The 57,393-nt window shown below is 66.6% G+C and carries 50 protein-coding genes (2 of these 50 only partly in view); 29 read left to right on the forward strand and 21 right to left on the reverse strand.

All coding sequences use genetic code 11. From position 1 onward, the window contains the following. The 3 genes from AC5P8Z_RS08440 to AC5P8Z_RS08450 all read left to right on the forward strand — a co-directional run. On the forward strand, positions 1-2,846 hold the 3' portion of the coding sequence (locus AC5P8Z_RS08440) for an NAD-glutamate dehydrogenase (RefSeq protein ID WP_495228742.1). Its footprint begins 2,131 nt before the window's first position; only the last 2,846 of its 4,977 coding nucleotides appear in the window; its start codon lies beyond the left edge, outside the window; its stop codon occupies positions 2,844-2,846. 290 nt (positions 2,847-3,136) lie between these two features. Further along, on the forward strand, positions 3,137-3,910 hold the full coding sequence (locus AC5P8Z_RS08445; RefSeq protein ID WP_010480442.1) for an NAD kinase: 774 nt from the start codon (positions 3,137-3,139) through the stop codon (positions 3,908-3,910). 47 nt (positions 3,911-3,957) lie between these two features. Further along, entirely contained in the window at positions 3,958-4,902 is a 945-nt protein-coding gene (locus AC5P8Z_RS08450) for a 5'-nucleotidase (protein ID WP_005410242.1), read from the forward strand. Between the two features lie 117 nt (positions 4,903-5,019). On the opposite strand, the gene AC5P8Z_RS08455 is transcribed toward AC5P8Z_RS08450, so the two are convergent. The 12 genes from AC5P8Z_RS08455 to asnS all read right to left on the reverse strand — a co-directional run bounded on the left by AC5P8Z_RS08455 (position 5,020) and on the right by asnS (position 15,511). Continuing rightward, on the reverse strand, positions 5,020-5,571 hold the full coding sequence (locus AC5P8Z_RS08455) for a DUF2939 domain-containing protein (RefSeq protein ID WP_295568662.1): 552 nt from the start codon (positions 5,569-5,571) through the stop codon (positions 5,020-5,022). 42 nt (positions 5,572-5,613) lie between these two features. Further along, positions 5,614-6,606, reverse strand: a complete 993-nt coding sequence (locus tag AC5P8Z_RS08460) for an aldo/keto reductase (RefSeq protein ID WP_495228744.1) — start codon at positions 6,604-6,606, stop codon at positions 5,614-5,616. After that, positions 6,606-7,292, reverse strand: a complete 687-nt coding sequence (locus AC5P8Z_RS08465) for a DUF2461 domain-containing protein (RefSeq protein WP_295568666.1) — start codon at positions 7,290-7,292, stop codon at positions 6,606-6,608. Before AC5P8Z_RS08465 ends, AC5P8Z_RS08460 begins: the two co-directional genes overlap by 1 nt. After that, on the reverse strand, positions 7,289-8,728 hold the full coding sequence (sbcB, locus tag AC5P8Z_RS08470) for an exodeoxyribonuclease I (RefSeq protein WP_495228746.1): 1,440 nt from the start codon (positions 8,726-8,728) through the stop codon (positions 7,289-7,291). Before sbcB ends, AC5P8Z_RS08465 begins: the two co-directional genes overlap by 4 nt. Beyond that, positions 8,728-10,095, reverse strand: coding sequence for an FAD-dependent oxidoreductase (locus AC5P8Z_RS08475; protein ID WP_495228747.1), 1,368 nt, complete (start codon positions 10,093-10,095; stop codon positions 8,728-8,730). Before AC5P8Z_RS08475 ends, sbcB begins: the two co-directional genes overlap by 1 nt. Positions 10,096-10,126: 31 nt before the next feature. Further along, positions 10,127-11,401 carry a kynureninase gene (gene kynU, locus AC5P8Z_RS08480; protein WP_495228749.1) on the reverse strand — a complete coding sequence of 425 codons (1,275 nt, stop codon included), beginning with the start codon at positions 11,399-11,401 and terminating at the stop codon, positions 10,127-10,129. A gap of 138 nt (positions 11,402-11,539) precedes the next feature. Then, the gene (locus AC5P8Z_RS08485) at positions 11,540-12,061 is read right to left on the reverse strand and encodes a 3-hydroxyanthranilate 3,4-dioxygenase (protein ID WP_286068993.1); all 522 of its coding nucleotides are present in this window, start codon (positions 12,059-12,061) and stop codon (positions 11,540-11,542) included. Positions 12,062-12,081: 20 nt separating this feature from the next. Next, positions 12,082-12,744: a carbonate dehydratase gene (can, locus tag AC5P8Z_RS08490; protein WP_286068991.1), complete on the reverse strand. Its 663-nt coding sequence runs from the start codon at positions 12,742-12,744 to the stop codon at positions 12,082-12,084. A 74-nt stretch (positions 12,745-12,818) separates the two neighbouring features. Next, on the reverse strand, positions 12,819-13,457 hold the full coding sequence (locus AC5P8Z_RS08495) for an FMN-binding negative transcriptional regulator (protein WP_286068989.1): 639 nt from the start codon (positions 13,455-13,457) through the stop codon (positions 12,819-12,821). A 7-nt stretch (positions 13,458-13,464) separates the two neighbouring features. Next, the gene (locus AC5P8Z_RS08500; protein ID WP_006453002.1) at positions 13,465-13,779 is read right to left on the reverse strand and encodes a hypothetical protein; all 315 of its coding nucleotides are present in this window, start codon (positions 13,777-13,779) and stop codon (positions 13,465-13,467) included. 7 nt (positions 13,780-13,786) lie between these two features. Beyond that, entirely contained in the window at positions 13,787-14,086 is a 300-nt protein-coding gene (locus tag AC5P8Z_RS08505) for a hypothetical protein (RefSeq protein ID WP_005417403.1), read from the reverse strand. Between the two features lie 30 nt (positions 14,087-14,116). Continuing rightward, entirely contained in the window at positions 14,117-15,511 is a 1,395-nt protein-coding gene (gene asnS / locus AC5P8Z_RS08510) for an asparagine--tRNA ligase (RefSeq protein ID WP_116863291.1), read from the reverse strand. Positions 15,512-15,639: 128 nt separating this feature from the next. Here asnS and AC5P8Z_RS08515 point away from each other — a divergent pair, with 128 nt between their 5' ends. The 6 genes from AC5P8Z_RS08515 (at position 15,640) to zipA (ending at position 21,983) form a co-directional block, all read left to right on the forward strand. Next, positions 15,640-15,978 carry a HesB/IscA family protein gene (locus tag AC5P8Z_RS08515; RefSeq protein WP_049428383.1) on the forward strand — a complete coding sequence of 113 codons (339 nt, stop codon included), beginning with the start codon at positions 15,640-15,642 and terminating at the stop codon, positions 15,976-15,978. A gap of 220 nt (positions 15,979-16,198) precedes the next feature. Further along, the gene (rpsF, locus tag AC5P8Z_RS08520; protein WP_005417400.1) at positions 16,199-16,636 is read left to right on the forward strand and encodes a 30S ribosomal protein S6; all 438 of its coding nucleotides are present in this window, start codon (positions 16,199-16,201) and stop codon (positions 16,634-16,636) included. Positions 16,637-16,647: 11 nt separating this feature from the next. Further along, entirely contained in the window at positions 16,648-16,878 is a 231-nt protein-coding gene (rpsR, locus tag AC5P8Z_RS08525) for a 30S ribosomal protein S18 (protein WP_002804494.1), read from the forward strand. A gap of 105 nt (positions 16,879-16,983) precedes the next feature. After that, positions 16,984-17,433, forward strand: a complete 450-nt coding sequence (rplI, locus tag AC5P8Z_RS08530) for a 50S ribosomal protein L9 (RefSeq protein ID WP_043398478.1) — start codon at positions 16,984-16,986, stop codon at positions 17,431-17,433. Between the two features lie 259 nt (positions 17,434-17,692). Continuing rightward, a complete protein-coding gene (gene smc, locus AC5P8Z_RS08535; protein ID WP_495228752.1) occupies positions 17,693-21,196 on the forward strand; it encodes a chromosome segregation protein SMC in 3,504 nt (1,167 codons plus the stop codon). A 46-nt stretch (positions 21,197-21,242) separates the two neighbouring features. After that, positions 21,243-21,983 carry a cell division protein ZipA gene (gene zipA / locus AC5P8Z_RS08540; protein ID WP_295568681.1) on the forward strand — a complete coding sequence of 247 codons (741 nt, stop codon included), beginning with the start codon at positions 21,243-21,245 and terminating at the stop codon, positions 21,981-21,983. Between the two features lie 115 nt (positions 21,984-22,098). Here zipA and AC5P8Z_RS08545 read toward each other — a convergent pair whose 3' ends face one another. Next, the gene (locus AC5P8Z_RS08545; protein WP_495228754.1) at positions 22,099-23,229 is read right to left on the reverse strand and encodes a pyridoxal phosphate-dependent aminotransferase; all 1,131 of its coding nucleotides are present in this window, start codon (positions 23,227-23,229) and stop codon (positions 22,099-22,101) included. A 257-nt stretch (positions 23,230-23,486) separates the two neighbouring features. On the opposite strand from AC5P8Z_RS08545, the gene ligA reads away from it, so the two are divergent. From ligA to AC5P8Z_RS08595, 10 genes are all read left to right on the forward strand, one after another. Then, positions 23,487-25,958: an NAD-dependent DNA ligase LigA gene (gene ligA / locus AC5P8Z_RS08550; protein ID WP_495228933.1), complete on the forward strand. Its 2,472-nt coding sequence runs from the start codon at positions 23,487-23,489 to the stop codon at positions 25,956-25,958. A gap of 50 nt (positions 25,959-26,008) precedes the next feature. Continuing rightward, complete coding sequence (locus AC5P8Z_RS08555) at positions 26,009-26,494, forward strand: GNAT family N-acetyltransferase (protein ID WP_286068979.1); 486 nt, start codon at positions 26,009-26,011, stop codon at positions 26,492-26,494. Beyond that, positions 26,491-27,447, forward strand: coding sequence for an EF-P lysine aminoacylase EpmA (gene epmA / locus AC5P8Z_RS08560; RefSeq protein ID WP_495228755.1), 957 nt, complete (start codon positions 26,491-26,493; stop codon positions 27,445-27,447). Before AC5P8Z_RS08555 ends, epmA begins: the two co-directional genes overlap by 4 nt. A gap of 138 nt (positions 27,448-27,585) precedes the next feature. After that, positions 27,586-28,314, forward strand: a complete 729-nt coding sequence (locus AC5P8Z_RS08565) for a DUF3011 domain-containing protein (protein ID WP_495228757.1) — start codon at positions 27,586-27,588, stop codon at positions 28,312-28,314. A 47-nt stretch (positions 28,315-28,361) separates the two neighbouring features. After that, a complete protein-coding gene (gene mtnA, locus AC5P8Z_RS08570) occupies positions 28,362-29,426 on the forward strand; it encodes an S-methyl-5-thioribose-1-phosphate isomerase (protein ID WP_495228759.1) in 1,065 nt (354 codons plus the stop codon). Positions 29,427-29,688: 262 nt separating this feature from the next. Beyond that, positions 29,689-32,403 carry a DNA gyrase subunit A gene (gene gyrA / locus AC5P8Z_RS08575; RefSeq protein WP_286068974.1) on the forward strand — a complete coding sequence of 905 codons (2,715 nt, stop codon included), beginning with the start codon at positions 29,689-29,691 and terminating at the stop codon, positions 32,401-32,403. 384 nt (positions 32,404-32,787) lie between these two features. Next, entirely contained in the window at positions 32,788-35,316 is a 2,529-nt protein-coding gene (locus tag AC5P8Z_RS08580) for a membrane-bound PQQ-dependent dehydrogenase, glucose/quinate/shikimate family (RefSeq protein WP_495228761.1), read from the forward strand. 219 nt (positions 35,317-35,535) lie between these two features. Beyond that, positions 35,536-36,018, forward strand: a complete 483-nt coding sequence (locus AC5P8Z_RS08585) for an REP-associated tyrosine transposase (RefSeq protein WP_286072045.1) — start codon at positions 35,536-35,538, stop codon at positions 36,016-36,018. 232 nt (positions 36,019-36,250) lie between these two features. Continuing rightward, positions 36,251-36,736 (forward strand): DUF4952 domain-containing protein, encoded by a 486-nt coding sequence (locus tag AC5P8Z_RS08590; protein ID WP_495228763.1) that lies wholly within the window; start codon positions 36,251-36,253, stop codon positions 36,734-36,736. Between the two features lie 64 nt (positions 36,737-36,800). Further along, positions 36,801-38,234 carry a serine hydrolase domain-containing protein gene (locus tag AC5P8Z_RS08595; RefSeq protein WP_495228764.1) on the forward strand — a complete coding sequence of 478 codons (1,434 nt, stop codon included), beginning with the start codon at positions 36,801-36,803 and terminating at the stop codon, positions 38,232-38,234. Between the two features lie 127 nt (positions 38,235-38,361). On the opposite strand, the gene AC5P8Z_RS08600 is transcribed toward AC5P8Z_RS08595, so the two are convergent. Continuing rightward, complete coding sequence (locus AC5P8Z_RS08600; protein WP_495228766.1) at positions 38,362-38,763, reverse strand: DUF3037 domain-containing protein; 402 nt, start codon at positions 38,761-38,763, stop codon at positions 38,362-38,364. After that, positions 38,741-39,517: a HipA family kinase gene (locus AC5P8Z_RS08605; RefSeq protein WP_495228767.1), complete on the reverse strand. Its 777-nt coding sequence runs from the start codon at positions 39,515-39,517 to the stop codon at positions 38,741-38,743. The genes AC5P8Z_RS08600 and AC5P8Z_RS08605 overlap by 23 nt, the downstream gene beginning before the upstream one ends. Before the next feature lie 458 nt (positions 39,518-39,975). Here AC5P8Z_RS08605 and AC5P8Z_RS08610 point away from each other — a divergent pair, with 458 nt between their 5' ends. From AC5P8Z_RS08610 to AC5P8Z_RS08620, 3 genes are all read left to right on the forward strand, one after another. Next, positions 39,976-40,305, forward strand: a complete 330-nt coding sequence (locus tag AC5P8Z_RS08610; protein ID WP_286068966.1) for a hypothetical protein — start codon at positions 39,976-39,978, stop codon at positions 40,303-40,305. 162 nt (positions 40,306-40,467) lie between these two features. Beyond that, entirely contained in the window at positions 40,468-42,930 is a 2,463-nt protein-coding gene (locus tag AC5P8Z_RS08615; protein WP_295568712.1) for a S9 family peptidase, read from the forward strand. 202 nt (positions 42,931-43,132) lie between these two features. Continuing rightward, positions 43,133-43,453, forward strand: a complete 321-nt coding sequence (locus AC5P8Z_RS08620) for a hypothetical protein (RefSeq protein WP_495228769.1) — start codon at positions 43,133-43,135, stop codon at positions 43,451-43,453. Between the two features lie 13 nt (positions 43,454-43,466). On the opposite strand, the gene AC5P8Z_RS08625 is transcribed toward AC5P8Z_RS08620, so the two are convergent. Continuing rightward, positions 43,467-44,450 carry a hypothetical protein gene (locus AC5P8Z_RS08625; RefSeq protein WP_495228770.1) on the reverse strand — a complete coding sequence of 328 codons (984 nt, stop codon included), beginning with the start codon at positions 44,448-44,450 and terminating at the stop codon, positions 43,467-43,469. 138 nt (positions 44,451-44,588) lie between these two features. Between AC5P8Z_RS08625 and AC5P8Z_RS08630 the strand changes: the two genes are divergently transcribed. After that, on the forward strand, positions 44,589-45,554 hold the full coding sequence (locus tag AC5P8Z_RS08630) for a DUF2268 domain-containing putative Zn-dependent protease (RefSeq protein ID WP_495228934.1): 966 nt from the start codon (positions 44,589-44,591) through the stop codon (positions 45,552-45,554). Positions 45,555-45,601: 47 nt separating this feature from the next. Further along, a complete protein-coding gene (locus tag AC5P8Z_RS08635) occupies positions 45,602-46,417 on the forward strand; it encodes an SGNH/GDSL hydrolase family protein (RefSeq protein ID WP_495228772.1) in 816 nt (271 codons plus the stop codon). Here AC5P8Z_RS08635 and AC5P8Z_RS08640 read toward each other — a convergent pair. Then, positions 46,365-47,234, reverse strand: a complete 870-nt coding sequence (locus AC5P8Z_RS08640) for a LysR family transcriptional regulator (protein WP_495228774.1) — start codon at positions 47,232-47,234, stop codon at positions 46,365-46,367. The two genes, AC5P8Z_RS08635 and AC5P8Z_RS08640, sit on opposite strands and share 53 nt — an antisense overlap. 105 nt (positions 47,235-47,339) lie before the next feature. Here AC5P8Z_RS08640 and AC5P8Z_RS08645 point away from each other — a divergent pair, with 105 nt between their 5' ends. Continuing rightward, positions 47,340-48,473 carry an agmatine deiminase family protein gene (locus AC5P8Z_RS08645; protein WP_495228776.1) on the forward strand — a complete coding sequence of 378 codons (1,134 nt, stop codon included), beginning with the start codon at positions 47,340-47,342 and terminating at the stop codon, positions 48,471-48,473. A 6-nt stretch (positions 48,474-48,479) separates the two neighbouring features. Here AC5P8Z_RS08645 and AC5P8Z_RS08650 read toward each other — a convergent pair whose 3' ends face one another. Further along, complete coding sequence (locus AC5P8Z_RS08650) at positions 48,480-49,025, reverse strand: thioesterase family protein (protein WP_049458716.1); 546 nt, start codon at positions 49,023-49,025, stop codon at positions 48,480-48,482. A gap of 69 nt (positions 49,026-49,094) precedes the next feature. Here AC5P8Z_RS08650 and AC5P8Z_RS08655 point away from each other — a divergent pair, with 69 nt between their 5' ends. From AC5P8Z_RS08655 to AC5P8Z_RS08670, 4 genes are all read left to right on the forward strand, one after another. Then, positions 49,095-49,670 (forward strand): TetR/AcrR family transcriptional regulator, encoded by a 576-nt coding sequence (locus AC5P8Z_RS08655; protein WP_495228778.1) that lies wholly within the window; start codon positions 49,095-49,097, stop codon positions 49,668-49,670. A 413-nt stretch (positions 49,671-50,083) separates the two neighbouring features. Then, positions 50,084-50,929, forward strand: coding sequence for an energy transducer TonB (locus AC5P8Z_RS08660; RefSeq protein WP_495228779.1), 846 nt, complete (start codon positions 50,084-50,086; stop codon positions 50,927-50,929). Between the two features lie 240 nt (positions 50,930-51,169). Beyond that, the gene (locus AC5P8Z_RS08665; protein ID WP_495228781.1) at positions 51,170-51,331 is read left to right on the forward strand and encodes a hypothetical protein; all 162 of its coding nucleotides are present in this window, start codon (positions 51,170-51,172) and stop codon (positions 51,329-51,331) included. Positions 51,332-51,344: 13 nt separating this feature from the next. Next, complete coding sequence (locus AC5P8Z_RS08670; protein ID WP_343229534.1) at positions 51,345-51,863, forward strand: hypothetical protein; 519 nt, start codon at positions 51,345-51,347, stop codon at positions 51,861-51,863. A 46-nt stretch (positions 51,864-51,909) separates the two neighbouring features. Here AC5P8Z_RS08670 and AC5P8Z_RS08675 read toward each other — a convergent pair whose 3' ends face one another. The 3 genes from AC5P8Z_RS08675 to hutU all read right to left on the reverse strand — a co-directional run. Further along, entirely contained in the window at positions 51,910-54,021 is a 2,112-nt protein-coding gene (locus AC5P8Z_RS08675) for a TonB-dependent receptor family protein (RefSeq protein ID WP_495228782.1), read from the reverse strand. A 193-nt stretch (positions 54,022-54,214) separates the two neighbouring features. Next, on the reverse strand, positions 54,215-55,651 hold the full coding sequence (locus AC5P8Z_RS08680; RefSeq protein ID WP_495228783.1) for a serine hydrolase domain-containing protein: 1,437 nt from the start codon (positions 55,649-55,651) through the stop codon (positions 54,215-54,217). Between the two features lie 165 nt (positions 55,652-55,816). Next, a protein-coding gene (gene hutU / locus AC5P8Z_RS08685) for a urocanate hydratase (RefSeq protein ID WP_495228784.1) crosses the window boundary here: on the reverse strand, positions 55,817-57,393 show its 3' portion. Its footprint extends 91 nt past the window's final position; only the last 1,577 of its 1,668 coding nucleotides appear in the window; the start codon falls outside the window, past its right edge; it ends in the stop codon at positions 55,817-55,819.

The raw sequence follows: 57,393 nt of genomic DNA on the forward strand, positions 1-57,393 counted from the left end.
AGCTGTTCGAGGCCCGCTTCGATCCGGCCACCGGCCATGAAAGCAAGGACGACATCGCGGCTGGCCAGGCCCAGCTGAAGGCCCACTTCGATGTGCTGGCTGCTGGCGACGACGCCACCCTGAAGGTGCTCAAGACCGTGGTCGACGCCCGCAAGGGTGACCGCGACGCGCAGATGCAGGCCGCGCGCGATGCGCTGCTGAAGCTGATGGACCGCGTGTCCAGCCTGGACGAGGACCGCATCCTGCGCTCGTTCATGGGCGTGATCGACGCGACGCTGCGTACCAGCTACTACCAGACCGATGCCAACGGCCAGCACGGCCATGTCATCAGCTTCAAGTTCGATTCGGCGCTGGTGCCGGACCTGCCGAAGCCGCGTCCGTACCGCGAAATCTTCGTCTACGGCCCGCGCGTGGAAGGTACCCACCTGCGCTTTGGTGCCGTGGCCCGTGGTGGCCTGCGCTGGTCGGATCGTCGCGAAGACTTCCGTACCGAAGTGCTGGGCCTGGTCAAGGCGCAGATGGTCAAGAACACCGTCATCGTGCCGGTCGGCGCGAAGGGCGGCTTCTTCGCCAAGACCCCGCCGGCCAATGGTGACCGCGATGCAGTCTTCGCCAATGGCGTGGCCTGCTACAAGCTGTTCATCCAGGGCCTGCTGGACATCACCGACAACATCGTCAACAACAAGATCGTGCCGCCGGTGGATGTCGTGCGCCACGACATGGACGATCCGTACCTGGTGGTGGCCGCCGACAAGGGCACCGCGACCTTCTCCGACATCGCCAATGGCCTGGCCATCGCGCACGGCTTCTGGATGGGCGATGCGTTCGCCTCCGGTGGTTCGGTCGGCTACGACCACAAGGGCATGGGCATCACCGCACGCGGTGCGTGGGAGTCGGTCAAGCGCCACTTCCGTGCGCTGGGCCGTGACAGCCAGACCCAGGACTTCACCGCGGTCGGTGTCGGCGACATGTCCGGCGACGTGTTCGGCAACGGCATGCTGCTGTCGCGCCACATCCGCCTGGTCGCTGCCTTCGATCATCGCCACATCTTCCTGGACCCGAACCCGGATGCGTCCACCACGTTCGTCGAACGTGAGCGCCTGTTCACCGTGCCGCGTTCGAGCTGGGCGGACTACGACGCCAAGCTGATCAGCAAGGGCGGCGGCGTCTATCCGCGCAGCCTGAAGTCGATCGAGATCACCCCGCAGGTGCGCGAAGCGCTGGGCCTGGACGACAACGTCAAGGCGCTGTCGCCGAACGATCTGATGAGCGCGATCCTGAAGGCGCCGGTCGACCTGCTGTGGAACGGTGGCATCGGTACCTACGTCAAGGCCGCCAGCGAGCAGCACAGCGATGTCGGCGACCGCGCCAACAACGCGCTGCGCGTGAACGGTGGCGAGCTGCGCTGCAAGGTGGTGGGCGAAGGCGGCAACCTGGGCATGACCCAGCTGGGCCGCATCGAAGCCGCCCAGGCTGGCGTGCTGCTCAACACCGACTTCATCGACAACTCGGCCGGCGTGGACACCTCCGACCACGAAGTCAACATCAAGATCCTGCTCAACGATGTGGTGCGGGCCAAGAAGCTGACCGTCGAGCAGCGCAACAAGCTGCTGGCCTCGATGACCGATGAAGTCGCCGAGCTGGTGCTCAACGACAACTACCGCCAGAACCAGGCGCTGAGCCTGATGGAGCGGATGGCGGTCAAGCGCCTGGGTTCCAAGCAGCACTTCATCCGCACGCTGGAACAGCAGGGCCTGCTGGATCGCCAGATCGAGTTCCTGCCGTCCGATGCCGAGCTGTCCCAGCGCAAGGCACGCGGCCACGGCCTGACCCGTCCGGAGCTGTCGGTGCTGCTGTCCTACTCCAAGCTGGTGGCGTTCAACCAGCTGCTGGATTCGGATATTCCGGAAGATCCGTACCTGTCCAAGGAACTGCAGCGCTACTTCCCGACCCCGCTGCAGAAGAAGTACGCCGACGCGATGGAGCGTCACCGCCTGAAGCGCGAAATCATCGCCACGGCCGTGACCAACCAGACCATCAACCGCATGGGCGCCACCTTCCTGATGCGCATGCAGGAAGACACTGGCCGTTCCATCGCCGAGGTCGCCAAGGCCTACACCATCAGCCGCGAAACGCTGGATGCCCGCGCGCTGTGGGCGCAGATCGACGCGCTCGACGGCAAGGTGCCGGAATCGGTGCAGATCGATGCACTGGAAGTGATCTGGAAGCTGCAGCGTTCGTTCGTGCGTTGGCTGCTGTCGCGCCCGGGCGCGATGCCGGGCATCACCGAGGCGGTCAACCGCTACCAGGGCCCGTTCAACGACATCCGCGTCGCCTCGGGTGTGCTGCCGGATTCGCAGCGTCCGACCTACGAAGCCCTGGTGGCCGAGTGGAAGGAGAAGGGCCTGCCGTCCGCGCTGGCGCAGCAGCTGGCCGAACTGCACTTCCTGGAGCCGGCGTTCGACATCATCGAACTGGCCCGCACCCGAAAGCTGAAGCCGGTGGACGTATCCAAGGTCCACTTCCGCCTGGGCGATGCCCTGCAGCTGCCGTGGCTGTTCGAGCAGGTCGACGCGCTGGAGGTCAACGGCCGTTGGCACGCCGTGGCACGTGGCGTGCTGCGTGACGAACTGGCGGCCAACCACCGCAACCTGGCCGGTCAGGTGCTGGGCACCAAGGGCGGCAGCGCGGAGGCCAAGGTCGCAGCCTGGATGGGCCGCGACGACAACAGCCTGCGCTTCACCCTGGCGATGCTGGCCGAACTGGCCGAGCAGAAGACCCTGGACTACCCGACCGTTTCGGTCGCGGTGCAGCGCCTGGGCCAGCTGGCCGCGCATGGTGCGTAAGTGATGTAACGCCGGGCGCTGCCCGGCATGCGTTAAACACAGCGGCCCCGCGAAAGCGGGGCCGTTCTGTTTTTGCTTTCTTTTCTGCGATCACTGACCCGAGGCCGGCATCCTGCCAGGTGGATGACCGGCCCGTCCGCCGGGACCGTGAGCGCCATGGATGGCGCGACCGAGCCCCCAGGGATGGGTTTACGGCGTGTCCCGGCGGACGGGCCGGTCATCCGCCGCGCAGGGTCCAACCCCCGGCGCTCGGTTATGCTCTCCCTCATGCCTTCCCCCCGGATCCACCGATGAGCGACACCCCCCGCATCGCTTTCCTGGCCAGCACCACCGAACCTGCGCAGATGGCCCGCGCGGCGATGATTTCGCGTTATGGCGATCACACGCCGGAGCAGGCCGACGTGCTGTGCCCGCTGGGTGGCGACGGCTTCATGCTGCAGACCCTGCATCGGCACGGGCACCTGGGCAAGCCGGTGTTCGGCATGAAGCTGGGTACCGTCGGCTTCCTGATGAACCAGTACCGTGGCGATGATGACGTGCAGGCCCGCATTGCGCGCGCCGAACCGGCCAACCTGCGCCCTCTGGAAATGGTGGCGCTGACCGAATCGGGCACCAGTACCGGTTCGCTGGCCTACAACGATGTCTCGCTGCTGCGGCAGACCCGGCAAGCCGCGCATATCGGCATCGACCTGAACGGCCAGGAGCGCGTGGCCGAACTGATCGGCGACGGCGTGCTGGTGGCCACCCCGGCCGGCAGCACCGCCTACAACTATTCCGCGCATGGCCCCGTGCTGCCGCTGGGCTCGCACACCATCGCGCTGACGCCGTTGGCGCCCTATCGCCCACGGCGCTGGCGCGGCGCGATCCTGAAGGCGGATACCGAAGTGCGCTTCCGCGTGCTTGATCCGTACAAGCGTCCGGTCAGCGTGACCGCCGATTCGCACGAGACCCGCGACGTGGTCGAGGTGACCATCCGCGAGTCGAAGGACCGCCGCGTGACCCTGCTGTTCGACCCGGAGCACAACCTGGAAGACCGGATTCTGAGCGAACAGTTCGTTTTTTGAGGACAATGGGCGGCCGGCCCCGCCGACCGCTTGAAGGACCCCCACCGATGGGCGACAACTCCCCCCGTTTGCTGACCGTCGCGGTGACCTCGCGCGCGCTGTTCGACCTCGAGGAAAGCCACGCGCTGTTCGAGAGTGATGGCGTGGCGGCGTACGCCGAATTCCAGCGCCAGCATGAGGACGACATCCTCGGCCCCGGCGTGGCCTTTCCGGTGGTGCGCAAGCTGCTGGCGCTGAACCAGGGCGCCAGCCCGGAGAACCCGCGGGTCGAGGTGATCCTGCTGTCGCGCAATTCGGCCGATACCGGCCTGCGCATCTTCAATTCGATCCAGCATTACGGCCTGGGCATCATCCGCGCGACATTCACCGCCGGCGAGCCAACCTGGCCGTACGTGAAGCCATTCGGTACCGATCTGTTCCTGTCGGCCAACCCGGAATCGGTGCGCAGCGCACTGCGCCACGGCATCGCCGCGGCCACCATCCTGCCCAAGCCGCCGGGTGAAACCGCTGCGGCGGCGGCCGACCAGATCGATACCGGTCGCCCGGCCGGGCAGCTGCGCATCGCCTTTGACGGTGACGCAGTGATCTTCGGTGATGAAAGCGAGCGCATTTCGCGCGAGCAGGGCGTGGAAGCGTTTGGCCGCCACGAGCGCGAGCGTGCCCGCGAACCGCTCAGTGGCGGCCCGTTCCGCGGCTTCCTGTCGGCCCTGCATACGCTGCAGGAAGTCTTCCCGGCCGGCGAAAGCGCACCGATCCGCACCGCATTGGTGACCGCACGCTCGGCACCGGCGCACGAGCGCGTGATCCGCACCCTGCGCGAGTGGGGCGTGCGCCTGGACGAGGCGCTGTTCCTGGGCGGCCGTCACAAGGGCCCGTTCCTGCAGGCCTTCGGTGCCGACATCTTCTTCGACGATTCGCAGCACAACATCGACAGTGCGCGCGAGCACGTGGCCGCCGGCCACGTGCCGCACGGCGTCGCCAACGAAGGCTGAAGCCATGCATCCGCGCCCACCGAGGTGGGCGTCCACCAGAGCGCCGCGCCCCCGGTAGTTGCCAACCTTGGTTGGCGCCGTCCTGGATCGATGCCCACCAAGGTGCGCATCTACCGGTCAATGCGTGAGCGACATCCCCAGCTGCAGGTCCACCACCTTCCAGCGCAGGCCCTGCGGCTCCAGCACCACCTTCAGGGGGGGCTGGCCGGGGCCGCGATCGACGTCGATCACGAAGCGGTCCAGCGCTTCGAAGTGATGCTCGGCGTTCTTCAATGGACGCGCCGGTTCGGTCGGGCCGAAGGCATCGCCGCCCTGCAGTTCATTGCGACCGCGCTTCCACAGCACGTGGCCCTGCAGCATCGCGCCGATGCCGGTCGGGGTCACCATCGTCTCCACCGCGGCACCACCCAGCTGATCGCCCAGCCCATAGAGCAGGGCGCCGAACGGGCTGGCCGCTACCTCCGGGCCGGCCTGGCGCACCAGGTAGTCGTTGAGCTGGGCGCGCAGGCTGCCGCGCACGCGCGGGAAGTCGACGTAACGTTCCAGGCGCGCGGTGTCGCGCTGCTCGATGGCCTTGGACAGGCCATTGATGGTCATGTACGGGCCGCCGAACCACCAGGCCGCCACAGCCAGGACCAGCAGCACAACCAGTGCGATGAGCTTCTTCATGCTGGACAGACTGCCGCAACGGCGGCAGTGCGGGGTGAAGACTCAATGACTGGGCGAACCGCCGCCATCGCCAAAGGCGTCCACCAGCTGCTGGCGCTCGGTAGCGCTCAGTGCCTCCAGTCGTGTCGCCAGTACTTCGTCCAGACTGCGGATGCGGGTGGTACCGAGAATGCCGCTGGCCACGCCCGGGTGTCCCAACGCGTAGGCAAAGGCGGTCTGCGCGGGGCGCTGGCTGCGGATCGCGGCCACGGCGCTGCGCATCTGGCGGGCGCTGTGCATCAGTTGCCGGCTGCTGGGCTTGAGCCAGGCGCGCGCCAGGTACCAGGCGTCGGCCAGCCGCGGCAGGCGCGCACGTGCGGGCAGCAGGTGGCCTTGTGCCAGCACGGTACCTGCCAGTACGCCGATGCCTGCGGCGTGCAGCTGGTCGATCAGCGGTTCGCGGTCCTGCTGCAGGGCGTTGTAGTCCAGCAGCACCAGATCGAAGGCGGTGGGGTGGGCGATCATCCAGTGAAGGGTCGACGCGGAGTGGGTGTTGATGCCGGTATGCCGGATCAGCCCGCGCTCGCGCAGGCGCTGCAGTGCGCCCAGCAGGTCGTCGTTGATGTCGTGTTCGCTGGCGCCATGCAACTGGTAGATATCCAGATGGTCCAGGCCGAGGTTGCGCAGCGAAGCTTCGCAGCTGGCGGTGATGGCCGCAGGCGAGAAATTGCGCTGTTCGGCGCCGCTGATGCCGGCCTGGCCGGTCAGCGTGCCCCCCTTGCTGGAGATCACCAGCGCGTCGCGCGGGTACTGCTTCAGCAGCGGGCGAAGAATGCGGCCCAGGCGCGGCTCGGCGTGGAAGCCCGAATAGTTGTGACCGGTGTCGAGCAGGTTCACGCCCTGCGCAAGCGCGTGTTCGACGACGGCGGCCGCGTCGCCCTCGGCGAAGCGGCGGTGGCCCCAGAAGCCGGAACAGCCCAGGCCGATCGGCGAGACCTGCAGGCCGGTACGGCCCAGCAGGCGCCGCTGCCGCGCCAGGGGCAGTTCCTGAGTCATCAGAACTCCAGGTCCAGCGCAGCGCAGAGGTAATCGACGAATGGGCCCAGCGCGGCGAGGTCCTTGCCCAGGGTGGAGAGCAGGCGCGGGCCGGTCATGGTGTCGTCGTCCAGCGAGCGCCACATCACCCAGTTGCGATGCTTGAGGTCGTCGATGAACTCGAAGTCGGCAGGGAAGCCGCGCGGCGGCCGCACCAGCTTCTCGCTCTCCTCGAAATCAAAGCGCTTGCGCAGCGCGGGAGCATGCGCGGCCGCCTTCCAGCTGCCCGGGTTGTCGAGGATGAAGTGACGCACGCGGCGCTGGGTTTCCGGTTCCGGATGCCACAGGCCGGCGCCGACGAAGCTCTCGCCGGGCTGCAGGTGCACGTAGAACGAAGGCGCGGCCACTTCGCGGCGGCGCTCATGGAACAGTCGAGCGCCCTGCCAGGTCTTGTACGGCGACTTGTCATTGGAGAAGCGCGCGTCGCGATGGATGCGGAACAGGGAGCCACCGACGCCCCGGGTATCGGCGCGGAAGTGCCCGCTGACCTCGGCCAGCGCCGGCTGCAGGTCGCCCAGCAGGCGCAGGAACGGCTGCCGTACGTGGTCTTCGTACTGCTGGCGGTGATCGTTGAACCAGGCCTTTTCGTTGTGCCGCGCAAGGCTGCGCAGGAACTTGAAGCTGGCGTCCGAGAAATAAGTGCTCACAGCGTCTCCTGCAGGTGCTGGCCCCAGTCGCGCAGCGATTGCAGCAGGGCCTGGCGCCGGGTGTCATCAGGCGCTTCGGCGGCCAGTGCATCGAGCTGCTGCTGGTACTGGGGCAGGTTGAGTTCGCCCAGGCCGCCGTCTCCGAGCAGCCGCTGGCGGCGGTAATCCTGCCAGCGCTGGCGTTCAGCCGGCGCGAGGCTGTCGGGATGGTTGCGCGCACGGTAGCGGAACAGCAGTTCGGGCAGGCGCGGGTCGCGGAAGCGGCCTTCCAGTGCGGCCAGCTGTTCCGGCGCCGTGGTGCGGGCCAGCGCCAGCAGCGGCTTGTCACCGTTGCCGAGGAAGCCGTCGTACAGCGATGCATCGACATCGGCCACGGTGGCCATGCGCGGCTGGTTGTAGACCTGGCGCGCCTTCTCCGCCAGCTGCGGGGCGAATTCGCGCAGGCGCTCGATCTTGGCGTCGATGGCTGCCACGTCCAGGCCCAGGCGCTCGTGGTCATCGGCACGCAGGTGGTTCCAGGCGATCAGCGCCGGCACCTTGTTCAGATGCACCTCCTTCAGCGGCACCCGTGCAACACCCTCGGGGAGCTCGCTGGCGCGCATGTACAGGCGCTCTGCGATCACGTCGGCCGGCAGTGCCAGCAGGTCGTCGATGTCGCCGTCCAGGTCGAACACGATCACCCGGTTGTTGATGGTGGGGTGCACGTCCAGCGGCAGCACCGGCGCCGCGCACAGGCGGCTGGCGGGGTAGCGCATGGAAATGTGCAGCACCGGCTTCATCGCGGTCACGTCCAGCAGGCTGCCGACGAAGCGCTTGTCGCGCAGCTTCAGCGCGTACTCCCACAGCCGCGGCTGCGACTGCTTGAACAGCCGCGCCATGCCGATGGTGGCGCGCACGTCTGACAGCGCTTCGTGCGCATCGCCTTCGCGCACGTTGTTGGCCTCGGCCAGGTGTTCGAGCTTGAACGAGGTTGCGCCGTCATCGCGCAGTGGCCACTGGATGCCCTCCGGGCGCATCGCGCGCATCAGCCGCAGCATGTCCAGCAGATCCCAGCGCGAATTGCCGTTGCGCCACTCGCGTTCGTACGGATCGTGGAAGTTGCGGAACAGGCCGTAGCGGACGAACTCATCGTCGAAGCGCAGGGTGTTGTAGCCCAGCGCGCAGGTGCCCGGGCGCGACAGCTGCTCGTTGATACGGTCGAAGGCTTCGGCCTCGCTGATGCCTTCGGCAAGGGCCTGCTGCGGGGTGATGCCGGTGACCAGGGTGGCCATCGGCGAGGGCAGCAGGTCGTCGGCAGGGCGCACGAAGAAGCTGACCGGGGTGTCGATCACGTTGAGATCGGCATCGGTGCGCATCGCCGCGAACTGGGCGATGCGGGTGCGGCGCGGGTCCTGGCCGAAGGTCTCAAGATCGTAGAACAGGAAGCTGTCGGCCATCAGTGTGCGCCCTCCAGGACCGGCAGCTGCGCGTGGATCTGCGCTTCCAGCGCGGCCCAGTCGATGTTGTCCAGTGAATCGTGGCCCGCGGTGGCAGCCGTCAGCAGGTCGCGCTGCAGCTCGGTACGGCGCAGTGCCTCGGCATAGGGCGTGTGCAGGAAGGTGACCATCGTGTAGTGCGGCACGAAGCGGGTCGGCCAGCGTCGCTGCAGTTCCTGTTCCAGTTCGCGTTGCAGCAGGAACGCGGGATCAGCCACGCGGTCACGCATTTCCAGATAGTTTTCCAGCGCCATCTGCTGGATTGCGCGCGCGTTCGGCTTGCGCTCGGCTTCGAAGGCTTGGAACGCGCCTTCCAGGTCGTCCGCTTCCATCAGATGGCGGGCCAGAGCCACGCAATCCTCGAATGCGCAGTTCATGCCCTGGCCGTGGAACGGCACCATCGCATGTGCAGCATCGCCGATCAGCACGGCGCGGCCCTGCTGGTGCCAGCGATCGAGCGTCAGCGTGCCAAGCAGGCCGGGTGGGTGCTGTTCCCAGTCCGCGCGCAGGTTCGGGATCAACGGCAGGGTATCGGCGAACTCGCGCGCGAACAGCGCCTCGGCCTGCGCGCCGGTGTTGACCGTGGCGAAGCTGGGGTCGCCCTGGTTGGGCAGGAACAGGGTGACGGTGAAGGTGCCTTCGTGGTTGGGTAGCGCGATGCACATGTAGTGGCCACGCGGCCAGATGTGCAGCGCATTGCGCTCGATGCGGAAGCTGCCGTCGGCGGCCGGCGGAATTTCCAGTTCCTTGTAGGAGTGGTCGAGGAAGGCGATGTCCTCGCCCAGCGGCGCGCGCCGGTTCATTGCAGCGCGCAGTGCCGAGCCGGCACCATCAGCGCCGATCAGGGTGTCGAAGCGGATATCGTGCGGGCTGTCATCGCGGTCGTCGATGAAACGCGCGTAGCCGGCATCGAAATCGACGGTGTGCAGGCGCCGGTGGAAGTGTACGGTCGCGCCAGCCTGTTCGGCCAGTTCCAGCAGCGTGGTGTTCAGGTCGCTGCGATGGATCGACCAGATCACTTCGCTGTCGTCGCGGCCGTAGCGTTGCAGCTGCGGTTCGCCTTCGCGCGGATGCACCATGCGCCCGCGCATCATCACCGCGCGCGCCATCACCTCGTCTTCCACTCCCGCCTGGCGCAGGGCGTTGCGCCCGCGTTCGGCCAGTGCCAGGTTGATCGAACGACCGCTCTCGTAGTCGGCAATGCGCGGATCGCCGCGGCGTTCGTACAGGGTGATGCGCCAGCCCTGCCGTGACAGCAGGATGGCCAGCAGGGACCCGGCGAGGCCGGCACCGATAATGCTCAACGAACGGGAAGCGTGTGCGATCAACGAACTGTCCAGCAGTAGGGGAGGGGGCGGCTCAGAGGCCGGCCCAGGCTTCCACTTCCTCGACGAAGTGGTGCACGTCCAGGTAGCGGTTGTAGAGCGGGGTGGGCGAGATGCGGATCACATCAGGTTCGCGCCAGTCGCCGAGCACGCCGATGCTGCGCAGGTGTTCAAACAGTGCGCGTCCGCGCTCGCGCCCCCCGATCACGCGCAGCGACAGCTGGCAGCCACGGCGCTGCGGATCGGTGGGCGTGATGATGTCCAGTACGTTTGAAAGGCGCGCATGTACGAGGGCTTCGAGCATGCCGGTGAGTGCCTGCGACTTGCTGCGCAGCGCGTCCATTCCCGCACGCTCGAACAGGTCCAGCGAGGCGCGCAGCGGCGCCAGGCCGAGAATCGGCGGATTGCTCAGCTGCCAGCCTTCGGCACCGACGGCCGGGGTGAACTGCGGTGCCATCTGGAAACGGGTAGCTTCTTCATGCCCCCACCAGCCTGCAAAACGCGGCAGCGTGGTATCGCGATGATGGCGCTCGTGCACGAAGGCACCGGCAACTGCGCCGGGGCCGCTGTTGAGGTACTTGTAGTGGCACCACACGGCGAAATCCGGGGCGACGTCATGCAGGCGCAACGGCAGGTTGCCGACCGAGTGCGCCAGGTCGAAGCCGATGCGCGCACCGTGCAGGCGGGCGGTGCGGGTGATGGCATCCAGGTCGAAGGCCTGGCCGGTGCGGTACTGCACGCCCGGCCACAGCACCAGCGCAAGGCGCGGGCCGTGTTCGGCGATGGCACGTTCGATCGCGGCCAGCGAGATCGTGCCATTGGCTTCGTCCGGCTGCACTTCGACCAGGCACTCGGCCGGGTCGAACCCGTGGAAACGGATCTGCGCTTCCACCGCGTGGCGGTCGGTCGGGAACGCACCGGCTTCCATCAGGATCACCGGGCGCTCGGCCGTCGGCCGGTAGAAGCTGACCATCATCAGGTGCAGGTTCACGCTCAGGGTGTTCATCGCCACCACTTCGCTGGGCAGCGCACCGACCACGCGGGCCAGCTGCGCGCTTACCAGGCGGTGGTAGGACAGCCACTGGGTAGGGCCGGTGAAGTGGCCTTCCACCGCCAGCTCGCCCCACTGCTTCATCACTTCCTGCACGGCCGCCTGCGCGCCGCGCGGCTGCAGCCCCAGCGAGTTGCCGACGAAGTAGGTCTGCTCGCCGCCACCGTGGCGTGGAATCAGGAATTCGTTGCGCAGCGGGCGCAGCGGATCGGCGGCGTCCAGAGCGATGGCGTGGGTGCGGCTGAGCAGGTCGGACATGGTCGGGCAACAGGCTGCAACGGGGCTGCCAGTGTAGCGCTTGGCGGCGTGCCTGCCGCCGAACCTGTAGAGCCGAGCCCATGCTCGGCTGCCGGGCCACGAAGCCGGGCATGGGCTTGGCTCTACAGGGGCAGGTGCTCAGCCCGCCGCTGGCGCCGGCAGCGGATCCACGTGCCCGCACTGGCTGCAGGTACGCAATTCCAGGCTGGCGTGATAGCGCGCGAACACCTTCGGCAGGTCGGTCTCGATGTTCTGCAACTGGAAGAACTCTTCGTGCAGCTTGTGGTTGCAGCGCTCGCAGTGCCAGATCACGCCGTCCATCTCATGCGGCAGGCGCTTGCGTTCGACCACCAGGCCGATCCCGCCGGGCGGGCGCCGCGGCGAGTGCGGCACCTTGGCCGGCAGCAGGAAGATCTCGCCGGCGCGGATCGGAATGTCGCGCACCGCGCCGTCTTCCTGCACCTTCAGCACCATCTCGCCCTCGAGCTGGTAGAACCACTCCGGGCCTTCGTCGTAGTGGTAGTCGGTGCGCGAGTTCGGCCCGCCCACCACCATCACGATGAAGTCGCCGTTGTCGATCATCTTGTTGCCCACCGGCGGCTTCAGCAGGTGGCGATGTTCTTCGATCCAGGCGTGCAGGTTGATCGGCGAGGCGAGCATGGTCGTGGTCCGTAGGGAGGTCAGTCGCGCCGGCCCTGGCGCGGAACATAGGACAGCGCCTTTTCATAGGCCGGCTTCAGCTCTTCCGGCGCACCGACGTCGATGCCCATTTCGCTGACGCGGCCGTTCTTCAGGCTGTAGACCCAGCCGTGCACCATCAGCTTCTGGCCGCGCGCCCAGGCGTCCTCGACGATGGTCGAACGGCACAGGTTGGCGACCTGCTCGATCACGTTCAGTTCGCACAGGCGCGCGTGCTTCAGCTCGTCATCCTCGATCGCATCGAGGATGCCCTGGTGCTTCTGCACGACATCGCCGACATGGCGCAGCCAGTTGTCGGCCAGGCCGACGCGGGTGTTGTGCAGGCAGGCATGCACGCCGCCGCAGCCGTAGTGGCCGACGATCAGGATGTGCTTCACCTTCAGCTGGTCCACCGCGTACTGCACCACGCTCAGGCAGTTCAGGTCGCTGTGTGCCACCACGTTGGCGACGTTGCGATGCACGAAGACTTCGCCCGGGGCCATGCCGATGATCTGGTTGGCAGGCACGCGCGAGTCGGAGCAGCCGATCCACAGGTACTCCGGATGCTGCTGCTTGGACAGCTGCTGGAAGAAGTCAGGGTCTTCCCTGGCGATGCGATCGGCCCAGTCGCGGTTGTTCTGCAGCAGGCGGTGGATGTCTTTCATATGCGGTATCCCTGGCGTCGGGTGGGGGCAAGGCGCGGCCGATCCGGACGCGTCTTTGCGGGAGTCTGAGGTGATCAGCCGCCGGTAGCGGCCTGTTCACGGTGCCAGCGCATCCACTGCGCGAGCTCGGTGGAAGAGGGGGTGCCCAGCTGTTCCAGTTCGGCGATCACTGCGCGCTGGTTGGCCTCGGGATGGTTCTGGCTGAGTTTCAGCTTCAGCTGCACGTGCTCGACCTGGAAGCGGAAGCCGACGATCGCGCGCAGCTCCGGGCCATGCTCGGCGCGCGTGGCGTCGAACTGCCAGGCCTGCCCGACGCTGGCTTCGAAACGGTTGCTGATTGCGCCGACCAGTCCGGCCAGCGCCTCGGCGTCGTCGAAGGTCTGCAGCTGGCCGCGCAGTTCGGCGGCCGCGTAGTTCCAGGTCGGCACCCGCGCGGCCTGTTCCTTGTCCGGGTACCAGCTGGCCGAGACATAACCGTGCGGACCATCGACCAGAACCTTGGCCGCGCCGTTGTGGCGCGACTGCGGGTTGGCGCGGGCCCAGTGACCGCGCAGCTCGATGTGTTCGCCGTCGCGGTGGTACAGCACCGGTATCCGGGTCAGTTCGGGCAGGCCGTCGCTGCCGACAGTGAGCACGGCGACGAACGGGTCACGCGCCAGCAGGCGATCCAGCCAGAGCAGGTCGGTCTCGGCGAAGGCGCGCGGGGTGAACATGGGCGGCTCAGGCGCGCCCGCCCAGCGACTGGATCATGCGGCCACGCAGCCCCTCGTCGCTGTCGGCCTGCGGCGGCTGCACTTCGTGCAGGCTGAAGCCGCGCACCAGCGCGTCCTCCTCGTCCAGGCCGTCGTACTCGACGAACTCGGCGTCGAACAGCTGCGAACGGGCGGTGTCTTCGCTGTCGTAGCTCAGCGTGTTGCCATCGCTGTCGAGCACTTCGGCGGTGCCGGCCGGGCGCACGCGCAGACGCGCCCAGATCAGGGTATTGCCGAGGCTGGCCAGCCACCAGCTGTCGCGCGAGGCGGTGATGTCATTCATGGATGTGTTACCAGAGCGAGGCCAGCCAGAGCAGGGCGGCCATGCCCAGTCCGGCCAGCAGAGTCAGCAGCGATACCCAGGCCGGCGTCGCCAGCCCGGACAGCGAGCGGTCCGGCTGCTGGCGATAGTCGCGGCGCAGCAGCCAGGCCAGGGCATCGGGCTTGAGGAAGGCGCCGCTGCCGAAGCGCTCGGCGAGCGCCGGATGGCGGTCGCGCACATGCACCAGGGTCAGCGGCCAGAAGATCACGAAGGCACTGAACCCGGCCACTGCAACGCCGACGAAACAGAGGGCGAAGAACAGGGTCATGGGGGCAGTACCTCCGTGGTCGTTTGGGGCTTAGAAGTCCGCGCTGCCCGGGGCGCGCGGGTAGGGGATCGCATCGCGGATGTTGGACAGGCCGCAGACGTACACCACCAGGCGCTCGAAGCCGAGGCCGAAGCCAGCGTGCGGTACCGAACCGTAGCGGCGGAAATCGCGGTACCAGCTGTAGTGCTCGCGATCCAGGCCGAACTGGGCCATGCGCGCGTCCAGTACGTCCAGGCGTTCTTCGCGCTGGCTGCCACCGATGATCTCGCCGATGCCCGGGGCCAGCACGTCCATCGCGGCGACGGTCCTGCCGTCGTCGTTCAGGCGCATGTAGAAGGCCTTGATGTGCTCGGGGTAGTTGGTCACCACCACCGGGCGACCGACGTGTTCCTCGGTCAGCCAGCGCTCGTGCTCGGTCTGCAGGTCCAGGCCCCATTCGACCGGGAAGTCGAACTTCTTGCCGGACTTCTGCAGCAGGCTGACCGCATCGGTGTAGTCGATGCGCTCGAACGGGGCGTTGATGAAGTCTTCCAGCTTGGTGATCGCGTTCTTGTCCACGCGCTCGGCGATGAAGGCCAGGTCGTCGCCACGCTCGTTCAGCACTGCGCGGAACAGATACTTCAGGAACTCTTCGGCCAGGCGCGCGTCTTCGGCCAGGTCGGCGAAGGCGATTTCCGGTTCGATCATCCAGAACTCCGCCAGGTGGCGGGTGGTGTGGCTGTTCTCGGCGCGGAAGGTCGGGCCAAAGGTGTAGACCTTGCTCAGCGCCAGGCAGTAAGCCTCGACGTTCAGCTGGCCGGACACGGTCAGGAAGGTTTCCTTGCCGAAGAAGTCGCGGCTGAAATCGATCGCACCCTTCTCGTCACGCGGCAGGTTCACCATGTCCAGGGTGGACACGCGGAACATCTGGCCGGCGCCTTCGGCATCGGAGGTGGTGATGATCGGGGTGCTGATCCAGTTGAAGCCGTTCTCGTGGAAGAAGCGGTGCACGGCCTGGGCCAGGCAGTTGCGGATGCGGGTGACCGCGCCGAACAGGTTGGTGCGCGGGCGCAGGTGCGCCACTTCGCGCAGGAACTCCGGCGACATCGGCTTGGGCTGGATCGGGTAAGTGAGCGGGTCTTCGACCCAGCCGACCACCTCCAGCGCGCTGGCCTGGATCTCGAACGACTGGCCCTTGCCCTGCGACTTCACCAGCGTGCCGGTGGCGATGACCGAGCAGCCGCTGGTCAGGCGCTTGATCTCGTCGAAGTTGGCCAGGGTGTCGTTGGCCACGACCTGGATCGGGGCGAAGCAGGAGCCGTCGCTCACATTCACGAAAGCCAGATTCGCTGAACCGCGCACCGTGCGCACCCATCCGCGTACCGTGACTTCGCCGCCTTCCGGGATCTTCCCGGCAAGCGCATGTTCAACGCTGACCACCGTCATGACTTGAATCCTCTGCTGATCGACTCGATCTGTGAACACGGGAGTTTACCGGTTGCAGTGTTCCGCTTGCGAGGCATTTTTCATGGCAACGGCTCCTTATAATGTCCCCGTACCTCTGGAGTAGCCTCATGGCTGTCAGCCTGACCCCCATTGCCTTCGAGCGCGTGCAGCGCTTCGTCGCCCAGACCCCCGGCGCGCTGGGCCTGCGTTTCGGCGTGACCAAGACCGGTTGCTCCGGCTGGGGCCACGTGACCGACCTGGCCCGCGACGAGCGCGAGGGCGATACCGTGTTCGAGCAGGACGGCGTGAAGATCTACGTCGATGCCAAGAGTCTGGCGCTGGTGGACGGCACGGTGATCGACTTCGGCAAGCACGGCCTGAGTGAGACCTTCACGTTCAGCAACCCCAATGCCACCGCCGAGTGTGGCTGCGGCGAGAGCTTCACGACCGACGCCGACAAGGCCTGAGGGCCCGGCGGGACCTGATCGTTCTGATAGCGCCCAACCCGGGCTCGGCTGGGCGCTCGCCCCGGTTCAGGGTGCCAGGTGGCCTACCGGTTGCCCGGCCACCCCATCTGCGCCATAATGCGCGGCTTCCTGCCTGCCCGGCGGGAACCCTTGCCCCACCGCGGTCTCAACGGCGGGGGGCTGTCCGGCCGCAAGGCCACATCCGAAAGGTAGAAAAAACATGAGTCGTCATTACGAAATCGTGTTCATGGTCCACCCGGACCAGAGCGAGCAGGTCCCGGCCATGATCGAGCGCTACAAGTCGCTGGTCGAGAACGGCAACGGCACCATCCACCGTCTGGAAGACTGGGGCCGCCGCCAGCTGGCGTACCCGATCCAGAACCTGGTGAAGGCCCACTACGTGCTGATGAACATCGAAGCCGACCAGGCCGTTCTGAACGAACTGACCGAGAGCTTCCGCTTCAACGACGCCGTGCTGCGCAACCTGGTCATCAAGCGTGACGAGGCTGACACCGAGCAGTCGCTGATCATGAAGAGCAAGGACGAGAAGGGTGACAAGCCTGAGCGCGGTGAGCGCCGTCGTCGTGACGACGAAGAAGGCGAGTCCAACACCACCGCTGACAACGAAGCCGGCGACGACGCCGCTTCCGCCGCCTAAGGAGCCTTCCCATGTCCAAGTTCTTCCGTCGCCGCAAGTTCTGCAAGTTCACGGCTGAAGGTGTGAAGGAGATCGACTACAAGGATCTCAACACCCTGCGCCAGTACCTGACCGAGAACGGCAAGATCGTGCCCAGCCGCGTCACCGGTACCAAGTCGAAGTACCAGCGCCAGCTGGCGACCGCCGTCAAGCGCGCTCGCTTCCTGGCCCTGATCCCGTACACCGACAACCACGACGTCTGATGCCCGGCGGGGCGGCCCGGTGCCGCCCCCGCTGTGCCAGCTATTCGGACAGCCTTTGTTGCGGGGCACCGCCTCGCTAACGAATAACTCATCTGGAGCAATACCATGCAGCTGATCCTCCTGCAGAAAGTGACCAACCTCGGCAACCTGGGCGACCTGGTCGACGTGAAGCCGGGCTACGGCCGTAACTTCCTCGTGCCGCAGGGCAAGGCCGTGCCGGCCACCGAGAGCAACAAGGCCGAGTTCGAAGCCAAGCGCGCCGAATACGAAGCCAAGGCCCAGGCCATCCACGCCGAAGCTGACGCCCGCAAGGCCAAGCTGGACGGTGCGAGCGTGACCATCCCGGCCAACGCTTCGACCGAAGGCAAGCTGTACGGCTCGGTCGGCGCCCGCGAAATCGCCGATGCCTTCACCGCTGCCGGCCTGCCGGTCAGCAAGAGCGAAGTCATCCTGGGCGAAGGCGCCTTCCGCAACATCGGCGAGTACGACGTGCTGATCCACCTGCACGCCGACGTCGAGACCACCGTCAAGGTCGTTGTCGTCGCCGAAGCCTGATCCCACGCCGCAAGGCCTGGCATCACCGCAGAACGGGCGCCCGCAAGGGTGCCCGTTTTGTTTTATGGCGCCCGCGCCAGGGTGCCGAGGCCGACCCGGCCGGCGGGCGGGGGCGGACAGTGTTCCACGCCCATACGTAGAACACGGCCACATCGGTATACTCAGGGCGTCACACCCGTTCCACGGGCATCGATCCCAACAGGATCAATGACTTGGAGGGTAAACGCAGGCCGCTCGCCGGCCCCAGTCCGGAACCCCTATGCGTCTTTCCACGATCAAGCTGTCCGGCTTCAAGTCGTTCGTCGATCCGACCACCCTGCACCTGCCGACCAACATGACCGGCGTGGTGGGGCCCAATGGCTGCGGCAAGTCGAACATCATCGACGCCGTGCGCTGGGTCATGGGCGAGAGTTCGGCCAGCCGCCTGCGCGGCGACTCGCTGACCGACGTGATCTTCTCCGGTTCCAACGCCCGCAAGCCGGTGTCGCAGGCCACCGTCGAGCTGATCTTCGACAACTCCGACCACACGATCTCGGGCGAGTACGCCTCGTTCAACGAAATCTCGGTCAAGCGCACGGTCAGCCGCGACGGCACCAGCAACTACTACCTCAACGGCACCAAGTGCCGCCGCCGCGACATCACCGATCTGTTCCTCGGCACCGGCCTGGGCCCGCGCAGCTACTCGATCATCGAGCAGGGCATGATCAGCCAGATCATCGAAGCGCGCCCGGAAGACCTGCGCGTCTACCTGGAAGAGGCGGCCGGTATCTCCAAGTACAAGGAGCGCCGCAAGGAGACCGAGACCCGCATCCGCCACACCCGCGAAAACCTGGACCGCCTGGGTGACCTGCGCGACGAGATCAGCAAGCAGCTTGAGCATCTCAAGCGCCAGGCCAAGCAGGCCGAACAGTACCAGGCGCTGCAGGAAGAGCGTCGGGTCAAGGATGCCGAGTGGAAGGCACTGGAATTCCGCGGCCTCGACGGGCGCCTGTCGAAGCTGCGCGAAGGGCTGTCGCAGGAAGAGACGAAGCTGCAGCAGCTGATCGCCGACCAGCGTGACGCCGAGGCCCGCATCGAGACCTCGCGTGTGCGTCGCGAAGAGGCCGCCGACGCGCTCAACACCGCGCAGGCGGCGGTCTACCAGGTCGGCAGCACGCTGGCCCGCCTGGAGCAGCAGATCCAGCACCAGCGCGAGTTGTCGCAGCGCCTGCACAAGGCCCGCGATGAAACCCAGCAGGCCCTGGCCGAGCTGGGGCAGCACATCAGTGGCGACGAAGCCAGGCTGAGGGTGCTGCGCGAGGCGGTGGAGGCCGCCACTCCACAGCTGGAAGCTCTGCAGGAAGAAAACGAGATCAAGCAGGAAAGCCTGCGCGAGGCTGAAGACCGGCTGGCGAGCTGGCAGCAGCGCTGGGAACAGCACACCTCGCAGAGTTCGGAAGCCTCGCGTGCCGGCGATGTCGAGCGCACGCGCGTGGACTATCTGGACAAGCAGATCCTCGATGCCGACCGGCGTCGTGAAGCCCTGGCCGCCGAGCGCGCCGGGCTGGACGTGGACGCACTGGAAGAAGCCTTCGAGCAGCTGCACCAGCAGCACGACATGCAGAAGACCGCGCTGGATGAGCTGAGCGAAGACGTCGAGCTGCGCAAGCAGGGCGTGGCGGCCGTGCAGGAACAGCAGCGCAATGGCCAGAACGAACTGGCCGAACTGCGCAAGCAGGCCAACGGCCTTCGCGGTCGCCTGGCCTCGCTGGAAACCCTGCAGCAGGCCGCGCTGGGCCAGGAGCAGGGCGCGGCAGTCGCCTGGCTGAAGGCGCGCGGGCTGGACTCGGCGGCGCGCGTCGGCGAACGCCTCGATGTCGACGCTGGCTGGGAAAACGCGGTGGAAAGCGCGCTTGGGCAGTTGATCGAAGGCGTGCTGGTCGATGACCCGGCCAGCCTGGTCGACGCGCTTGGTGAGCTGGGCGACGGTCACCTCGCGCTGGTCGCCAATGACGATGCCGAACTGAAGGTTGCACCTACCTCGCTGGCCGCACGCGTGCGTGGCCCGGTGGCGATCCGTCGGTTGCTGGCACACCTGCATGCGGCCCGCGACCTGTCCGAGGCGAAGGCGCTGCAGGCCACCCTGCCCGAAGGCGATTCGATCATCACCCAGGGCGGCGAGCGGCTGGGCCAGGGCTGGCTGCGCGTGTCGCGCTCCGGTGCCGCCGAGCAGGGCGCGCTGCTGCGCGAACGTGAGATCCAGGAACTGCGCGAGCAGATCGAGCAGCTGCAGGACCGCGAGGCCGAGCTGGAAGAACAGCTGGCCGGTTTCCGCGAGCAGCTGCAGGCCGCCGAACAGCAGCGCGAGGATGCGCAGCGCGCGCTCTACCAGGCCCATCGTGCGGTGTCCGAACTGGCCGGCCAATTGCAGGGCCAGCAGGGCAAGGTGGAAGCGGCGCGTACCCGCATCGACCGCATCGAAGGCGAACTGAAGCAGCTGCAGGAAACGATTGAAGCCAACAACGAACAAGCGCGTGAAGCGCGCTCGCGGTTGGAGAACGCCGTCAGCAGCATGGGCGACCTGGAATCGACCCGTCAGCGGCTGGAAGGCGAGCGCCGCCAGCTGACCGAGGCCCGCGACCTGGCCCGCGACGCCGCACGCGCGGTGCGCGAGCGTTCGCACTCGCTGGCGCTGACCCTGGAATCGCAGCGGGCGCAGCTGGCCTCCTTGAGCCAGGCACTGGAGCGCATGGGCACGCAGCGTGGACAGCTGGATTCGCGCCTGGGCGAACTGCACGCGCAGCTGGATGAAGGTGATTCGCCGGTCGAATCACTGCAGGCCGAGCATCAGAACGCGCTGGAAGAGCGCGTGCGCGCCGATCGCGTGCTGACCGAGGCGCGCACGCTGCTGGACGGTATCGACGCCGAGCTGCGCAACTACGAACAGACCCGCCACCAGCGCGACGAACAGGCCTTGGCCCAGCGTGAGCGCATCTCGCAGCGCAAGCTGGACCAGCAGGCGCTGGTACTCAGCGCCGACACTCTGCAGGGGGCGGTGGAGAAGGCCGGTTTCGTGCTGGAGGATGTGCTCAACACGCTGCCAGAGGACGCGCGCCTCGGTGACTGGGAGCAGGCTGTACATCAGATCGATGGCCGCATGCGACGGCTGGAGCCGGTCAACCTGGCGGCCATCCACGAGTATGGCGAAGCCTCGCAGCGTTCGGATTACCTGGATTCGCAGCACGTGGATCTGACCACCGCGCTGGAAACCCTGGAAGATGCCATCCGCAAGATCGACCGCGAGACCCGTGGCCGCTTCAAAGACACCTTCGACCGCGTCAACGCCGGCGTGCAGGCGCTGTACCCGCGCCTGTTCGGTGGCGGCCATGCCTACCTGGAGCTGACCGGTGAAGACCTGCTCGACACCGGCGTGACCATCATGGCGCGTCCGCCGGGCAAGCGGGTCTCCAGCATCTCGCTGCTGTCCGGTGGCGAAAAGGCGATGACCGCGGTGGCGCTGGTGTTCGCCATCTTCCAGCTGAATCCCGCACCGTTCTGCCTGCTGGACGAGGTGGACGCGCCGCTGGACGAAGCCAACGTCGGCCGCCTGGCCAACATGGTCAAGGAAATGAGCGAGAAGGTGCAGTTCCTGTTCGTCAGCCACAACAAGGCGACGATGGAGGCTGCACACCAGTTGTCGGGCGTGACCATGCGCGAACCGGGTGTCAGCCGCCTCGTCAGCGTGGACCTCGAAGAAGCCGCACGATTGGCGGGCGCGGCCTGACGTGCCATCCTAATTACCTGAATGAACTAGCCGGAGAACCTATCGAATGTCCGACACGGCACTGTTGCGCATCGGCATCCTGGCCGCCGGCCTGCTGTTGATCGCCGCGATCTTCCTGTTTGGCCGTCCGAAGAAGAAGCCCCAGGGGCGACGCGTGGAAGGCACCGAGCCGACCAGTGGCGAGCGCCGCGAACCGGTGCTGGGCGAAGGCGGTGTGGCCGCGGCCGATGGCCGCGTGGAACCGGGCTTGGGCACGGAGGGCGAGCAGGCCGAGCTGGGCCTGGCCGATACCGATGCAGGCGCGGCCAGTGACCTGGGCAAGCGTGCCACCCAGGACTTCGACAAGATCGTCTCGCTGTTCGTGGCTGCCCGTGCCGGCGAACAACTGCGCGGCGAGGACATCGTAGTGGCAGCGGAGAAGACCGGCCTGGTGTTTGGCCACATGAACGTGTTCCACCGCCTGGTGGAAGGCCACCCCGAACGCGGCCCGATCTTCTCGATGGCCAGCATCATGAAGCCGGGCAGCTTCGACATGGCCAACATCCGCGCCATGGAGACCCCGGCCATCGCGTTCTTCCTGACCTTGCCGGCGCCGCTGACCGCGCTGGACGCCTGGGAGAAGATGCTGCCGACCGTGCAGCGCATGGCCGAGCTGCTGGATGGCGTGGTGCTGGATGACAGCCGCAACGCTCTGGGTCGCCAGCGCATCGCGCACATCCGTGACGAGCTGCGGGCCTATGACCGGCAGCACCAGGCCCCGCCGCTGACCAAGACCCCGCGCTGGTAAGACCTGATGTGCCGACCAACGGTCGGCACCCACCGCCGGCCGTTGATCGGTATCCCCGGGGAGATCCACGCCATGGGTGGATGGGGCGAGCCGAGGTTCGCCCCCGTCCCCTGCGTCAGGCCGGTACGCCGGCCACCTTCGCGAACGCAGTGCGGAACGCGGCCATCTCCTCTTCGGTGCCGACGGTCACGCGCACGCGCTGCGGCCAGATCGGCCAGCTGCGTCCGATCACCACGCCGTTGTCCGCCATCGCCTTGGCGAACGCACTGCCGTCGCGCTGCACATCCACCACGAAGCAGTTTGCTTCCGACGGAACGCAGCTGAAACCGCGCTTGCCCAACCACGCGATGGTGGCCTGGCGCGCCTTGGCATTCTGCAGGCGCCGCTGCGGGATCAGCTGCGGGTCGCGCAGGCTGGCCAGTGCCGCGGCCAGGGCCGGCACCGGCAGCGGGTTGTCGCCCAGGCGGGCCAGTTCGCGCAGGCGGTCGGGATGTGCGGTCGCCACGCCCAGGCGCAGGCCGGCCATGCCGTACAACTTGGAGAACGTGCGCAGCACGATCAGGTCATCGCGCTGCGTTACCTGCGCGACCAGGCTCGGTTGATCGCTGTACTGCAGGTAGGCCTCGTCGACCAGAACGCGGGTGGCGGCAGGCTTGTGGGCCAGCAGCCAGGCAAGCTCATCGGCAGGGCTGATCGAGCCGGTCGGATTGTTCGGGTTGCACACGTACAGCAGGCCGGTCGGCTGCGCACGCGCCGCCGCCACCATTGCGCGCAGGTCATGTGCGCCGTCGTCGCGCAATGGCACTTTCTGCACGTGGGCGCCGTGGGCCGCTGCTACCTCGCCCAGCGTCTCGAAGGTCGGGTCGGCTACCACCAGACCCGCCTGCGGGCCCGTCCACACGATGGCGGCGCGATTCAGCGGCTCGCTGGAACCCGGATAGAGGCGCACGTGATAGGCCGGAATGTGTGCCTGTTCGATGAAGGCGTCGCGCACCTGGCCGGCCAGCTCGAAACGGTAGCGGCCGCTGCCGGCGATGCTGTCGCGTGCGGCCTGCTGGGCTGCAGGCGATAGGCCGTAGGGGCATTCGTTGAAGTTCAGCAGCACCGCGCCTTTGCCTGATGCAGGGGCTGCTGTCGCGGCTGCAGCGGGCTGGGCATCGGCAAGCCGGGGTACGCCGGTGCCGGCAAGGGCGAGACTGGCACCGGCCAGTTGCAGGAAATGGCGGCGGGAGGCGGGCAGGGGCACAGGCAGGATTCCGAAGGGCAGCCAGCGCACGCTAGCGCTGGTGGTGGCGCGCGGCAAGCTGCTTTCGGTAGCGTCGAGCCATGCTCGACTGCAGGCGTGCCAACCAAGGTTGGCACCTGCCGGACCGGGAGCGAAAGCTGGCACCTGCCAAAGCGGGGGCGCACCCCTCGGGCACGGGCCGACGCTACACAGGCGCCGGCGTTACGGGGCCTGACAGCCGGGCGCGGTAGAATTCCCGGCCATCCCAGAACCACCGGATCCCGATGAGCCCCAGCCCCGCCGAACGCGCCGAAGACCTTCGCCGGCAGATCGCCCAGGCCAACCGTGCCTATCACGAGCTGGATGCGCCGGAGATCCCCGACGTCGACTACGACCGGATGGTGCGCGAGCTGGAAGCTCTGGAGCGCGAGCACCCGGAACTGGCCCGTGCGGACAGCCCGACCCAGCAGGTCGGTGCGCGTCCTTCCGGCCGCTTTCCGGAGGTTCGTCACGCGGTGCCGATGCTGTCGCTGTCCAACGCCTTCAGCGACGAGGAAGTGGCCGACTTCGTGCGCCGCATCGACGAGCGCCTGGGGCGCCGCAGCCTGCAGTTCTCGGCTGAGCCGAAGATGGATGGGTTGGCGATCAGCCTGCGCTATGAGGATGGGCACTTCGTGCTGGGCGCGACCCGTGGCGATGGCAGTACCGGCGAGGACGTGACGGCCAACCTGCGCGAGATCGGTGACGTTCCCAAGCGCCTGCACGGCAAGGACTGGCCGGACGTGCTGGAGGTACGCGGCGAGGTCTACATGGCGCGTGCCGATTTCGAGGCCTACAACGAACGCGCACGTCAGCACGGTGGCAAGGTGCTGGCCAATCCGCGCAACGCCGCGGCCGGCTCGCTGCGCCAGCTCGATCCGAAGATCAGCGCGCAGCGCAGGCTGAGCTTCTTCGCCTACGGCACCGGCGAGGTGCAGGGCGGCGAGCTGCCCGACACCCATTCGGGCACGCTGGCGCAGCTCGGCACCTGGGGTTTCCCGGTCAGCGCCCTGTGCAAGGTGGTGGAAGGGACCGACGGCCTGCTGGGTTACTACCGTGATATTGGAGAGCGCCGTGACGGCCTGCCGTTCGATATCGATGGGGTGGTCTACAAGCTCGATGACCGTACCGGCCAGCAGGCAATGGGCTTCGTTTCGCGCGCACCACGCTGGGCCATCGCGCACAAGTTCCCGGCGCAGGAACAGAGCACCACGGTGGAGGCGATCGAGATCCAGATCGGCCGTACCGGGGCCGCTACGCCGGTCGCGCGACTGGCGCCGGTGGCGGTGGCCGGCGTGATCGTCTCCAACGCGACCCTGCACAACGCCGACCAGATCGCGCGCCTGGACGTGCGCGTCGGCGACAGCGTGATCGTGCGCCGTGCGGGCGATGTCATTCCCGAGGTGGTCAGCGTCATCCTCGACCGCCGCCCGCAGGGCACCACGCCGTGGCAGATGCCGACGCGCTGCCCGGTGTGCGGCTCGGAAATCGTGCGCGAGGAAGGCGCGTCCGCATGGCGCTGCTCGGGCGAGCTGTCCTGCCCGGCGCAACGCAAGGAAGCGATCGCCCACTTTGCCTCGCGCCGCGCGATGGACATCGATGGTCTGGGCGACAAGTACATCGAAACCCTGGTCGATGCCGGCATCGTCAAGAGCGTGGCTGACCTGTACCGGCTCAGTCGTGACCAACTGCTGCACCTGAAGCTGGTGCTGGACGCTGAAGATCCCTCGGCGCTGGCCGCCGCACTGAAGCTGCACCTGCCCGCCGAGGGCAGTGGTGCGGTGCTCAATGCAGTGCTCAAGCTGGACGGCAACGACCCGGGCTGGCGCGCGCAGGCGCTGGCGCAGTCCGCCAGCTTCGAATGGAACACCAAGAAGATCGCCACCAAGTGGGCCGACAACCTTATCGCAGCGATCGATGCCAGTCGTGCCGCCACGCTGGAACGCCTGCTGTTCGCGCTCGGCATCGAACACGTCGGCGAGAGCACCGCCAAGGCGCTGGCGCAGTGGTTCGGTGACCTGGAACTGATCCGCCATTTGCCGTGGCCGCTGTTCAAGCGCGTGCCGGACATCGGTGGCGAAGTGGCGCGCTCGCTCGGTCACTTCTTCGAACAGCAGGGCAATCAGCAGGCCATCGATGACCTCCTGCAGGTCGGCCAGGTACGCATCAGCGATGTACATGCGCCCAGCGCCAAGCTGCGCGAGGGGCTGGACCTGGCTCAGCTGCTGGTCGAATCGGAGATTCCCGGCATCACCCGCCTGCGCGCGGAAAAGCTGGTGGCCGCACTTCCTGGTGCTCAGGCCGTGCTCGACGCCGAGCATGGCCAGTTCGTCAATGCCGGGCTGCCCGATGACACCGCGCGCGGACTGGCCGACTGGCTGGACATGGATGGCAATGGCGTGATGCTGTTGGCCGCCGAGAAGGCGATGCAGCAGATCCTGGCCAAGGCGCCGGCGCTGGCCGAGATCGTTGCGGGCCCGCTGGACGGGCAGACCGTGGTGCTCACCGGCACCCTGGCCCAGCTCACCCGCGATGCCGCCAAGGAGCGCCTGGAGGCGCTCGGCGCGAAGGTCTCCGGCAGCGTCTCGAAGAAGACCAGCTTCGTGGTGGCCGGTACCGAGGCCGGTTCCAAGCTGGACAAGGCGCAGTCGCTGGGCGTGCCGGTGTGGGATGAGGACCGCCTGCTGGCCTATCTCGCCGAACACGAATGATGATTCCGCCGGGCGTCCCCGCGCCCGGCATGAGACACAAAGGACCACCGATGCAGACCTCTCCGCTGGATTTCCGCCTGGCCACCCGTGCCGACGAGGAACGGTTGATCGCGTTGATGCGCGACTTCTACGCCGAAGACAGGATCGACTTCGATGACGCGCGCGTGCGCCGCGGTGTGGATGCGTTGCTGGCCGACCCGCGCAATGGCGAAGTGCTGCTGTGGCTGGACGAGGCGGGCGAAGTGGTCGGTTACGCGGTGATCGCGATGGGCTTCAGCCTGGAGCAGGGCGGCCACTTCATGCTGCTGGACGAGCTGTACCTGGCCCACCGTGCGCGTGGTCGTGGCCGCGGCAAGCAGGCGCTGGCGATCTGCGAACAGCGTGCGCGCGGCCGTGGCGTCAGCCGCCTGCGTCTGGAAGTGAACCACCACAATGAGCTGGCCCGCCGCCTTTACCTGGCCAGCGGCTACATCGACGACACCCGCGATCTGCTGACCCTGCCGCTGGACCATCCGCGCCCGGAGGGCACCCTGTGAGCGAGGCCCTGCTGCGCGCGCTGCAGCAGCGTGCCGCGCTCAATGCGCTGGTGCGCCGTTTCTTCGCCGAGCGCGATGTGCTGGAGGTGGAAACGCCGATCCTGTCGGTGGCGGGCAACACCGAGCCGAACATCGACAGCTTCCATACCGATTTCACCGGCCATGTCGATGCCGGTGGCCGTCGCCGCTGGCTGCGTACCTCGCCGGAGTATCCGCTCAAGCGCCTGTTGGCGGCGGGCGTGGGCGACTGCTACGAACTGGGCCGGGTGTTCCGCAACGGCGAGGCCGGTGGCCGCCACAACCCCGAGTTCACCATGCTGGAGTGGTACCGGGTCGGCTGGGACCACCACCGGCTGGTGCAGGAAACCGCCGAGCTGGTCGGCCAGGCGCTGGCGCTGGTCGGACGCAGTGCGACGCTGCGCGTGCTGAGCTACCGCGAGCTGTTCCAGCAGCATGTTGGCGTGGATCCGTTCGAGGCCGACGAAGCCGCGCTACGTGCTGCGCTCGGTGAGGTGCACATCGATCCGGTCGGGCTGACCCGTGACGATTGGCTGGATCTGCTGATGACCCACCATATCCAGCCGCACTTCGATGACGGGGTGATGACCGTGGTGCATGACTGGCCCGCGAGCCAGGCGGCGCTTGCGCGCATCCGTCCCGGCACGCCGCCGCTGGCCGAGCGTTTCGAGCTGTACCTGGGCGCGGTGGAGCTGGCCAACGGCTATCACGAGCTGAACGATGCCGGCGAACAGCGCATGCGTTTCCAGCGTGACCTGCAGCGCCGGCACGAGCGCGGCCAGGTGCAGCCGGCACTGGACGAGGCACTGCTGGCCGCACTGCCCTCGATGCCTGCCTGCGCCGGCGTAGCGGTGGGCGTCGACCGCCTGCTGATGGCGATGAACCGCACGCCGCGCATCGCCGATGTGCTGGCCTACGATTTCGCCCACGCCTGATCTTCGAATTTTTCTGAATATCGAAGACTGAACGGATTTCCGCGTTTCCGCGCTTGCTTCGGTCAGCAGGATGATGCTCTTATCACGGCAGATGCCGGACACTGGCACGCAGTTCATCCATTCCTGCTGGGGAAGGCTTTGGTCAAGTGGTTCGCGGTTGTCGCTGCACCGGTGTACTCCATCGCGCTCTGGGGTGCATGGCTGCCGTCGTCGGCGTCTGCCCAGCAGGCCGGCTATGACGATGAGGTGGTGACCTGCGAGTCGCGTGACATGGGCTGGGTACACTGCGATATCGATGTCAGCAACGGCATTGATCTGGTGCGCCAGCTGTCCAGCAACAGCTGCATCCGAGGCAGCGAATGGGGGACCGACCGCAGTGGCGTGTGGGTCACCCTGGGCTGCCGGGCCGAGTTCCGTGCACGCCGCGCCGCGGGTGCGGCACCGGCGGCGAACGAAGGCAAGCGCCTGGTCCGTCGCGTGGTGCGCTGCGAGTCCAACGGCCGGCCGCAGAGCTGCCCGGTGCGCCTGGATGGCGCGCCGGTCCGGTTGCTTCGGCAGCTGTCCGCATTGCCGTGCCGCGAAGGGCAGGGCTGGGGCTACAAGCGCAACGAAGTCTGGACCAGCCGCGGGTGCCAGGGCGATTTCGAGGTGGCCGACGATGACGGCCGCTTCGTCGATGTGCCGCGCCGGCTCATCTGCGAATCGAAGTCGAAGAAGCGCCGGTTCTGTGGCGCGAGCATTTCGGTCGGTGCCGCCGTCACCGAACAGTTGTCCAGTACCCCGTGCGAGGAAGGCAGCACCTGGGGCTGGAACCGAAACGGGATCTGGGTGGACGGCGGCTGCCGCGCCGAGTTCTCGGTGAATTGAGCCCGAGCAGGCTCCAACCACGCGGGGCGTGGCTCTACAATGGGCCCATGAACACTGCCTCCGACATCGACTACGCCCGTTACGATCACATCCGCCCGATCCTGTGGACCGGCGATGCCCTGCAACTGCTGGACCAGCGCAAGCTGCCGTTCGTGGTCGAGCATGTGGTCTGCCATGACAGCGACGAGGTCGCCGCGGCCATCCATGCGCTGACCGTGCGTGGTGCGCCGGCCATCGGCATCGCCGCCGCCTGGGGCGTGGTGCTGGCGGCGCGCGAAGTGCAGGCCGCCGACGGTGCACATGCGCTGCAGCAGCTGGAACCTGCGCTGCAGCGCCTGAATGCCTCGCGTCCGACCGCCGTCAACCTGGCCTGGGCGCTGGCGCGCATGCGCCGTTGCCTGAATGCTGCCGGAGCCGACTGGAAGGCCGCGCTGGAAGCGGAGGCGCAGGCCATCGCGGAGGAAGACCTGGCGGCCAACCGCCACATGGGCGCGCTGGGCGCCGGCCTGATCGAGGCCGGTAGCGGCGTGCTGACCCACTGCAACACCGGCTCGCTGGCCACCGCTGGTTTCGGTACCGCGCTGGGCGTGATCCGTGCAGGCATGGCCCAGCACCGCATCGCCCGCGTGTTCGCCGGCGAGACCCGGCCTTGGCTGCAGGGCGCGCGCCTGACGGTGTGGGAACTGCAGCAGGATGGCATCGATGCCACGCTGATCGCCGATTCGGCTGCCTCGCACCTGATGAAGACCGGCGCCGTGCAGTGGGTGATCGTGGGCGCCGACCGCATCTGCGCCAACGGGGATACCGCCAACAAGATCGGCACCTACCAGCTGGCCATTGCCGCGCGCCACCACCGCGTGAAGTTCATGGTCGTGGCGCCGTCCTCGACGGTGGACATGGAGACCGTGGATGGCAGCCAGATCGAGATCGAGCAGCGCGATCCGGGCGAACTGTACGGCGTGGGCGGTACCCGCACCGTGGCCGAGGGCATCGCCGCCTGGAACCCGGTGTTCGACGTCACTCCGGGCGAGCTGATCGACGCCATCGTGACCGAACGTGGGGTGATCCTGAACCCGACCCCGGAGAACATGCGGGCCGCCTTCGGCGCCTGAGGCGGGACAGGATCGAGGATGTCTGCAGAGCCGAGCCCATGCTCGGCTCCGCAGGCCAATCCGCCGCAGCCGGGCACAGGCTCGGCTCTACAGGGGCGGCTGAACCCCCTAAGTTCCTGATTTGTGCAGGTAAAATCCCCGTAAAGGGAGGCGGAAAACGGCCTGTTGTGGTAGTATCCACAGGTTGAATCGAGGTTCCGGCACGACCCCCTCCCGCAGAGGGCTGCGCCGGACTGGACCGCTACCAGACAACGGAACCCGAATGGCAGAAACCGCCAAGGAAATCATCCAGGTCAACCTGGAAGACGAGATGCGCAAGAGCTACCTCGATTACGCCATGAGCGTGATCGTGGGCCGCGCGCTCCCGGATGCGCGCGACGGCCTCAAGCCGGTGCATCGCCGCGTGCTGTTCGCGATGAATGAACTGAACGCGCACAGCAACAAGCCCTACTTCAAGTCGGCACGTATCGTCGGTGACGTCATCGGTAAGTACCACCCGCATGGCGATCAGTCGGTATACGACACGCTGGTGCGCCTGGCACAGCCGTTCTCGCTGCGCTACATGCTGGTCGATGGCCAGGGTAACTTCGGCTCCATCGATGGCGACTCCGCCGCAGCGATGCGCTATACCGAAGCGCGCATGTCGCGCCTCGCGCATGAGCTGATGGCCGACATCGACAAGGAAACCGTCGATTTCCAGCCCAACTACGACGAAAAGGAACTGGAGCCGACGGTCATGCCGACCCGGTTCCCGAACCTGCTGGTCAATGGTTCGGCCGGTATCGCGGTGGGCATGGCGACCAATATCCCGCCGCACAATCTGAGCGAATCGATCAACGCCTGCATCGCGCTGATCGACAACCCGGAAATCGACGTCGACGGCCTGATGGAATACATCCCGGGCCCGGATTTCCCGACCGCCGGCATCATCAATGGCACCGCTGGCATCGTCGCCGGCTACCGCACCGGCCGTGGCCGCGTGCGCATCCGTGCCAAGGCCGATATCGAAGTTGCCGACAACGGCCGCGAATCGATCATCGTCACTGAAATTCCTTACCAGGTGAACAAGGCGCGTCTGATCGAGAAGATCGCCGAGCTGGTCAAGGAAAAGAAGATCGAAGGCATCAGCGAGCTGCGCGATGAGTCCGACAAGGACGGCATGCGCATCTACATCGAGATCAAGCGCGGTGAATCTGCCGAGGTTGTGCTGAACAACCTGTACCAGCAGACGCAGATGGAATCGGTGTTCGGCATCAACATGGTGGCGCTGGTCGACGGCCGCCCGCAGTTGATGAACCTCAAGCAGATGCTCGAGGCGTTCGTCCGCCACCGTCGCGAAGTGGTCACCCGCCGCACCGTGTTCGAGCTGCGCAAGGCGCGCGCCCGTGCCCACGTGCTGGAAGGCCTGACCGTCGCGCTGGCCAACATCGACGAGATGATCGAACTGATCAAGACCTCGCCGAACCCCAACGAAGCCCGCGAGCGCATGCTCGCACGCGTGTGGGAGCCGGGCCTGGTCGGCGCGATGCTGGGTGCCGCCGGTGCCGAAGCCTCGCGTCCGGAAGACCTGCCCAAAGGCGTGGGCCTGATCGAGGGCGGCTACCAGCTGACCGAGATCCAGGCCACCCAGATCCTGGAAATGCGCCTGCACCGCCTGACGGGGCTGGAGCAGGACCGCCTGACCGACGAGTACAAGCAGCTGCTGGAAGTGATCGCCGGGCTGATCCACATCCTGGAAGACCCCGACCGCCTGCTGCAGGTGATCCGCGAAGAGCTGGTCAGCGTCAAGGCCGAGTTCGGTGACGAGCGTCGTACCGAGATCCGCCACAGCGAAGAAGACCTGGACATCCTCGACCTGATCGCGCCGGAAGATGTGGTGGTCACCGTGTCGCACGCCGGTTACGTGAAGCGCCAGCCGGTGAGCGTGTACCGCGCGCAGCGCCGTGGCGGCCGTGGCCGTAGTGCGGCGGCGACCAAGGAAGAGGATTTCATCGAACAGCTGTGGCTGGTCAACACGCATGACACGCTGCTGACCTTCACCAGTTCGGGCAAGGTGTTCTGGCTGCCGGTCTACCAGCTGCCGGAAGCGGGTTCCAACGCCCGTGGCCGTCCGATCATCAACTGGATTCCGCTGGAACCGGGCGAACGCGTGCAGGCCGTGCTGCCGGTGCGCGAGTACGCCGATGGCCAGTTCGTGTTCTTCGCTACGAAGAACGGTACGGTCAAGAAGACCCCGCTGGGCGAGTTCGCCTTCCGTCTGGCCCGCGGCAAGATCGCGATCAACCTCGACGAGGGCGATGCGCTGGTTGGCGTTGGCCTGACCGACGGTGAGCGCGACATCCTGCTGTTCGCCTCCAACGGCAAGACCGTGCGCTTCGGCGAGGACAAGGTCCGCTCGATGGGCCGTACCGCGACCGGCGTGCGTGGCATCAAGATGCCGCCCGGCGAGGAAGTGGTCAGCCTGATCGTGGCCGAAAGTGCCGGTGGCATCGAGGACGAGAACGAGGACGACAACGGTGTCGAGGAAGCCGCCGCCAATGGCGATGCGGTGATCGACGGCGCCGACGACGCGAGCGTGCAGTACATCCTGACCGCCACCGAGAACGGCTACGGCAAGCGCACCCCGCTGCCGGATTACCCGCGCAAGGGTCGTGGCACCCAGGGCGTGATCGGCATCCAGACCACCGAGCGCAACGGCAAGCTGGTCGCCGCGGTGCTGATGGGTTCGGATGACGAAGTGCTGCTGATCTCCGATGGCGGCACCCTGGTGCGTACACGTGGCTCGGAAATCAGCCGCGTCGGCCGCAACACCCAGGGCGTCACCCTGATTCGCCTGTCCAAGGACGAGAAGCTGCAAGCGGTGGAACGCATGGATGCCTCCATCGAAGAGGACGAGGACGAGGTGGCGACTGCTGCCCCGGCCGCGGCCGAAGGCGCACCGGCTGCGGCCAGCAGCGAGGACGCCGCGCAGGAGTGATCCCGCCGCGATGAGACGTACCCGGCGACGCCGGCCCTGTGCCGGCGTCGTCATTTCTGCGGATCTTCCGGTCGTGGTGGATTCTCCGATCGCTGCGGACTATCTGATCGCTGCGGACCATCCGATTGCTGCGGACCATCCGATTGCTGTGGACCATCCGATTGCTGTGGACCATCCGATCGCTGCGGTAGAGTCGACTGTTAGTCGACTGCTCTGCGCACGGCGATGAAAAGCCCGCGCTGCGCGCGATAGTCGACTAACAGTCGACTCTACCCAGCCGACGATCACCCAGCCGACGCTCACCCCGTCAGGTCCACCCAGAAAATACGCGCGCGCTTCACATGTGCGGTGGGATAAGGGCGCATGCTGCCCCGGAGATCGACGATGTCCGCCACGCCGCAGTCCGATCCTGCTCCTGTCCGCACCCCGCGCCATCCACTGGTGACTGTGCTGTCGCTGTTGCTGGTCGTGCTCGGCCTGGTCATCGGCGGTCTCGGCGCATGGCTGCTCAGCCTTGGGGGTTCGGCGTACTACGCCATCGCAGGATTCGGCCTGCTGGCCAGCGGCATCCTGCTGTTCGGCAACCGTCGCAGCGGCGCGCTGCTGTACGCGCTGGTGTTCGTCGGCACACTCCTGTGGACCTGGTGGGAATCGGGCAGCGACTACTGGCGCTGGGTGCCGCGCCTGGGCCTGGTTACGGCCCTGGGCATCGTGCTGGCGCTGCTGGCACCGACCCTGCGTGAACCGGTGTCCAGACGCCTCTCGCGCAGCGTGGCTGGCCTGCTGATGCTGGTGTTCGTCGGCGCGTTCGGCCTCGCCTTTGCGCCACATGGCCAAGTGGACGGGCACCAGCCATTCCCGGAAGGGGCGGTCAGTGCCGGCCTGGACCCGACACGTGATACCACCGGACTGCAGCCTGCCGACCAGCCCGCGGACGCGGATTGGCCCGCCTGGGGCCGCAGCAATGCGGCCACCCGCTATTCCCCCCTGCAGCAGATCACGCCGGCCAATGTAGCGACCCTGCAGCTGGCCTGGCAGTTCCGTACCGGCGACCTGCCGAATAAGCGCTGGGGCGCGGAAACCACGCCGCTGAAGATCGGCGACCGCCTCTACCTGTGCACCGCGCGCAACCGCTTGATCGCACTCGACGCCAGCAGCGGCAAGGAGCTGTGGCGGTTCGATCCGAAGGTCAAGGACGCTTCGATTCCCTATACAGCTGCCTGCCGTGGCGTGAGCTACTACGAACAACCCAGCGCGCCGACCATCGCCGATGCGGTGCTGGCCGATGTCGCCGCCGATCTGGCCCTGCCTGAGCCGCCGCCGACGATCACCCGTAGTTCAGCGCCGGGCAGCCGGCCTGCGTGCTGGGCGCGCATCATTGAAGGCACGCTGGACGGCCGCATCATCGCGGTCGATGCGGACAGCGGACGCCCCTGCGCCAACTTCGGCAACAACGGCCAGGTCGACATCACCCTGGGCATGGGCGAAGTGCCGCCGGGGTATGTGTCGATCACCTCGCCGCCGGCGATCGTGCGCGGCGTCATCGTCACCGGCCACCAGGTGCTGGACGGCCAGCGCCGCGATGCACCGTCGGGGGTGATCCAGGCATACGACGTGACCACCGGCAAGCTGCGCTGGGCCTGGGACATGGACCAGCCCGAGCGTACTGGGCTGCCGCCACGCGAGCAGACCTACACCCGTGGCACGCCGAACATGTGGACCACGGCGACCGGCGATGAGGCACTGGGCCTGGTGTACCTGCCGCTGGGCAATTCCGCCGGCGACTACTGGAGCGGCTCGCGCACGGAAAACCAGAACCGCCATTCGACCTCGCTGGTGGCGATCGACGTGGCCACTGGCAAACCGGCCTGGCACTTCCAGGCGGTGCGCAAGGACGTGTGGGACTACGATCTGGGGTCGCAGGCCAGCCTGATCGACTACCCGACCGCGGCCGGCAAAGTGCCGGCGATCCTGCTGCCGACCAAGCAGGGCGACATCTACATCCTCGACCGTCGCAACGGCCAGTTGCTGAGTGCTGCCGAGGAGCGCAAGGTGCCCATCGGTGGTGTTGAACCCGAGCAGCGCTCGCCCACGCAACTGTTCTCGCTGTACCACACGCTGCGCCGCGAGCATGACCTGACCGAGCGCGACATGTGGGGGCTCACCCCGATCGACCAGCTGGTCTGCCGCATCCAGTTCCGCAAGGCCTACTACGAAGGCTTCTACACGCCGCCCAGCAGTGACCGCCACTCCATCGAGTACCCGGGTTACAACGGCGGCTCGGACTGGGGGAGCGTGTCCATCGATACGCGCCGTGGCGTGATCGTGGCCAACTACAACGACATGCCCAACTACAACCGGCTTGTGCCGCGTGCCGAGGCCGATCGCCTGGGGTGGCTGCCGCGCGAAAAGATCCGGTTCGACAAGGGCGGTGCCGAAGGCGCGGGTGATCCACAGGTGGGAACGCCCTACGCCATCCAGGTCAATGCCGGTTGGCGCCTGCCGTTCACCGGTCTGCTGTGCAAGCAGCCGCCCTATGGCGGCATCCGTGCCATCGACCTGCGCACCGGCAAGCTGTTGTGGGATCGTCCGTTCGGCAGTGCACGCGGCAATGGACCGTTCGGCATCCGCTCCGGCCTGCCGATCGAGATCGGTACGCCGAACAACGGCGGTTCGGTGATCACCGCCAGTGGCCTGATCTTCATTGCCGCCGCCACCGATGACCTGCTGCGTGCCATTGATCTGAAGACCGGCAAGGAGCTGTGGCATGCCAAGCTGCCAGCGGGCGGGCAGGCCAACCCGATGGTGTACGAGCAGGCCGGCCGCCAGTACGTGGTGATCATGGCCGGCGGCCACCACTTCATGGAGACCCCGAAGGGCGATTACGTGATGGCATTTGCCCTGCCCAGGTAGTGCCGACAGGGTATAACCGATTGGGTAGAGTCGACCGGGTAGAGTCGACTGTTAGTCGACTGCTCTTTTTTCCCGCGCTGGAAAGCCCCAGCTTCGCGCGACAGTCGACGCTACCCGGACGACTCCACATCCCCGGACGCTGTATCGAGATGATCCCTGATCCTGGCGTTGGCAATGAACCGATGTCGGGAATCCATCCTGGCGGGCATTCTTGAACGCATGCCCAGCCCTCAACTGCTTACCGGCCGCCGATCCATCGTCGGCAACGTCTACACCATCACCATGGTGTGCAGGAACCGCCATCGCGTCTTCGATTGCCCTGCCAATGCCGACCTTGCCATGCAGCTCCTTGGATCGATGGATCGGGAAGGCCTGACTGCGTCGCTTGCCTGGGTGATCATGCCGGATCACATCCACTGGCTGGCTCAACTACGTGGCCATTCGCTGGGCTACTGCGTGCAGCGCTTCAAGGCGCGCAGCAGTTTTCTGATCAACCGGCGGCGAGGGAAGCAGGGTGCAATCTGGCAGGCGGGTTATCACGACCATGCGATCCGCAGTGACGCGTCGCTCCAGCGGCACGCCGGCTACATTCTGGCAAATCCCGTTCGAGCGGGTCTTGCCGAGCAGGTGGGTGACCATCCCTACGGATGGTGCCGCTGGCCGCTGAGCGAGCTGGAGTCGCCCTCCGAGGGTGAATGCTGATACAGCCAACTCGGTAGATCCGACCGGATAGGGTCGACCGGTTCTCTCGATCACGCTGGGAGGCCTGCGCTACGCGCGATAGTCGACTAACAGTCGACTCTACCTTGCCGGTCTACCGAGGGGTTACACCGTCACCACCACGTTGTGACGCTTCAGCGAAGAGAGCATGGCGCGGCGATAGCGCAGACATCGGTTAGCATTCCGGCGACTCTCTGCGAAGGATCGCCCCGTGATGTCTGTTCCGATGTTCCATCCTGCCCTCTACGTTCTGCTGCTGGCGTCGTTGTCCGGCGGCCGCGCGCCTGCGCAGGCGCTGGCCGACTGGGAGCTGCAGGGTCGTGCCGACGGCCTGGCGCGACCAGACACCCCCTGCCAGGATTTCCTGCAGGCAATGGGGCGGAAGCCGGCAGGGCTGGAATATGTGGGCTGCACCCAGGACGACGTGTCCTACATCAAGCCGATGCAAGCCCACTACCGCGTTGCCGGCGCCCGCGCCGAGCAGGTCGAAGCGTATCTGCATGCAACGTTCGGCATGCCCGTGCTGCGCTACACCTGCTGCGGCTGGAGCAATGGCGGGCCCTACACCTGGCGTGAAGGTGCAGACACGGTGAGGTACCAGATCGGGATGGGCGTGGAGTCGCTGCCGCATGAGCGGGCCGAGTGGCGGCGCATCGAAGCATTCAACGTTACGGTGGAGGTGTTTCGGCAGAGCCCGTAGCGTGGATGCGGCAGGCGGATGCTTGCTCTAGGATGCGTGCAGGGATCCCTGCAAAAGAACTGCGATGAAGGCTGTTGGACGTCTGCTGCTGTGCGCTGCGCTGGCCTGTCCGCTTCTGACGGCCGCGCCGGTTTTTCCTGCGGCTGGCGCAACCACCTCCGAACCTGCACATCCGCATGCGCAGGACGCCATCGATGACTGGCTTGCGGCTTTCAACGCAGGCAGTCTCGATGCGTTGCAGGCTTTCGCCGACAAGTATGCGAAGAAGGAAGGCAGCGCTCCCAAGGACTATCTCGAGTTCCGCGAGAGCACCGGCCTGCTGCGCGTGCTGGAAAAGGGCGAACACGCGCCCGGCCACGCGAAGCTGCTGGTGATGGGCGAGCTGAACGAGCGTGCGATGTGGGTGACGGCGGAAATGGACCCGGACCATCCAGCACACCTGAAGCTGTTCCAGATCGAAGGCACCGAAGTACCGGACAAGTACACGCCGGAGCGTGTTGCGTTGCCGGTCCTGATGGCTGACGCCAGGACGAAGCTGGACGCGTTGCGCGCACAGGACGCGCTGTCGGGAGCGTTGCTCGTGGCGCGTAACGGCCAAGTGCTGCTGGATTGGCGGGGCGGCCAGGCAGATCGCGAAAGCGGTACTCCGGTGCGGGCGGACACACGCTTCCGGTTGGCCTCGTCCAACAAGATGTTCACCTCGGTGGCCATCCTGCAGCTGGTGCAGGCCGGCAGGCTGGGGCTGGACGATACGATCGGCAAGCACCTGCCCGACTACCCGAACAAGGCTGTCGCCAATGTGGTGACGGTTCGCCAGTTGTTGACCCACACCAGTGGCCTTGGCGATTTTTTCGGCGATGATTTCGATCAGTATTCGGCCTCGCTGAAGACGCTGGATGACTACGTGCAGCGCTTCGCCAAGGATGCACCGCAGTTCGCGCCCGGTAGCCAGGACAGCTACTCCAACTACGGTTTCATCGTGCTGGGGCGCATCATCGAGGCCGTTTCAGGGCAGTCGTACTACGCCTACGTGGACGACCACATCCTGCGACCGGCTGGCATGACCGGCACCGGCTTCGAACCGGAAACGGTGAAGGTGCCACAGCGTGCCGTTGCCTACACGAAGACGAACGGGCAATGGACGCGTGAAACGAAGTCGCTGCCCTGGCGCGGCATGTCTGCCGGAGGCGGCTACAGCACGGCCACCGACATGCTGAGGTTTGCCGAGGCGTTGCGCGGCGGAAAGCTGGTCTCGCCGGCACTGCTGCAGCAGGCCACCACGGCACAGAATCACAAGCGATGGTATGGCTTTGGCTTCGTGGTGCAAGGCGAGGGCAGGGAACACCAGTACGGCCACGAGGGCGGTGCGCCGGGGTCGAACAGTGCCATCGTGGTGATGCCTGCGCAGGGGTATGTGATCGTTGGCCTGGCCAATGTTGATCCGGACGGAATTGGCAACGTGGTCAATTACATCGCGCGGCGGTTGCCGTTGCAGTGAGCGCGGGGCGATGCGTGTAGAGTCGACCGTTGGTCGACTATCGCGCGAAGCGCGGGCGTTTCGATCTTTCCGCGAACGGCAGTCGACTAACAGTCGACTCTACCCAGTCGACGTCACCCAATCGACGTCACCCGGTCGCTGCCGGCACCCGCACCATCTTCGTCATCAGATGCTCCACCACACCGGCCGGATCGGCGGTACGACCCACATGCGTGCTCGACATCTGCACGATCGAGCTGCGCTTGGCGGTGAGGAAGTGGAACCGTGCACGCGCCGGCAGCTGTGCGATCGGCCCAGCGCCGGCATCACCGCGGCAGATCGCCACGATCGCATCCAGCCACGGCTGCAATGCGTCCTGGTCAAGCGCCGGCGCGAACGCGTGCAGGCGCGCCGGATCGATTTCGATGGCCGCTTCCAGATGTCGCGCACCCGGACAGGACACGATCACCCCGACGTTGATGAACTCTTCGCGTTCCACCCGCGGCACCACGCGGATGACCGCGTAGTCATACGTGTGCAGCGTGGGCACGAATGGCCTCCTGCACGAACACCGCACGCACCTTCAGGCGGTGCTTGAGATAGTTGATGTAGCCCTGGCGATAGGCCTGCGGGTTGTCGAAGGCCGGTTCGTCCACCAGCCAGCTGTCCGGCACCAGGCCGACGATCCGCTCGATCTCGGCATCGGTCAGGCGAGCGGCCAACTCTGCATCCACCTCGGCGATGCGGCTGGCGAATGACAGCAGCACATGGTCGCGGATCAGCACGAACGGCTTCTCGCAGGCATCGCCAGCATTGGCCCAATCGTGGTGGAAGTACATCGCCGCGCCGTGGTCGATCAGGTACAGCTTGCGATGCCACACCATCAGGTTGGGGTTGCGCGTGGTGCGATCGACATTGCTGGTGAACGCATCGAACCAGACGATGCGCGAGGCCAGGTCGGCGTCCACCGGCATCGCCGCCGGGTCGTAGTTGATCGCACCGGGCAGGTAGTCCAGGCCCAGGTTCAGGCCCTCGCTGGCGCGGATCAGTTCCTGGATCTCCGGGTCGGGCTCGGTCCGGGCGAACTCCCGATCCAGCTCCACGAACAGGATTTCCGGAATCGGCAGGCTCAGCGTGCGCGCCATTTCCCCGGCGATCAGTTCGGCGATCAGCGCCTTCGGGCCCTGGCCGGCGCCACGGAACTTTAGCACGGCCATGCCGTCATCGTCGGTCTCGACGACGGCGGGCAGCGAGCCACCTTCCCGCAGCGGGGTGATGTAACGGAGGGCATGTACGGTACGCATGCCTGCATTCTAGCGTGGCGCCGCGGCGGACGTGCCGCCGCGGACCGGGGCGCCAGCTTAATGAACGGGTACCGCGCGAATCACCGCATACAGGCTGCCTGCAATCTTCACTTCGTCCTACCGCGCGCAGTGGCAGCATTCCTTCCAACGGAGCAACACGCCCGCGTGTGACCTTCAGCAGGAGGCCGTCATGCCGCTACAGTGCAGCTGTCACGCTTCACCGTGTACGCAACGCAACGCGTGGTGTTGACCCTGACCTGACACGGCCACGCCATCAGCACGGATGGCCGTCTTCCGCAGTTCCATACACCGTTCAAACATCGCGACCACCGGCACCCCCGGTGGGGCATGCGATCCAGCTACCTGCGCCCCGAGATGGATCCCTGCATTGCCGATGGCGTCGGCAACGTCGGGGCCGCCGAATCCACGATCTCTCCACAGGCTTTGGAGGTGCACCGATGAGCGACGAATTCAATCCCATGTTGCCACCCCTGGACGACGCCAAGGCCGAGGAAATGATCGGCAAGGTCGTGCTGGTCGGTGTCACCCGTTATGGCGGCGACGGCCAGGTGCAGGGTCTGGAACAGTACGCCGGCACCGTGCTGCGCATCAGCGCCGACGAGGGGGTGGTGCTGGCCGATGAAGACGATGGCCACGAGCGCTACCTGCCGCCGATGCTCGACCAGTACCGGCGGGCCGAGCCCGGCGAGTACCGAATGCGCAACAGCGGAATGATCGTAGTCGACCCCGATTACCTCACCGCCTGGGACCTGCACGCCCAGCAGTAGCGCCAGGCCATGCCGGGAGGTGCCAGCGGTCGGCAGCGACCAGCGCTCCACTTTGCCCCATCCGGCCACTAGCCCTTCCGGCCCATTCACGACAACCCCTGCGGTGCTAGATTCGGGCCCTTGCCCGTTTCCGGGCTCCCATTCACACCCCAGGGGATAAGGATGCTCATCCGTCGTACCTCTCTGGCGGCGGCCGTTGCCGTTGCCACCTTCGGCCTGCTGGCCACTGGCCCGGCGCTTGCCGATTACGCAAAGCCGCCGGAACACCTGCTCAAGGTGCTGAAGGCGCCGCCGCCGCCGGCGCCGAACGTGGCCCCGGGCGGTCAGCGCCTGTTGCTGACCACCGCGCAGACCTACCCGTCGATCAGCCGCGTTGCCCAGCCGTACCTGAAGCTGGCCGGTGTGCGCCTGGAGCCGAAGAACCGCAGCCGCCATGACACCCCCGGTGGCTACGGCATTCCGGCCTGCGTGGCTGACTTCACCCTGGTCGACATCGGCAGCGGCAAGGAGACCAAGGTCAACCTGCCGCAGGGCTGCGCCACCGGCGCGCTGTGGTCGGCCGATGGCAGCCATTTCGCCTTCCAGAACGCGGTCGATACCAGCGTGCAGTTGTGGGTGGGCGATGCCGCGACCGGGCAGGTGAAGCAGATCCCGAACGTGCAGCTGAACCCGATCTTCGGCAACACCGTGCAGTGGCTGGGCGGCAGCCAGAACCTGCTGGTGAAGCTGGTGCCGGCCAACCAGGGCCCGGTGCCGTCCAACGGCGGCGTACCGACCGGCCCGGACGCGCAGGAATCGCTGGGCAGCAGTGGCGAGAGCAGCACGTACGAAGCCCGCGACACGCTGACCAGCGTGCATGACGAGAAGCTGTTCGCCTATTACGGTGCCTCGCAGCTGGCCGTGGTCGATACTGCAGCCGGCAGCGTGCGCCCGGTCGGTCAGCCGGCACTGTTCAACGACGTCAGCGCCGCGCCCGATGGCGTGCATGTGCTGACCGAGTCGATCAAGGCACCGTATTCGCATGCGGTAACCTACCAGCGCTTCGCCAACGACGTGGCGGTGCTGGATATCGCCAGCGGCAAGTCCACGCCGATCGCCAGCCTGCCGCTGGCCGACCGCGTGCCGGTGCACGGCGTACCGGAAGGTCCGCGCGGTTTCGACTGGCGTGCCACCGATCCGGCCACCCTGGTCTATGCCGAAGCGCTGGACAAGGGCGACTGGAAGGTCAACGTGCCGCATCGCGATCGCGTGCTGATGCTGAAGGCACCGTTCAACGGCAAGCCGACCGAGATCACCCGCACCACGCAGCGCTTCGAAGGTTTTGCGTGGACCGCCGATCCGGCCGTGGCGTTCCAGTACGAGAACGACGAGAACCGCCACTGGATGCAGACCCGCGTCGTCGATGTGGATCAGCCGAAGAAGGAAGGGCGCCTGCTGTGGGACATGTCCAGCGACGAGCTGTACGCCAACCCCGGCAACCTGGTGTTCACCCGCCTGCCGAATGGCGCCCAGGTCGTGCGCCGTGAGGGCAACCATGTGTTCCTCAGCGGCCGTGGCGCGTCGCCGCAGGGCGACCGTCCGTTCCTGGACCGCCTGGACCTGGGCACGCTGAAGAGCGAGCGGCTGTTCCGCAGCAGTGCCGACGCCTACGAACAGTTCCTCGGTTTCAGCAGCACGCCGGGGCGCTACCTGACCTGGCACCAGTCGGTGATCGATCCGCCGAACGCCTTCATCCGCCAGCAGGGTGAGGCGGTGGCCGACGCGAAGGCCGGCGAGGCGCAGTTCGCGTCCACCGCGACCGCGCTGACCAAGCTGGTCGACCCGACCCCGGAAGTGCGCCAGATCAAGAAGCAGCTGGTGACCTACAAGCGGGCCGATGGCGTGGACCTGTCGTTCACCCTGTACACGCCGCCGGGCTACAAGGAAGGCCAGCGTGTGCCGGCGATCCTGTACGCCTATCCGGCCGACTTCGCCAACGCCGCGCAGGCAGGGCAGGTGTCGGGTTCGCAGCAGACGTTCACCCGCCTGCAGCCGTACCGCTTGATGCTGCTGGCCGGTTACGCGATCATCGACAACGCCTCGTTCCCGATCGTCGGCGACCCCAAGAACGCCTACGACACCTACCTGGAGCAGCTGGAAGCTGACGCCAAGGCCGCAGTGGACAAGGCAGTGGACATGGGCGTGGTCGACCGCAACCGCATCGGCGTGACCGGTCACAGCCACGGCGGCCTGATGACCGCCAACCTGATCGCCCACACCAACCTGTTCAAGGCCGGCGTGGCGACCAGCGGTTCGTACAACAAGACCTTCACTCCGTTCGGCTTCCAGAACGAGCGACGTTCGGTGTGGCAGGCGCAGGACGTGTACCTGAAGGCGTCGCCGTTCTTCTATGCTGACAAGATCAAGCTGCCGCTGCTGCTGGTCCACGGTGAGGACGACGCCAACCCGGGCACCGAGCCGTTCCAGTCGCGCAAGCTGTACCAGGCGATCCGTGGCAACGGGGGTACCACCCGCCTGGTGATGCTGCCGAACGAGCCGCACTGGTACACCGCGCTGGAATCGAACGAACAGTTGGTGGCGGAAATGCTGCACTGGTTCGACACCTACGTGAAGAACGCCAAGTAAGGGAACAGGAAGGCCGCCTTCGGGCGGCCTTCCTGCATCCTGCTGCAGAGCCGAGCCCACGCTCGGCGATCCGTCCGCCTGTAAACAGTTGCACGTGCTCTGCAATCAACTGTGGAGACTCGGTAACGACGTGTTACCGGCACATTCCAGCGCGCTGCAAATGGACTAGGCTGAGCCCGTAAGTTCGTTCCAGGTCGGTGCGATGAAAGCCATCCTTCTTGCTGCAACCTTGTCGTTGATCCTGGTTTCAACCGCCCCTGCCCAGTCACTGCCCACCGAACTGACGCAACTGGGGATCATCGCCGGCATGCCCTATGCCAAGGCCAAACGCCTGCTTGATGCAGCGGGCTGGCAGGTGAAGCCGGCCCAAGGCGCGCCGGAATCGCTGGATGGCTTTCCGGAAGTGGGATGCCAGAAGGGCGGAAAGCAGTGCGCAACGACCTTCGAGAAAGGCGAACAGCAGGTCGCGGTGCGGCTGGGCACCACCCTGGCAGGGCAGCCGTTCGTACAGGGCGCTGATTGAACGCCTGCTGCGCTCACGCCAGCGGCAGACGGTCCTGCGCGTGCGACAGCCGGTCGTGCAGCGCACGCACGTGCTCGGCCCTGGCATGGATGCGCCCGGTATCGCCGAAACTGCGCAGATAGGCGCAGGCGGCAAAGCCAGTACTCTTCTTTTCGTATTCGGCAATCCAGGCCAGACGGTCCGGGTTGTTGGCCTGTTCGGCTGACCACGCGGCCACCGGTGGGCGGATGCGGTATTTCAGGCCGACGCGCCACGGCTTCGGTGTCAGTCGCGCACGGAAGCAATGCTGCAGCCGGCACATGCGCGCGTAGAGGGCGTCGGTGCCCAGTGTCTTGAAGAAGGCCTGCAGCTGCTCGTCCTCGGGCGAGAACGTGGCATGCATGGCCAGCACGCGTAGTCCGGCCGGCGTGCGGTAGGCGCGCAGATGCCAGTCCGGATGCTGTTCGCTGAAGGCCGCGACCCGCTGCAGCGCCACACCTTCGGCGCCACCGGCAGCGGCCAGCCGCCGCTTGCGCTGCATCAGCATCGCGGCATTCACCAGCACTACGGCCGCCACGCCCAGTACCAGTCCCACCAGCCAGTGCCACAGCAGGGTACCGATGATGGCACCAGCAAACAGCAGCGCTGCGGCGATGACAGCGGGCATCACGCAACCCGCCGGTGGCTGCGCATGGTCGATATCGGCGAACAGCACGTCAGGCGTATTGAGGCAGAGCGCACCGTAGCTGTTGCGGGTGATGATGACGTCGCCGTCGCGCTGCACGATCTGCTCGCGGATCGGAACGCCTTCCACGCCGTAGTTGCTGCGCACTTCGCGACGCGGCAGCACCTGCCCGGCAAGGATGGCGTTGAGTGCTTCGTTGGCGCGCCGGTCGGCGTGGTCCTGGGCTTGGGCTGGGCCTTCGTCGGACCAGCCAAAGCGGCGCACGACCACCGGCCGGCCACGGAAACGGGCCTGCAGGCGGGCTTCAGCCCAGTACGCGGGAACGATCATCATCGTGCGGTGCTCCATCTTCCATGGCAGGTGCCGAAGCGAGTCTGGCACAGCGCCGGGGCGCCCGCATCCGCCTGCTGCAGTGGGTCGGGCGGAGTGATAGATTGCGCGCTTCGCATGCACTCCACCAAGGACGGAGCGATGTTCATGATCCTGCGCGGCCTGTTGGCCCTGGCCTGTGCCGGGGCGATGGGCGCGGTCACTGCAGCGGTACCGGCGGGGCCGCAGATCCTCACCGAGGATGCCAGTCGTTTCTATGCACTCTATGACAGCGCTGGCGGCACGCCGAGCGTTGCCCAGCTGCGTGGATACATGGCGGAGGGTTCGGCCGGCCTGGCCGAGTTGGCCAAGGCGCGCCGGGTCACTCCGGAGCGGATTGCCGAGTCCATCGCCAGCCAGCCGGAGCTGTATGCACAGGGGCGGAACTGCCTGGCCGAGCTGCCGGCGGTGAAGCGACGGCTGGTACAGGTGTTCGCCAACCTGCAGGCGATCTACCCGCAGACCCGGTTCCCGCCAGTGACCCTCGCGGTGGGCCGCGGCCGCCCTGTGGGGCTGACCTCGGAGAGCGGGGTGATCATCGGCCTGGAAGCGCTGTGCGCGGCCGACTTCATGAATCCCAATGTGCAGGATCGCTTCGTGCATGTGATCGCGCACGAATACGTGCACATCCAGCAGACCGGCCTGACCGACTTCGAGCCGGGTGACCCGCAGGCGACGGTGCTGCGCGTGTCGCTGGGCGAAGGCATCGCCGAATTCATCACCGAACTGGTTTCCGGCAATGTCGGCAACGGTCGCCACGCGGCCTGGACACGCGGCCGCGAAGTGCATATCGAAAGCGCGTTCGCGCTGGATCTGGACAGCACCGATCTGTCGCCGTGGCTGTACAACTACAAGCCGGGCTCGCAGGAGCCCTATGACCTCGGCTACTGGGTGGGCTACCGCATCGCCAAGGCCTATTACCTGCAGGCCAGGGACAAGCGTGATGCGGTGCGTGCGCTGATCCAGCAGGACAACCCGAAGGCGATCCTGGCCGCCAGTGGTTGGACGCCGGGGATGTGGATGCCAGCGAAGGTGACCGGCGTGGCGGCGCGTACGGCGGCACGCTGAGCGCGGTGCAGGACGCTAGACTGTTCCGATGAACCGGGAGAGTCTCCATGCGTAGTCCTGTTGTGCTTGCCAGAATGGCCGCCATTTCCCTGGGCATGGCCTTGACCGTTCCGGCGGTTGCTGCTGAATCGAACGCAGTCAATCCGCTGCTGTTGAAGCCGGTCGAACAACTGCGCGCCGACGAGGTCCGTTTCATGCAGCAGCGCCTGGCCGACTGGCCGCAGCTGCGTCACTATCGTGAAGCCAACGCGCGGCTGCCTGCGGCGGTACCAGGCCAGCCGCGCGTGGTGTTCTTCGGTGACTCCATCACCGAGGGGTGGGGCAGGGAAGGCGGCGCCTCGTTCTTTCCCGGCAAGGGCTGGCTCAACCGTGGTATCAGTGGCCAGACCACGGCGCAGATGCTGGTGCGTTTCCCGCAGGACGTGCTGGCGCTGAAACCACAGGTGGTGGTGATCCTGGCCGGCACCAACGACATCGCCGGCAATACCGGCCCCTCCACGCAGGCGATGATCGAAGACAACCTGCACGCCATGGTGGACCTGGCACGCGCGCACGGCATCGGTGTAGTGCTGGCTTCGGTGCTGCCGGTGAGCGAGTACCCGTGGATGCCGGGCATCACCCCGGCGCCGAAGGTGCGCGCGTTGAACACGGCGTTGAAGCGCTACGCCGAGGCAAAGCAGCTGGTCTATCTGGACTACCACGCGCCGATGGCCAATGCGGCCGGTGGCCTCGATCCGCAGCTGGCCGAGGACGGCGTGCATCCCACCCCGAAGGGCTATGCGGTGATGGCGCCACTGGCCGAGGCGGCGGTCAAGCGCGCGCTGGATCAGGCAGGCTCGTCAGCAACCACTCGCAGAAACTGACCACCAGCGGATCGGCCGCGCTGTCCTCATGCACCAGCCAGCTCCAGCGCGGGCCGCGCACGCGTGTCTCGTCCAGTGGATGCAGCAGGCCTTGGTCGCAGGCGCGGGCCGCCAGCAGCTCACTGACCAGCGCGATGCCCAGCCCTTGGCAGGCAGCATCCAGCAGCTGTCCGGGCTCGGAGAAATTCATGCCTTCGCGGCGCTGGCCGACATCGGCGCCACCCTGTACCTGCCACTGGCTCCAGTCCATTTCGCGCTCGCCATGCAGGGTCAGGCGTTCATGCACGGGCGTGGCCAGCAGGTCGGGATGGCAGGCCGGAAAGAGGCGATCCTGCAGCAGCACGCGATGGTGGCACTGCGCCTGCGAATCGAGGTCATCGCGTACCGACACGTCCAGCGTCTGCGTGGTCATGTCCGGCGCGTCCTCACTGGTCAGCAGCCACAGGTCGGCACCGGGATGCAGGCGATGGAACCCGGCCAGGCGCGGTACCAGCCAATGGCGCGCGAACGCGGGGCTGGTGTTGACGATCAGTTGATTCGGCTTGCGGTACTGATCGAGCCGGCGGATGCCGCTGGCCAGCTGCCGCAGCAGTGACTGCGTTGTTTCCAGCAGGTCGACGCCGGCGTCAGTGAGGGAGACGCTGCGGCCCTGCCGGAAGAACAGCGGCTGCTGCAGCGATGTCTCCAGGCCCCGGATCTGCTGGCTGATGGCCGATTGGGTCAGGTGCAGTTCCTCGGCCGCGCGGTGGAAACTTCCCAGCCGTGCGGCAGCCTCGAAACCCCGCAGGGCGTTCAGCGGTGGCCAGTGCTTGAGCATTCAAGATAAGTAAAACTGTTCAATTGATGGCTGAATCTATCGTTTGTTCTTATGTCTGGGCAAGCGCAGCATGGTGCCCATTCCACACCGGCCCTGGAGCCCGTCATGAACAGCCGTCGTCACTTCCTCACCCAACTGGCTGGCGCCGCTGGTCTTGGTGGCTTGGCCGCCCTCGGCCTGGCAGGGCTGCCGGGTCGCGTCGCTGCGGCCGGACCGAGCGCGGGCACCTGGCGCATGCCGGACGAGCACGGTCCACAGGAGCGCGTCTTCCTGGCCCTTGCCGCGCAACCGCGGGTCTGGGGTGCGCAGGCCGACGCGGTGAACACCGCCGTGGCCCGCCTGGCCCGCACCATCGCCCGCTACCAGCCGGTCAGCGTGCTGTGCCGCCCGGCGCAGCGGAAGCTGGCGCAGGATCGCTGCGGCCGCGACAACATCGAGTTCCTCGAGGTGCCGCTGGATGACATCTGGGTGCGCGATTACGGCGGTTGTTTCGTCACCGACGGCAAGGGCGGGCTGGGCCTGGTCGACTTCAACTTCAACGGCTGGGGTGGCAAGCAGAGCGCACGCAACGATGGCGCGGTGGCGCCATGGCTGGCGCAGGTGACCGGTGCCACGCTGCTGGAAAGCGATCTGGTGGGCGAGGGCGGCGGCATCGAAGTCGATGGCCATGGCACGGCCATCCTCACCGAAAGCTGCTGGGTGAACCGCAACCGCAATCCCGGCTGGACGCGCGCGGAGATCGAGGAAGAACTGAAGCATCACCTTGGCCTGCGCAAGGTGATCTGGCTGCCCGGTATCGCCGGCGAGGACATCACCGATGCGCACGTGGATTTCTATGCGCGCTTCGTGCGGCCGGGCGTGGTGATCGCCAACCTGGACAACGATCCGGAGTCCTACGACTACGAGCTGACCCGCGAGCACCTGGACATCCTGCGCGGGGCCACCGATGCCGATGGCCGCCGCCTGCAGGTGCACACGCTGTCGCCGCCGCGGGACGGGCGAGACAACGTGCATACCCGCGACAACGATGACCTGGCGATGGGCTACATCAACTACCTGCCGATCAACGGTGCGGTGGTCGCGCCGCAGTTCGGCGACGATGCTGCCGATCGCTATTGCTGCGAACTGCTGGAAGAGCTGTACCCCGGCCGGGACATCGAGCAGGTGGACATCGACGCGATTGCCGGCGGCGGCGGTGGCATCCATTGCGTGACCAAGAACATGCCGAAGGTCGGGTGACGCGTCTCAGGCGTCGTCCTGCTTCAACGCGGCATCGGCCGCCAGCAACGCTTCGGCGGCAGCACTGAGTGGCGGCGAGGGCGGGGCGACCACGCCGATGGCTTCCATCATCTTCGGCATGCCCAGGAACTGGCGTGCGCGGCGGTCGTAGATGCCGGTGACCAGCAGCGCGCGCGTGGCGATCTTCTGCTCGGCGCCGATCAGCACGCGCTGCTCCATGATGCCGCGCGAGCCGACCCAGCCCACCAGGCGCGTTTCCAGGGTGAAGCGCTGGAACGGCTTCAGCTCGCGACGGAACTGGATGGTGCCGGCACCGACGATCGGAGCCCACTTCTCGCGCAGTGCCACCCGGCCCAGGCCCATGCGCAGGATCAGGTCCAGCCGGCCCAGGTCGAAGATGTTCCAGTAGCGGCCGTTGGTCATGTGCAGGTTGCTGTCCAGGTCGTTGGGCAGTACCCGGAACTGCAGCCGCGAAACCCCGAATGGGGCATCCAGCTTCGGCCGGAACAGGCTGCACAGCAGCAGGTGGAGCAGGCGGAACCAGAGATTCATGGCTATGACGACTGTTATAGAGCGGCCGGTACGCTAATCTATGACGACTGTCTTAGCAAGGCGCCCCCCGTGAGCCCACGACCCTCTGATGCCCCGCAACGGGTGATTGATGCCGCAGCACAGATGCTGGCGCGGGTGGGCCTCAATGCCACCAGCATCCGTGAGGTGACCAAGCTGGCCGAGGCACCGCTGGGCTCGACCTATCACCATTTCCCGGGCGGCAAGCAGGAACTGCTCGCGCGCGCCATCTACATGGCCGGCGACAAGGTGGAGGCGCTGCTGGTGGAGTTGCTGAAGGAAGGAGCGGCGCAGGGTCTGCAGCAGTTCCTGGCGATGTGGCGCGAGCGCCTGCTGCGTTCCGACTTTCGCGCAGGCTGCCCGGTGCTGGCCGCGGCAGTCGAAGAGCCGGTGGAAGCCGTGCCCAGCCAGCCACGTGTTGCTGCTGCCGAAGTGTTCGCGCGCTGGCGGTGGCATCTGGCCGCTGCCTTCATTGCCGACGGCCACGAACCTGAGGCGGCGGATGGACTGGCCAGCCTGGTGATCGCCAGCGTGGAAGGCGCCGTGGCGATGTGCCGCGCACTGCAGGACATCGCCCCGTTCGACCAGGTCGCAGCGCAGTTGCTGAAGGCCGTAGCGCGGCCTTGATCCGGCCGTATCCGGTAGATCCACGCCACGCATGGATGGGGTCTGGAGGATGCCGGTTGAACGATGTTGCACGCCCTCTGGACGTGCCGCCCCATCACGCTAGAATCCGCCCATCACCACCTACGCGTGCCCGGCAAGGACGTCCGCATGCAGCATCAGGTTCCCGAGGTCCATGGCCGCGATGCCTCCCGCCTACTGGCGGCGACATGAGGCATTCGCGCGGCTTTCCCGCCAGTGCATTGACGTTGCCGAAACATCATGGCAGCGAGGTCATGCGTGCGGCTGGCCACGCACGCAGGTGGCCATGATCGTCGCGTTGACCGGCGCCTGCGCTGCCCAATGGCGGTAATGCTGACCTGGTGGTACTGCAGTTCCGGGCGATTTCCCCTGTACTTCACTTTTCCAGGATCTTCATGCGACAGCGCACTGCACGGAAACGCGTCCTGGCCACAACGGTCGTTCTATCGATGGTTGCAGTCGCAGCGCTGATGGCCAGCGTGCGCCCGCAGTGGCGGCAGGATGTCGGCCCGCCGCCGATCAACCTGGGAACTGCACAGATGCAGGCCGAAGTGATGGCAGAGCTCATCGACCTGCGACCGACACCACCAGGACATCCGCCCGTACCACCGACTCCAATCAAGGCAGTCTCCTCCCCGATGCTGACCGGTAATAGTGGGTTCGCGACCGCGGCGGTGCCGCTGGAAGACGTCGAGCCAGCACACTTCGAGCCGCGCGGCTGGGAGCCCGACATGCCATTTGCCGTGATGGAATGGACTGCGCCTACCTGCGGTGAAGGAGATCCTGCTTCGGTCTGCCAGGTTCGTCACAGCGTCGTCGAGTGGCGCGATGAAGACAGTGCGGCGTCCTTTCAACTGCAGCAGCAGCTGGAGTCGATGCTGCAGGTTGTGAACCGCCGGGCTGTACGGGTACCCGACCTCGCGTTTGAGCTTGCACACGTGCGGGCGCAGCGGATGACGTGGGACGAGCTTCAGCAACGGCGGGCGCGCGGTATCGAGGGATGCACGGGTGGCCCGGGCAATCCCGATCTGGGCGTTGTCTATCTGCAGCGTCCTGTGTTCAGCCTGGACGGGAACTGGGCAATGGCATCGGTCGCCTCGGATCTGTGCAATGGAGGAATGTCGATGCGCCTGATCTATCTTCTGCACCGCAGGAATGGCGGATGGGAGCGCATTCGAGTGGAGCCTGTCCGCCCTATGGGCTTTGGACACGGCCTGTGGCCTGCGTTGGCGGAGTCGTGATGACAGATACCTCGTTCAAGCCAGACCGTGACTGCCAACAACGGATCGCCTGGCGACGCATTGCATCGTTGGCGGCGGCCCTTTCGGCTTTGGCTCTCATGGCCGGGATATGCCGCCTGCGCCCGAGGTGGCAGCAGGCGATAGCAGGGGGGCGGGGCAACGGTGCATGGGCCGACTCGGACGTACGACCTCGTCGCCTATCTGACCCGGCCCGTTTTCAGCGCCGATGGGCAATGGGCTATGATCGCGGTCGCCTGGGATACGTGTTTCGATCATTTCGTCTACCGGGAGCTTGTCGTACTGCATCGCGAACAAGGACGCTGGATGGCCGACCCGCCGGAACGGGGTCTGGGCGGCGTATGGGACGGCCGCATGCTGCGGCCCTGGACGTACAACCACTGACGAGGAAGAGCGCATGGATGTCGCTGCACGCAGGAACAGGACGTTGTTTCGTTGGATCATGGTGACGCTGCTGGCGGTACTGATGCCGTTTGCAGCAGTGGCGCAGCCCGCAGCCGGACAGGCCGATACCGCCGAAGCCGCCACCGCTGCGGAGGAGGCGCAATGCCGCGCCTGCAGCTATGAGCGTATCGGGCACAAGGTCGATATCGGTCTGGTTGCGCTGGTGTCGCTGCTGGTGGTGGGCCTGCTGCTCGCGGCGTCGCGGGAATGGGGCACCACGTCGCAGCGCTGGACCTGCCGCACGCTGTCCCTGCTGCTGGTGGGTGTCGGTGCGGCGTTGCTGTGGTGGGCTGGCAGTGTCGTCTACCTGGGCTACAACCCGTGGCAGGAAATGGCCGCCCCCGTCGATGGCTCGCTCACCTCGACACTGCTCACTACCTCGCCGAAGTGGCTGGCGGCGCTGGTGTTGATGGGTTTCGCGCCCTCCATCTGGAAGCGTAGCGAACGTCTGCCGGCCTGGCGTATCGGCTGACCCTGGAACGACGGCGCCGGCTCACATCCGGCGCCGCCTGCGGTAATCAGTCAAAGCGCCAGCGCACGCCTGCATAGACGCCACGGCCTTCGCCCGGCGTCGAGCGCGCGACATCCTTGCCGGCGTCGTCGTAGCCCGGCGCGACCGTGGCCGCGTAGTGGCGGTTGCCGATGTTGCGCATCTCCGCCCACGCCTGCCAGCGGCCACCGGGTGCGTCGTAGCCGATGCGGCTGCCGAAGATCACGTGGCTGTCGGCCCAGTAGCTGTTGGCGTAGTCCACTGCGATACGCGAGGCGTATTCGGTGTTCAGCGCGGCGTACAGGCCGGAGGCATGATCGAAGCGCAGCTCGGCCTGATAGCTGTGGCGCGGCAGGCCGGGCAGGCGGTTGCTGCCGAAGCGCGCGTCGTGGCGGTAACGGAAATCGCTGAAGGCGTACGCCTGGCGCAACGACAGGCGCCCCGGCGTGGCCTGCCACAGCGTGCTGTCCAATCCGGCTTCGATGCCACGGTGCACGGTGGGGCTGGCGTTGTTCTCTGCGATGAACAGGTTCGGTACCGGCTGCAGTTCCACGCTCAGCAGTTCGTGGTTCACATGTGCGTAGTAGCCGGTCAGTTCCCAGCGACCGAGCGCAGCGTCGCCGCGCGCACCCAGTTCCAGCGTGGTGGCGGTCTGGTTCTGCATCGGTACCGGCGCGCGCTGGCGGCCTGTAGACGGGCCATTGCCCGGCCCGAAGTACTGGTTCGAGCCCCAGATCATCGACCACGGGTGCGGCGCCTCCACCGAACGGCTGAGGTTGCCGAACCACTGCGTCTGCGCACTGTGCTGCCAGGTGAAGCCCAGGCGCGGCGCGTAATCCCAGTCGTGGTCACGCAGGCGGCCACCGCTGCTTGGCCAGGTCACCTGTACGTCGCGGCGGGTGTTGATCAGTGCCAACCCGGTCTGCATGCGCAGTCGGTCATTGAAGGTGAGGGTGTTGCTGACGTGCAGCGTGCTGTCGGTGCCGTGGTGGCGGAAGTCACGCGTGCGCGTACCGGCGGCATAGCCGTTGCTGGCAAAGCGCAGCGACTCGCGCACGTCGGCGTCCAGGTCGTGGGTGACGCGCAGGCCGACCGTAGTCTCGCTGTCCAGGCCGAACAGCCGGTGGCGATGACTGTAGTCCAGCGTGGCGTTGAGGTTGGCGTAGTCCAGCTGCTGCCGGTACAGGCTCTCGTTCAAGTCCATCGGGTAGGTGTGGTAGACCAGCCCGGCCTGCAGCGAGGAATCCTCATCGATCTGCAGCGTGGTGACATTGCCCACCCAGGTGCTGCCCGGCTGCGGGCGGCGCGCATCGATGGCCAGGTTGGCCGCGTTCGCCGCGTGCGGGTCATTGCGGATCTGGTCGCGGGTCAGGCGACCGGGTGTTTCGTGATTGGTCTCGCGGTAGCGCACGAAGAAGCGCGTCTGCAGGTCGGGCGTGATCTGCCAGCCGATGTTGGCCATCGCGCCCTTGCCGTCGCCGCGCGCATGGCGCTGATAGCCATCGAACTGGGTATCGGTGTAGGCCAGGAAGTAATCGACATCGCCACTGACGCCGCCCCAGCTGATGCCGCGTTTCTGGTAGCCACGGCTGCCGGCCTCGTAGTGCAGCTGCACGCCCGCCGAATCACGACCGCTGCGGCTGACGTAGTCGATGGCGCCGCCGAGGGCCAGCGCGCCGCGTTCGAAGCCGTTGGCGCCGCGCAGGACTTCCACGCGCGACAGCCACAGGGGTTCCAGCAGTTCGTAAGGCGTGCCACCCGGGCCGGTCAGGGGCAGGCCGTCGATCGACACCGCAATTCCCGAGGCATGCGCGCCCGGCCCCCGGTTGATGCCCGAGCCACGGATCGAGACCTTGGTGCCCTCGTTGCCGGGCGACTGCGCGCTGATGCCCGGCTGCAAGCCCAGCACATCGGCGCTGCTGGACAGGCGGCTGTCGGCCTTGGCGACCTCGATGACGTTGCTGGCACCGGGAACGCGCTTCAGCGCCTCGCGCGCCTGGGCACTGGCATCGGCGGCAGCGGTGACCCGTACGGCATCAAGGGTGGTGGCCTGCGGTGCGGCGACGGCGGTGGAAGCCAGGCTGAAGGAAACAGCCAGGAACAGCAGGGACGGGGTAGGGCGGTGAGACAGGAGCGACATGCGGAATTCTGTAAACCACGGAAGTGTCGCGCAAGTTAACAGGACGATGGCCCCCACGTCACCCTCCATCTGCGTATGGCCACCTGTGGTGGCCCTGTAGAGCCGAGCCCATGCTCGGCTATCGCGCGCAGCGCGGGTTCTCTGCGATCGCCACGAACAGCAGCCGAGCATGGGCTCGGCTCTACAGCAGGGTTTACGGCGAAGGCTTCGCCAGCGCCTTGGCCTTCGCGTACAGCGCTTTGGCAATCTCTGCATCGCCCAGCGCGGCATGGCATTCGGCCAGGCTGTCCCAGACGTTGGCCGATTGCGGAGACAGCTCGGTGTTGAGCGTGAACACCTTCAATGCCCTGCGTGCACCCAGGCTCTCGCGGATGGCATAGCCATCGGCATTGATCGCACGCTCCAGTTCATCGGTCGCAATGCCGCTGCTGTCACGCAACCACGTGCGCAGGGCCGGTGCAGCGCCTGCATCATCATCCAGCGCATAGGCAATCAAGCGTTCGGACAACACCGCATGCGGAAACTCCTCCGATGCGGCCACCGCCATCGTGCTTTCCACCAACGTGCTCGACCACACATTGCGCGCACTGCCGCTGGTCAGATACACGAACACCCAGTAGCCGCTGGCCAGCGTGCCCTTGTAGGCCAGCCGCGCACGCACGCGGGTGCCGCCATCATGGCCGACCTGGGTGTAGCCGTCGCTGCGCGTGGTGTCCCAGCCGGTGGAGAAAAAATTTCTGCCGCCGCCGCTCAGCGTCTGTGGCTGCCAGAGCTTTTCCAGCGTGGCTGTACGCAGCAGCTTGCCGGTCGCCAGTGCCTGCAGGAAGCGGTTCATGTCGCCCACGGTGGTCTGCAGGTCGGCATGGCCCCAACCGTATCTCGGCCACGGGTCTTCATTGGCGGGCTGCAGTTGGCCGTCCTTGCCGATGTAAGGAACTGCCGCACGCTGCGTCGGCACGCTGGCCACGCCCCAGGAGGTGCTGGCCATCTTCAGCGGCTGCAGGATGCGTTCGCGCGCGATGGCCGGGTAGGGCTTGCGATAGTGCGCTTCCAGCAGAGCCGTCAGCACCAGGTAGTTGGCCTGGGTGTACTGCACGCGGTTGCCGGTGGCGAACCGCATCGGCGCGGCCGCGGCGACCTTCAGCGCTGCCGCAAGATCCGGCGCGACGCCACTGTAGCCCTTGCTGATCCAACGGTTGTCGACCCGCTCGTAGTACTCGCCGATGCCCGAACTGTGGTTGAGGAAGTCGCGCACCGGGATCGTCCGCCAGGCAGCCGGCAGGTCCGGTACATAACGGCTGGCCGGTGCATCCAGGTCCACCTTGCCTTGATCCACCAACTGCATCACCAGCGTGCTGGTCAGCAGCTTGGCCATCGACTGCGCAGTGAAAATGGAATCGACGGTCGCCGGCGCGTGGGTAGCGGGATCACGTTCGCCGCTGGCGCCCTGGTACAGCACTTGTCGGTTGTGCCCGACCAGCACCGCTTGCCCGGCAATGCCGTAGCGCTCGCGATTGGCCTGCAGTTGGGTGTCGAGCTGTGGAGAGAGGTTATCGGGAGCACTGCGCGCCGAAACGGGCTGGGTGGCCATCAGGAAGCAGTAAAGTGCAACGGCAAGAGCGCGATGCATCGCAGTGATCGGTCAGCGGTGATGGCGCATCTTGGCATGTAGAGCCGAGCCCATGCTCGGCTGCTTTCCGGTCAGGCGTCGCGGCCCTGGAAGTAGTGAGCCGAGCATGGCTCGGCTCTACAGGTGCCTTGCGGTAGTGCCGGCCGCTGGCCGGCCCCCCTGCGATCAGCCGAGAATCCCCGGCAGATCCAGCCCCTTCTCCTTCGCGCACTCAATCGCGATCTCATAGCCCGCATCGGCATGGCGCATCACGCCGGTGGCCGGGTCGTTCCACAGTACGCGGCCAATCCGCTTCGCCGCTGCTTCGGTGCCATCGCACACGATCACCATGCCGGCGTGCTGCGAGAAGCCCATGCCGACGCCGCCACCGTGGTGCAGCGACACCCAGGTCGCGCCGCTGGCGGTGTTGAGCAGGGCATTCAGCAACGGCCAGTCGGAGACCGCATCGGAGCCATCGGCCATCGCCTCGGTTTCGCGGTTCGGCGAGGCGACGCTGCCGCTGTCCAGATGGTCGCGGCCGATTACCACCGGTGCCTTCAGTTCACCGTTGGCGACCATCTCGTTGAAGGCCAGGCCCAGACGATCGCGATCACCCAGGCCGACCCAGCAGATGCGCGCCGGCAGGCCCTGGAACTTGATCTTCTCGGCGGCCATGTCCAGCCAGCGGTGCAGGTGCGGGTTGTCCGGAATCAGCTCCTTCACCTTGGCATCCGTCTTGGCGATGTCTTCCGGGTCGCCGCTCAGCGCCGCCCAACGGAAGGGACCGATACCACGGCAGAACAGCGGGCGGATGTAGGCCGGCACGAAACCGGGGAAGTCGAACGCGTTTTCTACGCCTTCTTCCAGCGCCATCTGCCGCAGGTTGTTGCCGTAATCCACGGTGGGCACGCCCAGTGCGTGGAAGCCGAGCATGGCGCGGATGTGGTTGGCCATCGAGGCGCGCGCGGCCTTTTCCACGTCCTTCGGTGCGGAAACGCGCTTCTCGTCCCACTGCTCGACCGTCCAGCCCTGCGGCAGGTAGCCGTTCACCGGATCGTGCGCCGAGGTCTGGTCGGTCAGCAGGTCCGGCTTGATGCCGCGTTCCAGCAGCTCGGCCAGCACGTCAGCCACGTTGCCCAGCAGGCCCACCGACTTCGGGGTGCCGGACTTGCACGACTCGTCGATCAGGCGCAGCGCTTCATCCAGGTTGTCAGTCCAGGTGTCCAGGTAGCCGGTGCGCAGGCGCATGTCGATGCTGCTCTTGCGGCACTCGACGGCCAGGCAGGAAGCGCCGGCCATCACCGCGGCCAGCGGCTGTGCGCCGCCCATGCCACCGAGGCCACCGGTGAACAGCCACTTGCCGGTCAGGTCGCCACCGAAATGCTGGCGCCCCATCTCCACGAAGGTCTCGTAGGTGCCCTGCACGATGCCCTGCGCGCCGATGTAGATCCAGCTGCCGGCGGTCATCTGGCCGTACATGGCCAGGCCCTTCTTGTCCAGCTCGTTGAAGTGGTCCCAGTTGGCCCAGCGCGGTACCAGGTTGGAATTGGCGATCAGCACGCGCGGTGCATCGGCATGGGTGCGGAACACGCCCACCGGCTTGCCCGACTGCACCAGCAGGGTCTGGTCGTCGTCCAGGCGCTTGAGCGTTTCGACGATCGCATCGAAGCTCTCCCAGTCACGCGCGGCGCGGCCGATGCCGCCGTACACCACCAGTTCCTGCGGCCGCTCGGCCACATCCGGGTGCAGGTTGTTCATCAGCA

Source organism: Stenotrophomonas sp. YJH_SMC_17 (genome assembly GCF_059371655.1).

Bases quoted from the DNA above. Each gene is read 5' to 3' on its own strand.
- AC5P8Z_RS08605 (WP_495228767.1), bottom strand. From the start codon at position 39,517: ATGCGTACCGTACATGCCCTCCGTTACATCACCCCGCTGCGGGAAGGT.
- mtnA (WP_495228759.1), top strand. From the start codon at position 28,362: ATGAACACTGCCTCCGACATCGACTACGCCCGTTACGATCACATCCGC.
- AC5P8Z_RS08615 (WP_295568712.1), top strand. From the start codon at position 40,468: ATGCTCATCCGTCGTACCTCTCTGGCGGCGGCCGTTGCCGTTGCCACC.
- gyrA (WP_286068974.1), top strand. From the start codon at position 29,689: ATGGCAGAAACCGCCAAGGAAATCATCCAGGTCAACCTGGAAGACGAG.
- zipA (WP_295568681.1), top strand. From the start codon at position 21,243: ATGTCCGACACGGCACTGTTGCGCATCGGCATCCTGGCCGCCGGCCTG.
- sbcB (WP_495228746.1), bottom strand. From the start codon at position 8,728: ATGGCCGACAGCTTCCTGTTCTACGATCTTGAGACCTTCGGCCAGGAC.
- AC5P8Z_RS08650 (WP_049458716.1), bottom strand. From the start codon at position 49,025: ATGAATCTCTGGTTCCGCCTGCTCCACCTGCTGCTGTGCAGCCTGTTC.
- AC5P8Z_RS08610 (WP_286068966.1), top strand. From the start codon at position 39,976: ATGAGCGACGAATTCAATCCCATGTTGCCACCCCTGGACGACGCCAAG.
- AC5P8Z_RS08450 (WP_005410242.1), top strand. From the start codon at position 3,958: ATGGGCGACAACTCCCCCCGTTTGCTGACCGTCGCGGTGACCTCGCGC.
- rpsF (WP_005417400.1), top strand. From the start codon at position 16,199: ATGAGTCGTCATTACGAAATCGTGTTCATGGTCCACCCGGACCAGAGC.
- can (WP_286068991.1), bottom strand. From the start codon at position 12,744: ATGAAAGACATCCACCGCCTGCTGCAGAACAACCGCGACTGGGCCGAT.
- AC5P8Z_RS08500 (WP_006453002.1), bottom strand. From the start codon at position 13,779: ATGAATGACATCACCGCCTCGCGCGACAGCTGGTGGCTGGCCAGCCTC.
- AC5P8Z_RS08445 (WP_010480442.1), top strand. From the start codon at position 3,137: ATGAGCGACACCCCCCGCATCGCTTTCCTGGCCAGCACCACCGAACCT.
- AC5P8Z_RS08590 (WP_495228763.1), top strand. From the start codon at position 36,251: ATGTCTGTTCCGATGTTCCATCCTGCCCTCTACGTTCTGCTGCTGGCG.
- AC5P8Z_RS08660 (WP_495228779.1), top strand. From the start codon at position 50,084: ATGCGACAGCGCACTGCACGGAAACGCGTCCTGGCCACAACGGTCGTT.
- smc (WP_495228752.1), top strand. From the start codon at position 17,693: ATGCGTCTTTCCACGATCAAGCTGTCCGGCTTCAAGTCGTTCGTCGAT.
- AC5P8Z_RS08640 (WP_495228774.1), bottom strand. From the start codon at position 47,234: ATGCTCAAGCACTGGCCACCGCTGAACGCCCTGCGGGGTTTCGAGGCT.
- AC5P8Z_RS08630 (WP_495228934.1), top strand. From the start codon at position 44,589: ATGTTCATGATCCTGCGCGGCCTGTTGGCCCTGGCCTGTGCCGGGGCG.
- rpsR (WP_002804494.1), top strand. From the start codon at position 16,648: ATGTCCAAGTTCTTCCGTCGCCGCAAGTTCTGCAAGTTCACGGCTGAA.
- AC5P8Z_RS08485 (WP_286068993.1), bottom strand. From the start codon at position 12,061: ATGCTCGCCTCGCCGATCAACCTGCACGCCTGGATCGAAGAACATCGC.
- asnS (WP_116863291.1), bottom strand. From the start codon at position 15,511: ATGACGGTGGTCAGCGTTGAACATGCGCTTGCCGGGAAGATCCCGGAA.
- AC5P8Z_RS08585 (WP_286072045.1), top strand. From the start codon at position 35,536: ATGCCCAGCCCTCAACTGCTTACCGGCCGCCGATCCATCGTCGGCAAC.
- AC5P8Z_RS08670 (WP_343229534.1), top strand. From the start codon at position 51,345: ATGGATGTCGCTGCACGCAGGAACAGGACGTTGTTTCGTTGGATCATG.
- AC5P8Z_RS08635 (WP_495228772.1), top strand. From the start codon at position 45,602: ATGCGTAGTCCTGTTGTGCTTGCCAGAATGGCCGCCATTTCCCTGGGC.
- AC5P8Z_RS08580 (WP_495228761.1), top strand. From the start codon at position 32,788: ATGTCCGCCACGCCGCAGTCCGATCCTGCTCCTGTCCGCACCCCGCGC.
- AC5P8Z_RS08665 (WP_495228781.1), top strand. From the start codon at position 51,170: ATGATCGCGGTCGCCTGGGATACGTGTTTCGATCATTTCGTCTACCGG.
- AC5P8Z_RS08595 (WP_495228764.1), top strand. From the start codon at position 36,801: ATGAAGGCTGTTGGACGTCTGCTGCTGTGCGCTGCGCTGGCCTGTCCG.
- AC5P8Z_RS08495 (WP_286068989.1), bottom strand. From the start codon at position 13,457: ATGTTCACCCCGCGCGCCTTCGCCGAGACCGACCTGCTCTGGCTGGAT.
- AC5P8Z_RS08620 (WP_495228769.1), top strand. From the start codon at position 43,133: ATGAAAGCCATCCTTCTTGCTGCAACCTTGTCGTTGATCCTGGTTTCA.
- AC5P8Z_RS08675 (WP_495228782.1), bottom strand. From the start codon at position 54,021: ATGTCGCTCCTGTCTCACCGCCCTACCCCGTCCCTGCTGTTCCTGGCT.
- AC5P8Z_RS08555 (WP_286068979.1), top strand. From the start codon at position 26,009: ATGCAGACCTCTCCGCTGGATTTCCGCCTGGCCACCCGTGCCGACGAG.
- AC5P8Z_RS08460 (WP_495228744.1), bottom strand. From the start codon at position 6,606: ATGACTCAGGAACTGCCCCTGGCGCGGCAGCGGCGCCTGCTGGGCCGT.
- AC5P8Z_RS08455 (WP_295568662.1), bottom strand. From the start codon at position 5,571: ATGAAGAAGCTCATCGCACTGGTTGTGCTGCTGGTCCTGGCTGTGGCG.
- rplI (WP_043398478.1), top strand. From the start codon at position 16,984: ATGCAGCTGATCCTCCTGCAGAAAGTGACCAACCTCGGCAACCTGGGC.
- AC5P8Z_RS08680 (WP_495228783.1), bottom strand. From the start codon at position 55,651: ATGCATCGCGCTCTTGCCGTTGCACTTTACTGCTTCCTGATGGCCACC.
- AC5P8Z_RS08625 (WP_495228770.1), bottom strand. From the start codon at position 44,450: ATGATGATCGTTCCCGCGTACTGGGCTGAAGCCCGCCTGCAGGCCCGT.
- kynU (WP_495228749.1), bottom strand. From the start codon at position 11,401: ATGTCCGACCTGCTCAGCCGCACCCACGCCATCGCTCTGGACGCCGCC.
- AC5P8Z_RS08515 (WP_049428383.1), top strand. From the start codon at position 15,640: ATGGCTGTCAGCCTGACCCCCATTGCCTTCGAGCGCGTGCAGCGCTTC.
- AC5P8Z_RS08645 (WP_495228776.1), top strand. From the start codon at position 47,340: ATGAACAGCCGTCGTCACTTCCTCACCCAACTGGCTGGCGCCGCTGGT.
- AC5P8Z_RS08505 (WP_005417403.1), bottom strand. From the start codon at position 14,086: ATGACCCTGTTCTTCGCCCTCTGTTTCGTCGGCGTTGCAGTGGCCGGG.